Annotated in this window: 51 protein-coding genes and 2 tRNA genes (1 of these 53 running past the window's edge); 13 read left to right on the forward strand and 40 right to left on the reverse strand. The window is 68.2% G+C overall.

Annotation, left to right across the window (positions count from 1 at the left end):
- Positions 1-2,050, reverse strand: the 5' portion of a protein-coding gene (locus MX659_RS07805) for a V-type ATP synthase subunit I (protein ID WP_267192912.1). It extends 137 nt beyond the left edge of the window; 2,050 of the gene's 2,187 nt are visible here — the first part of the coding sequence; its start codon is at positions 2,048-2,050; the stop codon falls past the left edge of the window.
- 3 nt (positions 2,051-2,053) lie between these two features.
- Complete coding sequence (locus tag MX659_RS07810; RefSeq protein WP_267192913.1) at positions 2,054-2,359, reverse strand: hypothetical protein; 306 nt, start codon at positions 2,357-2,359, stop codon at positions 2,054-2,056.
- 133 nt (positions 2,360-2,492) lie between these two features.
- Here MX659_RS07810 and MX659_RS07815 point away from each other — a divergent pair, with 133 nt between their 5' ends.
- Both MX659_RS07815 and MX659_RS07820 read left to right on the forward strand, forming a co-directional pair.
- On the forward strand, positions 2,493-3,701 hold the full coding sequence (locus MX659_RS07815) for a CapA family protein (RefSeq protein ID WP_267192914.1): 1,209 nt from the start codon (positions 2,493-2,495) through the stop codon (positions 3,699-3,701).
- Positions 3,698-4,546 (forward strand): M23 family metallopeptidase, encoded by an 849-nt coding sequence (locus MX659_RS07820; RefSeq protein WP_267192915.1) that lies wholly within the window; start codon positions 3,698-3,700, stop codon positions 4,544-4,546. Before MX659_RS07815 ends, MX659_RS07820 begins: the two co-directional genes overlap by 4 nt.
- On the opposite strand, the gene MX659_RS07825 is transcribed toward MX659_RS07820, so the two are convergent.
- Positions 4,489-4,758: a DUF951 domain-containing protein gene (locus MX659_RS07825; RefSeq protein WP_323745505.1), complete on the reverse strand. Its 270-nt coding sequence runs from the start codon at positions 4,756-4,758 to the stop codon at positions 4,489-4,491. The genes MX659_RS07820 and MX659_RS07825 overlap by 58 nt on opposite strands.
- Before the next feature lie 99 nt (positions 4,759-4,857).
- On the opposite strand from MX659_RS07825, the gene MX659_RS07830 reads away from it, so the two are divergent.
- The 5 genes from MX659_RS07830 to MX659_RS07850 all read left to right on the forward strand — a co-directional run bounded on the left by MX659_RS07830 (position 4,858) and on the right by MX659_RS07850 (position 10,444).
- Positions 4,858-5,133: an ACT domain-containing protein gene (locus MX659_RS07830; RefSeq protein WP_323745506.1), complete on the forward strand. Its 276-nt coding sequence runs from the start codon at positions 4,858-4,860 to the stop codon at positions 5,131-5,133.
- Between the two features lie 13 nt (positions 5,134-5,146).
- Complete coding sequence (locus tag MX659_RS07835) at positions 5,147-6,511, forward strand: PFL family protein (RefSeq protein WP_267192916.1); 1,365 nt, start codon at positions 5,147-5,149, stop codon at positions 6,509-6,511.
- Positions 6,512-6,660: 149 nt separating this feature from the next.
- Positions 6,661-9,336, forward strand: a complete 2,676-nt coding sequence (locus tag MX659_RS07840; RefSeq protein WP_267192917.1) for a COG1470 family protein — start codon at positions 6,661-6,663, stop codon at positions 9,334-9,336.
- A 205-nt stretch (positions 9,337-9,541) separates the two neighbouring features.
- Positions 9,542-9,952 (forward strand): hypothetical protein, encoded by a 411-nt coding sequence (locus tag MX659_RS07845; RefSeq protein WP_267192918.1) that lies wholly within the window; start codon positions 9,542-9,544, stop codon positions 9,950-9,952.
- A 195-nt stretch (positions 9,953-10,147) separates the two neighbouring features.
- Positions 10,148-10,444, forward strand: a complete 297-nt coding sequence (locus tag MX659_RS07850) for a hypothetical protein (RefSeq protein WP_267192919.1) — start codon at positions 10,148-10,150, stop codon at positions 10,442-10,444.
- Here MX659_RS07850 and MX659_RS07855 read toward each other — a convergent pair.
- The 4 genes from MX659_RS07855 to MX659_RS07870 all read right to left on the reverse strand — a co-directional run bounded on the left by MX659_RS07855 (position 10,423) and on the right by MX659_RS07870 (position 14,594).
- Entirely contained in the window at positions 10,423-11,478 is a 1,056-nt protein-coding gene (locus MX659_RS07855) for a COG1470 family protein (protein ID WP_407674477.1), read from the reverse strand. The two genes, MX659_RS07850 and MX659_RS07855, sit on opposite strands and share 22 nt — an antisense overlap.
- Positions 11,479-11,483: 5 nt before the next feature.
- A complete protein-coding gene (locus tag MX659_RS07860; RefSeq protein ID WP_267192921.1) occupies positions 11,484-12,227 on the reverse strand; it encodes a LytR/AlgR family response regulator transcription factor in 744 nt (247 codons plus the stop codon).
- Positions 12,228-12,339: 112 nt separating this feature from the next.
- Positions 12,340-13,767 carry an NADPH-dependent glutamate synthase gene (gltA, locus tag MX659_RS07865; protein ID WP_267192922.1) on the reverse strand — a complete coding sequence of 476 codons (1,428 nt, stop codon included), beginning with the start codon at positions 13,765-13,767 and terminating at the stop codon, positions 12,340-12,342.
- Positions 13,755-14,594: a sulfide/dihydroorotate dehydrogenase-like FAD/NAD-binding protein gene (locus tag MX659_RS07870; RefSeq protein ID WP_267192923.1), complete on the reverse strand. Its 840-nt coding sequence runs from the start codon at positions 14,592-14,594 to the stop codon at positions 13,755-13,757. Before MX659_RS07870 ends, gltA begins: the two co-directional genes overlap by 13 nt.
- A gap of 73 nt (positions 14,595-14,667) precedes the next feature.
- On the opposite strand from MX659_RS07870, the gene MX659_RS07875 reads away from it, so the two are divergent.
- Positions 14,668-15,723 carry an FAD:protein FMN transferase gene (locus MX659_RS07875; RefSeq protein ID WP_267192924.1) on the forward strand — a complete coding sequence of 352 codons (1,056 nt, stop codon included), beginning with the start codon at positions 14,668-14,670 and terminating at the stop codon, positions 15,721-15,723.
- Here the strand turns inward: MX659_RS07875 and MX659_RS07880 are convergent.
- Positions 15,720-16,085: a DUF4870 domain-containing protein gene (locus MX659_RS07880; RefSeq protein ID WP_267192925.1), complete on the reverse strand. Its 366-nt coding sequence runs from the start codon at positions 16,083-16,085 to the stop codon at positions 15,720-15,722. The two genes, MX659_RS07875 and MX659_RS07880, sit on opposite strands and share 4 nt — an antisense overlap.
- 131 nt (positions 16,086-16,216) lie before the next feature.
- On the opposite strand from MX659_RS07880, the gene MX659_RS07885 reads away from it, so the two are divergent.
- On the forward strand, positions 16,217-17,443 hold the full coding sequence (locus MX659_RS07885) for a murein hydrolase activator EnvC family protein (protein ID WP_267192926.1): 1,227 nt from the start codon (positions 16,217-16,219) through the stop codon (positions 17,441-17,443).
- Positions 17,444-17,461: 18 nt separating this feature from the next.
- Here the strand turns inward: MX659_RS07885 and pth are convergent, their stop codons facing one another.
- From pth to metG, 13 genes are all read right to left on the reverse strand, one after another.
- Positions 17,462-18,028, reverse strand: coding sequence for an aminoacyl-tRNA hydrolase (gene pth / locus MX659_RS07890; protein WP_267192927.1), 567 nt, complete (start codon positions 18,026-18,028; stop codon positions 17,462-17,464).
- Positions 18,029-18,037: 9 nt separating this feature from the next.
- Positions 18,038-18,673, reverse strand: coding sequence for a 50S ribosomal protein L25 (locus MX659_RS07895; RefSeq protein ID WP_267192928.1), 636 nt, complete (start codon positions 18,671-18,673; stop codon positions 18,038-18,040).
- Between the two features lie 41 nt (positions 18,674-18,714).
- Positions 18,715-19,677: a ribose-phosphate diphosphokinase gene (locus MX659_RS07900; RefSeq protein ID WP_267192929.1), complete on the reverse strand. Its 963-nt coding sequence runs from the start codon at positions 19,675-19,677 to the stop codon at positions 18,715-18,717.
- Between the two features lie 12 nt (positions 19,678-19,689).
- Positions 19,690-21,066, reverse strand: a complete 1,377-nt coding sequence (gene glmU / locus MX659_RS07905) for a bifunctional UDP-N-acetylglucosamine diphosphorylase/glucosamine-1-phosphate N-acetyltransferase GlmU (RefSeq protein ID WP_267192930.1) — start codon at positions 21,064-21,066, stop codon at positions 19,690-19,692.
- Between the two features lie 36 nt (positions 21,067-21,102).
- Positions 21,103-21,176 (reverse strand) — tRNA-Gln (locus tag MX659_RS07910).
- Positions 21,177-21,253: 77 nt separating this feature from the next.
- Positions 21,254-21,553, reverse strand: coding sequence for a septation regulator SpoVG (gene spoVG, locus MX659_RS07915; RefSeq protein WP_267192931.1), 300 nt, complete (start codon positions 21,551-21,553; stop codon positions 21,254-21,256).
- 77 nt (positions 21,554-21,630) lie between these two features.
- Positions 21,631-22,521 (reverse strand): 4-(cytidine 5'-diphospho)-2-C-methyl-D-erythritol kinase, encoded by an 891-nt coding sequence (gene ispE, locus MX659_RS07920; protein WP_267192932.1) that lies wholly within the window; start codon positions 22,519-22,521, stop codon positions 21,631-21,633.
- 45 nt (positions 22,522-22,566) lie between these two features.
- Positions 22,567-22,848 carry a Veg family protein gene (locus MX659_RS07925; RefSeq protein WP_267192933.1) on the reverse strand — a complete coding sequence of 94 codons (282 nt, stop codon included), beginning with the start codon at positions 22,846-22,848 and terminating at the stop codon, positions 22,567-22,569.
- A 49-nt stretch (positions 22,849-22,897) separates the two neighbouring features.
- Positions 22,898-23,764 carry a 16S rRNA (adenine(1518)-N(6)/adenine(1519)-N(6))-dimethyltransferase RsmA gene (gene rsmA / locus MX659_RS07930; protein WP_267192934.1) on the reverse strand — a complete coding sequence of 289 codons (867 nt, stop codon included), beginning with the start codon at positions 23,762-23,764 and terminating at the stop codon, positions 22,898-22,900.
- Positions 23,765-23,770: 6 nt separating this feature from the next.
- Positions 23,771-24,871, reverse strand: coding sequence for a 3D domain-containing protein (locus MX659_RS09105; RefSeq protein ID WP_323745507.1), 1,101 nt, complete (start codon positions 24,869-24,871; stop codon positions 23,771-23,773).
- Positions 24,872-24,972: 101 nt separating this feature from the next.
- A complete protein-coding gene (locus MX659_RS07945; protein ID WP_267192935.1) occupies positions 24,973-25,572 on the reverse strand; it encodes a flavodoxin family protein in 600 nt (199 codons plus the stop codon).
- Complete coding sequence (locus MX659_RS07950; protein ID WP_267192936.1) at positions 25,569-26,426, reverse strand: TatD family hydrolase; 858 nt, start codon at positions 26,424-26,426, stop codon at positions 25,569-25,571. The genes MX659_RS07945 and MX659_RS07950 overlap by 4 nt, the downstream gene beginning before the upstream one ends.
- Positions 26,427-26,429: 3 nt before the next feature.
- Entirely contained in the window at positions 26,430-27,986 is a 1,557-nt protein-coding gene (metG, locus tag MX659_RS07955) for a methionine--tRNA ligase (protein WP_267192937.1), read from the reverse strand.
- A gap of 163 nt (positions 27,987-28,149) precedes the next feature.
- Here metG and MX659_RS07960 point away from each other — a divergent pair, with 163 nt between their 5' ends.
- Entirely contained in the window at positions 28,150-28,392 is a 243-nt protein-coding gene (locus tag MX659_RS07960; protein ID WP_267192938.1) for an AbrB/MazE/SpoVT family DNA-binding domain-containing protein, read from the forward strand.
- Here MX659_RS07960 and rsmI read toward each other — a convergent pair.
- From rsmI to MX659_RS07985, 5 genes are all read right to left on the reverse strand, one after another.
- Positions 28,389-29,255 carry a 16S rRNA (cytidine(1402)-2'-O)-methyltransferase gene (gene rsmI / locus MX659_RS07965; protein ID WP_267192939.1) on the reverse strand — a complete coding sequence of 289 codons (867 nt, stop codon included), beginning with the start codon at positions 29,253-29,255 and terminating at the stop codon, positions 28,389-28,391. The genes MX659_RS07960 and rsmI overlap by 4 nt on opposite strands.
- Positions 29,245-30,330, reverse strand: coding sequence for a DUF7544 domain-containing protein (locus MX659_RS07970; protein ID WP_267192940.1), 1,086 nt, complete (start codon positions 30,328-30,330; stop codon positions 29,245-29,247). The genes rsmI and MX659_RS07970 overlap by 11 nt, the downstream gene beginning before the upstream one ends.
- A gap of 54 nt (positions 30,331-30,384) precedes the next feature.
- Positions 30,385-31,494, reverse strand: a complete 1,110-nt coding sequence (locus tag MX659_RS07975) for a DUF362 domain-containing protein (protein ID WP_267192941.1) — start codon at positions 31,492-31,494, stop codon at positions 30,385-30,387.
- Positions 31,491-32,465 carry an ROK family protein gene (locus MX659_RS07980; RefSeq protein ID WP_267192942.1) on the reverse strand — a complete coding sequence of 325 codons (975 nt, stop codon included), beginning with the start codon at positions 32,463-32,465 and terminating at the stop codon, positions 31,491-31,493. The genes MX659_RS07975 and MX659_RS07980 overlap by 4 nt, the downstream gene beginning before the upstream one ends.
- A 76-nt stretch (positions 32,466-32,541) precedes the next feature.
- Positions 32,542-33,036, reverse strand: a complete 495-nt coding sequence (locus tag MX659_RS07985; RefSeq protein WP_267192943.1) for an ImmA/IrrE family metallo-endopeptidase — start codon at positions 33,034-33,036, stop codon at positions 32,542-32,544.
- A gap of 151 nt (positions 33,037-33,187) precedes the next feature.
- Between MX659_RS07985 and MX659_RS07990 the strand changes: the two genes are divergently transcribed.
- Complete coding sequence (locus MX659_RS07990; protein ID WP_267192944.1) at positions 33,188-34,999, forward strand: HEAT repeat domain-containing protein; 1,812 nt, start codon at positions 33,188-33,190, stop codon at positions 34,997-34,999.
- A 17-nt stretch (positions 35,000-35,016) separates the two neighbouring features.
- Positions 35,017-36,483, forward strand: a complete 1,467-nt coding sequence (locus tag MX659_RS07995; protein WP_267192945.1) for an HD-GYP domain-containing protein — start codon at positions 35,017-35,019, stop codon at positions 36,481-36,483.
- Positions 36,484-36,524: 41 nt separating this feature from the next.
- Here MX659_RS07995 and MX659_RS08000 read toward each other — a convergent pair whose 3' ends face one another.
- The 9 genes from MX659_RS08000 to MX659_RS08040 all read right to left on the reverse strand — a co-directional run bounded on the left by MX659_RS08000 (position 36,525) and on the right by MX659_RS08040 (position 45,488).
- A complete protein-coding gene (locus MX659_RS08000) occupies positions 36,525-36,722 on the reverse strand; it encodes a hypothetical protein (RefSeq protein WP_267192946.1) in 198 nt (65 codons plus the stop codon).
- 125 nt (positions 36,723-36,847) lie between these two features.
- On the reverse strand, positions 36,848-37,390 hold the full coding sequence (locus MX659_RS08005) for a hypothetical protein (protein ID WP_267192947.1): 543 nt from the start codon (positions 37,388-37,390) through the stop codon (positions 36,848-36,850).
- Positions 37,391-37,518: 128 nt separating this feature from the next.
- A complete protein-coding gene (locus MX659_RS08010; RefSeq protein ID WP_267192948.1) occupies positions 37,519-38,889 on the reverse strand; it encodes a sensor histidine kinase in 1,371 nt (456 codons plus the stop codon).
- Positions 38,890-38,921: 32 nt separating this feature from the next.
- A complete protein-coding gene (locus tag MX659_RS08015; RefSeq protein ID WP_267192949.1) occupies positions 38,922-39,611 on the reverse strand; it encodes a response regulator transcription factor in 690 nt (229 codons plus the stop codon).
- A gap of 83 nt (positions 39,612-39,694) precedes the next feature.
- A complete protein-coding gene (locus MX659_RS08020; protein ID WP_267192950.1) occupies positions 39,695-40,885 on the reverse strand; it encodes a coiled-coil domain-containing protein in 1,191 nt (396 codons plus the stop codon).
- A 99-nt stretch (positions 40,886-40,984) separates the two neighbouring features.
- Positions 40,985-43,039, reverse strand: a complete 2,055-nt coding sequence (locus tag MX659_RS08025; protein ID WP_267192951.1) for a sensor histidine kinase — start codon at positions 43,037-43,039, stop codon at positions 40,985-40,987.
- A 789-nt stretch (positions 43,040-43,828) separates the two neighbouring features.
- A tRNA-Phe gene (locus tag MX659_RS08030) sits at positions 43,829-43,904 on the reverse strand.
- A 62-nt stretch (positions 43,905-43,966) separates the two neighbouring features.
- Positions 43,967-45,310, reverse strand: coding sequence for a M20/M25/M40 family metallo-hydrolase (locus MX659_RS08035; protein ID WP_267192952.1), 1,344 nt, complete (start codon positions 45,308-45,310; stop codon positions 43,967-43,969).
- Positions 45,303-45,488 (reverse strand): 4-oxalocrotonate tautomerase, encoded by a 186-nt coding sequence (locus tag MX659_RS08040; RefSeq protein WP_267192953.1) that lies wholly within the window; start codon positions 45,486-45,488, stop codon positions 45,303-45,305. Before MX659_RS08040 ends, MX659_RS08035 begins: the two co-directional genes overlap by 8 nt.
- A 91-nt stretch (positions 45,489-45,579) precedes the next feature.
- Here MX659_RS08040 and MX659_RS08045 point away from each other — a divergent pair, with 91 nt between their 5' ends.
- Complete coding sequence (locus tag MX659_RS08045; protein ID WP_267192954.1) at positions 45,580-45,984, forward strand: bacteriohemerythrin; 405 nt, start codon at positions 45,580-45,582, stop codon at positions 45,982-45,984.
- Between the two features lie 14 nt (positions 45,985-45,998).
- Here the strand turns inward: MX659_RS08045 and MX659_RS08050 are convergent, their stop codons facing one another.
- The 5 genes from MX659_RS08050 to MX659_RS08070 form a co-directional block, all read right to left on the reverse strand.
- Positions 45,999-46,904, reverse strand: a complete 906-nt coding sequence (locus MX659_RS08050) for a thiamine pyrophosphate-dependent enzyme (RefSeq protein WP_267192955.1) — start codon at positions 46,902-46,904, stop codon at positions 45,999-46,001.
- Entirely contained in the window at positions 46,901-48,118 is a 1,218-nt protein-coding gene (locus MX659_RS08055) for a transketolase C-terminal domain-containing protein (RefSeq protein WP_267192956.1), read from the reverse strand. The genes MX659_RS08050 and MX659_RS08055 overlap by 4 nt, the downstream gene beginning before the upstream one ends.
- Positions 48,115-48,429, reverse strand: a complete 315-nt coding sequence (locus tag MX659_RS08060; RefSeq protein ID WP_267192957.1) for a 4Fe-4S binding protein — start codon at positions 48,427-48,429, stop codon at positions 48,115-48,117. Before MX659_RS08060 ends, MX659_RS08055 begins: the two co-directional genes overlap by 4 nt.
- A gap of 11 nt (positions 48,430-48,440) precedes the next feature.
- Entirely contained in the window at positions 48,441-48,995 is a 555-nt protein-coding gene (locus tag MX659_RS08065) for a 2-oxoacid:acceptor oxidoreductase family protein (protein ID WP_267192978.1), read from the reverse strand.
- 8 nt (positions 48,996-49,003) lie between these two features.
- Positions 49,004-49,886, reverse strand: an 883-nt coding sequence (locus MX659_RS08070) for an AMP-binding protein (RefSeq protein ID WP_267192958.1), incomplete at its 5' end; no start/stop codon positions are given.

A 49,886-nucleotide genomic window follows, 5' to 3' on the forward strand; every position in this document is an offset into this window, starting at 1 on the left:
CCGGGTGCACGAATGCGCCGAGCAGGTTGATGACGACGTTGAAGACGTGCCCGCCGACGAACACGAGCGCGGCGAGCACCGCCACGACCGCGCCGAACACGATGCCCGCGGGACCCTTCGAGAACAGCCCTGCGGCCCCGCTCCAGACGAGCTTCGCCAGGATGTTGAAGACCATGCCGACGAGCGAGCCGGAAAGTCCGAGCGCAGCAAGCCGCGTGTAGCTCAAGATGTCGCCCAGAAACGACGTCATGCCGTACACGGCGTACGCGCCGCCGAGCAGACCGACGACCGCACGCCGCACGCTTCTCGAGGCCGCGAGCCCAAGCACCGTGGCGCCAGCGAGAAGCCAGCCGATCGCCGCCGGGCCGTCGAAGGACAGCGCTCCCAGCCACGCCACGAACAGCACGACCCATGCCGCGCCGAGCGCACGGTCCCAGCCTGGCACCGCCTCGTCCCGCGCGAGCGCCGCCTCCAGCGCGTGACCCTTGAGCAGCATCGTGACGCCGAGCCCGAGCGCGAGCGCCCACCCTGCCGCTCCCGGCACCGCCGCTGCAACGCCGATGAGCGCCGCCAGAAGGATCGTCGAGAGCTGGTCGCCCACCGCAGAGGCCACGTCGCGGCGCCGAGCAGCGTCGTAGGCGGCCACGAGGACCCCGAAGAACACCTGCACCATGCCGATCACGACCGTCAGCAGGAGGAACGTCGTGAGCTCTCCGAGCGGGTCGAGCAGGCGCGGAACGGGCACCGCAGCTCGCACGACGTCGTAGTCCAGCGCGAAGTACGACCCGAACGCCACGCCCACGACGATCGCGCCCGCACCGCCGAGCATCATCAAGTCGCAGAACCGCTTGACGCCCGGTGCCACGTCGATACGGTTCTTGATGTACCAGAACCCGGCGATGAGCATGAGCCCGTAGCCCACGTCCCCGATGCAGATCGCGAAGAACAGCAAGAAGAACGGTGCGAGCAACGGCGTCGGATCGATGTCGCGGTACTTCGGCCGGCCGTAGAGGTCGGTGAGCAGCTCGAAGGGCCTGACGAGCTTCGGGTTCTCGAGCGCGACCGGCGGCTCCTCCTCGGGAAGCGGGTCTCGAAGCTCCCAGTCCACCAGGTCGCTTACGGCGGCAAGCGAGGACTCCAGCTCCGCGCGACGCTTCGCGAGCACCCAGCCCGTCACGACCACCGTGCGCTCGGTCGCGCCCATCAGCCCGCGCGAGGCGACGGCGTCGCGCTCTGAGACGAGCGCTTCTTGGAGCGCCACGACGTCTACGTAGCGGCCCAGAGCGAGCTCGCGCAGCCGCTCCTCGAAAAGCTCGCGCTCGCGCGCGATGGCATCGATGCGCTCCAGCGCGACCGCGATCTCCTCGGCCGGATAGCCGGTCACGCCCTCAGGGAAGGTCACGTCGCGGTACGCGGTGGCCGCGAGCGCCGCGCGCGTCTCGTCCACGACCGTGCGGTGCGCGAGCACGACCCACGCCGCGCGCGAACCCACGGGGCCCAGCTCCTCGACGGAGATGAGCGGCGAGACCTCGCGCAGCCGCTGACGGATGGCGGCGCCCTGCGAGGCCGGCACCGTGCCAGTCATGAGACGCACCTGCGCGGTATCGCGCAGCCGTTCGACTTGCAGGTGGAGATCACGCCACGGCTCCAGTTCGGCGACGAGGTGCTTGAGCCGCTCGCGCTCGCGCTCGCCGGAGGCCATCTTGTCGGTGATCGTCAGGCACTCGCGGTACAGCGCCTGGAACTCAGCGTCCGGCGCGAGCGCCTCGAACCGCGCGGCGTCGATGTGGATCTTCTCGGAGACGAACGCTGCAAACGGCCGGTCGTCCTCACGATGCTTCGCCAGGACTTCGACCACGAACTTCGCGTCGGCGATCTGCTCGTCGAGCCGCTGGAGGCGCTCCTCGTCTTCGCGCGTGAGCGCTGGCGCAAGCTCGTACGGCGTCGTCGAGACTTCGAGCGCGCCGACGGCCTGGAGCCTGTCGATGACGTCCTCGACGGCCGCCTTGTGCGCCACCACGGTGGCTCTGAGCATGCGCGCCACTGCCATGGGTCAGCCTGCCAGCTCCTCCACCGCGCCGGCTACGGCGTCCGGCAGCCGGTCGCGCGCATCGGCGATGAGCCGCTCGCGGGCCTCGGCGGCCTCGCTGAGCATCGCCTCGGCCTCGGCCTGCGCCGCGGAGATGATCTCGGCAGCGCGCTTGGCCGCCTCCGCGCGTGCAGCGGCCTCGGCGTCGCGCACGATCCGCTGCGCCTCCTCGCCGGCACGCGCCCGCAACCGCTTCGCCTCCTCGCGCGCGGCCTGTACGCGCGCACGGGCTTCGTCTTCCGCACGAAGCACGCTTTCGAGCCGCTCCATAGACCGCCCCTTCTGGAATCCGAGCACCGTGTCGCATGATTCTAGCACTGCAGGAGCGTTTCAGCGGACACCGCATCGCACGAAACGAGCACTGCAGGAGCGTTTCGGCGGGCTTCTTGGTACCCTACGTGCTATGCCGCAGAGCATTGGTCCTGTCGACACCAGCAGAGGCGCCGCTGCACGCGCCCGGGCCTCCGCGCGCGCACGGCGCGTCCGCGCCATCGCTGCCGTCGCGGTCGTCCTTGCGGCGCTCGCCGGGGCGGGCGTCGCTGCGGTTCTCGCTGCGCGGTCTGGCAGCCAGCGCGCGCTCGCGCAGGCCGCCGTCCCGCTTCCGGCGCCGCTCCCGTCGATCGACGCCTCCGCCGCGGTCCGCCACACGTCGCGACCCACCACGGTGACGGTCGCTGCCGTCGGCGACATGATTTTCGACAGGCGGGTCCGCACGCTCATCGCCACGTCCGGCGGCGCTGCGCCGCTCGCTCGCGTGGCACCGCTTCTGGCTGCAGCCGACATCACCGTCGGAAACCTCGAAAGCCCGCTTTCCTCGCGCGGCGTACGCAATGAGCAGAAAGACGTCACCTTCCGCGGCGATCCGCGCGGCGTCGAGGGGCTCGCCAAGGCGGGCTTCGACTTCCTGTCGGTCGCGAACAACCACGTGCTCGACTACGGGCCTGACGCGCTCGAAGACACGATCGCGCTTATCGATGCGCGCGGGATCGGGCACGCGGGCGCAGGCGCCGATCGCGCCGCTGCGTGGCGGCCCGCCGTCGTGGAGCGCAACGGCGCCCGCATCGCGTTCCTGTCGTTCTCGCACATCCTGCCTGCCGGCTTCGTCGCCACCGACGCACGCCCTGGGCTCGCCCGCGGACGCGGGAACATGGACGCCGTCTGCGCGGCGATCCGCGAGGCAAAGCGCGAGAACGACTACGTGCTCGTAAGCTTCCACTGGGGAGTCGAGTACCAAGACGACTGCAACGCCGAGCAGGTCCGCGACGCGCACGCCGCGATCGACGCGGGCGCCGACATGGTGCTCTCGCACCACCCGCACGTCATCCAAGCGGTGGAGCGGTACAAGGGCCGCCTCATCGCGTACTCGCTCGGCGACTTCGTGTTCGACCACTACTCGCGGAAGACCGGCGAGGCGTTCGTGCTGCAAGCCGACCTGGGGCCTGGCGGCGTCGGCGCCGTGCGCGTCGTGCCGGTGTACCTCGACACCGAAGGCCGCCCAGAGGTCGTCAGCGGGGAGGCTGCGCGCAGGATCCTCGAGCGCTTGCGAGCGATCTCTGCCAAGCGTGGCACGACGGTGGTCCTGCGCGGCGATACGGCCGAGGTGGCGCCGTGACGCCCGAGCGCCCCCTCACGGTGCGAAGCCCTCGCTACCGGCGGCGGCGCGCTCGCCGGCCGGCAGGAGTCTATGGGCTTGCGGGCGTCGCGATCGTGCTCGTCGCGGCCGGAGCCGGGCTGCTCTCACACGACCGTTCGACGCCGCCGCCCCGGACCGCCGCTCCGGTCGCCCGGGCGGCCGCGGCTGCTGATGCGACCGCGCCGCCGCGCGAACCAACGCCCCTCCTTGCCCGCTACGGGTCGCTGTACCTGCGCCTGCCCGTCGATCCGAGCGCGGTCACACAGGTGGCCTTCCACCAGGCCTCAGGCGACAAGGCGGTGCACCTTGAGGCGCTCGTCCCTGACACGAGCGTGAAGGCGGCCGCAAAGGCGCGCGCGGTGGTGCAACCGGCGACCAAGCCTGCTGCCGACGACGAGGAGGCCGCCACCATCTGGGACGGTAGCGTCATCCGCCTGTGGCGGAGCAACCGCCGCGGGGCTCCCGACACGGCGATCGATTGCGGCGCGGACCCCGGGATGGACGTCTTCGCGCCGCTTTCGGGGGTCGTGGTCGCGGTGCGTCCCTACAAGCTCTACGGCCGATACGACGACTTCGAGATCCACCTCCGGCCGGACGGATTCGACGACTTCGACCTCGTGCTCATCCACGTCGACGACGTGAGCGTGAGGGCGGGCGACCGCGTCGAAGGAGGCGTGACCCGCATCGCGTGCGTGCGGAAGATGTCCGACAAGACCGACCTGCAACTCGCCGCCTACACGAAGAACGGCGGGGACCACGTGCATGTTCAGCTCAACCGCGTCGAGCCGTCCTCGGCGCCCTCCGCGCTCGACGGCGAATCTTGAGCGGCGGCGTCTGACTGCGAACGCTGCACGTAGCCGCGAAACCTGCGGTCGAAGTCGTAGCGCACGAGCCGCACCGACCGGCCGCATCCGCGGCACTTCAACCCGATGTCCATGCCGAGCTTCGTGACCTCCCACTCGTTCGCGCCGCACGGGTGCGGCTTCTTCAGCCGGACCACGTCGCCGACTCGAACGGGCACGATCGGTATGGCCACGAGACGACCTCCTCGCACTGGACGCCCGGCCGCGCGGTTGCGCGACCCACCTCGCGAGTATACCGTGGTGCGGCAAGAGCCCAGGAGGAAGGACCGCCCGTGAAGATACGCGCCATCCTGTCCGTGCTCGGCGAGGACCGCGTCGGCATCGTCGCCGCCGTCTCTGCCGCGCTCGCATCGTGCGGCGTCAACATCGAGGACATCCGCCAGACGATCCTCTCCGGCGTCTTCTCGATGACGATGCTCGTGACGGTCGACGAGGACGCTTGCCCGTTCGACCGCGTGCAAGCCAAGCTCGCCGAGGTCGCGAACGACCTGGGGCTGCAGATCACGCTGCAGCGCGAGGACGTCTTCCGGTTCATGCATCGAATCTGAGGGGGTGATCGCCGTGCTCCAGCTCTCGCCAGAGGAGATCGCCGAGACCCTCACGATGATCACCCAGCAGCACTTCGATATCCGCACCGTGACGCTCTCGCTGTCGCTCACGGGTTGCGCGGCCGACTCCGTCGAGGCGGTCGCTGACCGGGTATACGACCGCGTCGCTCGAAGCGCAGAGCACCTCGTCCCGACGTGCGAGCGACTCGCGCGAGAGTTCGGGGTTCCCATCGTGAACACGCGCGTGGCCGTGACCCCGGTAGCGGAGATCGCACCCGATGGCGCGGGGGACCTCGCACCCATTGCACACGCGCTCGAGCGGGCCGCTGCCGTAGTCGGCATCGACTTCATCGGCGGCTTCTCGGCGCTCATGCACAAGGGCATCGGCACGGCAGACCGCGCGCTCATCGCCTCGCTTCCTGAAGCGCTCTCTTCCACCGAGCGCGTGTGCGCATCGGTGAGCGTGGCCTCCACACGAGCGGGCATCAACATGGACGCCGTGCTGCTGACGGCAGAGGCCGTCCTCGCGACGGCGCAGGCGACTGCGGCCCGCGACGGCGTCGGCTGCGCGAAGCTCGTCGCGTTCTGCAACATGGTCGAGGACAACCCCTTCATGGCAGGCGCCGTCCACGGTGCTGGCGAGCCTGACGCATGCGTGAACGTCGGCATCTCCGGCCCTGGGGTGGTGCGCGCGGTCGTGCAATCGCTTCCCGAAGACGCCGACCTCACGCAGGTGGCTGAAGCCATCAAGGCCACCGCCTTCAAAATCACGCGCGCCGGCGAGCTCGTCGCTCGCGAGGCCGCTTCGCGCCTGGGCGTCGAGATGGGCATCGTCGACCTGTCGCTCGCCCCGACGCCTGCCGAAGGCGACAGCGTCGCAGACATCATCGAAGCCATCGGCGTGAAGCGCTGCGGCGGACCCGGCACCACGACCGCGCTTGCGCTTCTGAACGACGCCGTCAAGAAAGGCGGCGCGATGGGGACCTCCAGCATCGGCGGGCTTTCGGGAGCGTTCATCCCCGTCTCCGAGGACGCCGGCATGTCCCGCGCGGCCGCCTCAGGCGCGCTCACCCTCGAGAAGCTCGAGGCGATGACGGCCGTGTGCTCCGTGGGGCTCGACATGATCGCGGTCCCCGGCGACACGCCCGTCGAGACGATCGCAGCGATCATCTCGGACGCGTGCGCCATCGGCGTCGTGAACGGCAAGACCACGGCTGCCCGCCTCATCCCAGTGCCCGGGAAGCGCCCGGGCGACACCGCGGTCTTCGGCGGGCTCCTCGGCTCTGCGCCCGTCATGAGCGTGAGCGAGTGGGCAGGATCCACGCTCGTGCGACGCGGCGGCCGTGTACCGGCTCCGCTCTCGAGCCTCAGGAACTGAGGCTGCGTCGCCGACGAACGGCTGCCAAGCGGCACAACTGTGCCGTTCGTCACGTTATTCCGACATTCGGCAGAAACCGCTGTGAGCGGGTCTCGCGCGTACCGATATATGGGACAACTGCCCGGACAGGACAGCGCCGGAAGGCTTCGATGAGACCCCGTGGATCCCGCATACGCACCGCGGCCAAGCGCCGCTACAAGCGCCCGCGCTCCGGCGCGCTCGCGCTCGCGCTCGTCGTCACGCTGCTTGCTCCCGCGCTCCCCGGCCTGGCGCTCGTTCGGACGACGATCGCCATCGACGGGGCCTTCGATGACTGGGCGCGTGTGTTCGAAGACCCGGCGAACTGCGTCTACGACGCCAGCGGCGATTCCTCGAGCGCGAACACCGACCTCACCGTGCTTGCCGCGACCTACGACGGCACGTACCTGTACCACTACATCCGCCGCGCAGCGACCGGCGGCGGCGCCGCAGCGCCTACCTACACCGTCTATCTCGATCTCGACGGCGACGGCCGCATGGAGAGCACGGACATGGCGGTCGTCTACAAACTCACTGGAGGCAACGCCTTTTCGTCCGGCACGCTCTACCGCTACGTCCCAGCCGACGCGACCAACGGGGATCCGATGCCGGGCGACGCCGGAAAGCCCGCAGGCGCGCTCGGCACGCAGGTCCCAGCCGCCATCGCTGGCGCGGGTGCTTCGGGCGGCGTCGAGCTCGAAACCTGCATCCCATGGAGCGCGCTCGGCGTGCCCTCTGACACACCCGTGGGGATGCAGTTCACGTCCGCCCTCGGCAGCGCAACTGACAGCGCAGGCGTCATCTTCATGCGTCGATACGGCGTTTCGCTCGACCCAGACCGCGCTTCCGGCGCGTCGGCAGACACCACCGTGACCTACGTCCACACCCTTACCAATCTCGGGAACACGCCTGCGACCTTCGACCTCTCGGCGTCCTCGTCGAAACGGTGGCCGGTGACCATCACGATCGCTGCGACCGGCGAGACGGTCACCAGCGTGACACTCACACCAGGTGCGTCGTTGGAGATCGCCGTGCTGTTGCACGTACCCGCGAACACGCCGGACGGCACCCGTGACACGCTCACGGTCACAGCGACGCACGGCCAGGCAGACGGCGTATCGGATACGGCAACCGACATCACCAGCATCGGACCAGTGCTCATCATCCCCGACCAGTACGGATCGATGGCTCCGGGCCAGACGATCGCCTACCGCAACACCGTTACGAACAACACCGAGGAAACGCGCACCATCGCGCTCTCGGCATCATCGGACAAGGGCTGGCCGGGCGAGATCCGCGACGCAGACGGCGCGTCTACCGTCACGTCGCTCACGCTTGCGCCGCACGAAAGCAGCACCGTCACCGTGCTGGTGACGGTGCCGTCGGGCGCAACGATCGGCACAGTCAACGTCACGACCATCGCAGGCCAGGTCGTCGGCTCGCCCAACCTCAAGGGGAAAGGCTACGACACCACCACCGCACGCGCGGCGCTGAGCGTCAGCCCGGTTGCCGCTTCCGCTCCTGCGGGCGCGGGCAGCACGGTCGCGTACCGACACACGGTGCAGAACAGCTGGCCGACCACCCGCACGATCTCGCTTTCGGCGGCATCGTCGTGCGGCTGGACGGTCCAGATCCTCGCGTCTGACGGCCTCACCCCGATCTCGACGCTCACGCTCGGGCCGAACGGCGAAGCGGCCGACGTCATCGTGAGGGTCCGCGTCCCGGCAGGCACGCCTGCGGGCACCATCGACGACACCACGCTCACCTGCACCGCGGGCCCGCACACGGCGACTGCCGCCGATCGCACTACGGTGAGCTCCCTCGCGACCTACGGCGTGGGCGGCTTCGGCGCTCCGCAGAACACCTTCCAGCTCGGCGATACAGTGTATGCGCGCGGCATGGGGCTGGCTGCCGGCACGCAGGTGCGGTTCCGTTGGTCGGATCCCTCGGGCACCGTCGTCCGCACCTCGAACCTCATCAACGCGGACTCCACTGGCATCGCACAGGACGCGTGCGTCATCCCTGCAACGGAGCCGATCGGCACCTGGACGGTCACGCTCCTCAGCAGCACCGGCACGGTCATCGCCAGCGTGCCGTTCTACGTCGGGTACCGGGCGAACATCAGCGCCATGACCGTCTCGGGCGGAGATGCCGTGGAATCCACGCTCACGATCGCCACCACATTCGAGAACGAGGGCGCCGTGCCGCTCGCGGACACTGCGGCCCAATGGGTGATCTGGCGCGACGAGGACTCCGACGGAACCTTCGGTCCGGGCGACGGCTACCTCGCGCCTGACGGCTCGTGGGCGGTGTACGGATCGGGAGACGGGTACACCCACGAGACAGCGGGGATCGCCGTCGGCACAGGCGCTGCCACGCTCGTTTCGTGGACGGCTCCCACCATGAACCTTCCGTCTGCAGGCGAGTACCGCCTCAGCGCCACGTGGACGGCCTCGACGGGCATGACGATCGCCACCGCTGCCACGACGTTCACCGCCGTTCCCGGCGCCCCCTGGATCGAACTCACGCTCTCGGAGAACGCGATCGACTTCGGCACCGTCGTGCCGGGCGTCGTCTACGAGCATCCGAACCTCGGCGTGCTCGTGCGCGCGAACGTCACCTTCGACCTCGTTCGCACGCTCAGCGGCCCCGCGTCTGCCCTGGGCCTCTCGACGCAGCTCGGTTCGCTGTTCAGCCAGGCGAGCGGCGAGCGGACGTACACCGACGCTGTCAGGATCGACGTTCCGTGGGACACCGACCCTGGAAGCTACAGCGCCGAGGTCGTCTACACGGTGATCGCACGATGAAGCGCAGACCGACACGCCTGTTGCACTTGCCGCGAGATGCTCCGCTCATCTCCGCTGTGTGCCGCTCGTCACGCTATTCCGCCGCACGGCAGACGAGCGTCAAGCGGGGTGGTGCGTAGGCCGATACACGCACCAGAAGGCCACAGGGCCGAAAGACTCGGAAGAAAGCCCAGGAAGGGCATAGGAAAAAAGAAAGGGACCTACCATGAAGAGGACGATTCTGATCGCAGTCGCAGTCGCGGCGCTCGTGTTCGGCGTCGTGGCCTACGCGAACGCCGCCACCAGCGGCACGGTCACCGTGAGCGCCACTGTGCAGCCGCAGATGGAGATCACCGTGCCGGCCACCGTCGATCTCGGCGCCGTGGATCCGTACACGCCCGCTTCGGGCACCGTGACGGTAACCGGCAAGTCCAACAAGACAGCGACTCTCTCGGCCTCGGTCGATCCGGGCACCTTCACCACGCTGAGCAGCACCGCTGCAGCTGCGACGCCGATCGCGTGGGGCAAGGGCGGCAACCTCTCCTACGACGATACGGTCACCGGAACGGTCGACTGGAGCATCGATGCTGGCACGGTCGTGAGCGGCCAGGTCACCTACACGATCGCGCAGCCGTAGCACCCGCACAGACGTACCGACGAGAAGCCCCTGCTGACGCGGGGGCTTCTTCTTTGCGCCCAGATCTATCTCGCCACATCCCGAAGCACTCCGAAAGGTACCGTTCATCAGATAAACGGTATGCGTAGCCGTTTATCGCTCAAATCCTACCGTTTAGTGCCGATATAGAAGGCAGGGCGGAAGGAGGCGAGGACGATGAAGCGGGCCACGAAGATCGCAGCAGCGGTCACAGCTGGGATCCTTGCGGCGCTCCTCGTCGCCTCCACCGCCACGGGAACAAGCGGCACCGCGACCATCACCGCTCGCGTCCGGGCGTTCGCAGCCGTCACCCAGACCGATGCGCAGCACGTGCTCGTCAAGGCGAACACACCGTGGACGCTCGAGGTCGTCACCGCGACCGGTCACAGGATGCGCATCGAGGGCGCCAAGACCACCGGGACCCCGGTCGAACTGCCCGACGATGCGGTCGCCTACTCTGTGGCGTGGGACTGATCGGGGTCGTCGAGCTCCACGAGCTCCCTCTGCGCACGACGCGCCTGCTCACGACGTGCTTCGCGCCGCTCTCGCTCGATCTTGCGCATCGCGGCCTTCACGCTCGCACGCCACGACGCCCATATCGCAAAGCCGCCTGCGACCACGACCACGGCGATCGCCAGCCACAAGGGCACCACCCATACAGTGCGCTGCTCGGTGAGGCGCTCCGGGATGTCCGTCTGCGCGCCCTCCCGCGGGTACTCGACGTCCAGGCGCACGGTGTACTTCCCGAGCATCGTCCCGCCTGGCCGCAGGACGCCGGCGTTCTCCGATATGGCTCCGGCGTACACCGTCGTCTCCGTCGCCTGCTGGCTCACCAGCTCGCGGCCTGATGGCGCCTGGAGGGTGACCGTTGCCCGCACGATCTTGTCGATGTTCCCCTCGTTGCGCACGGCATACGAGTACGGCACGCGGTCGCCGATGATGAACGAGCGCACGACGAACGGCTTGATGAGCAGCCGCTCCACGATCTCGCCCTTCACACGGATGTGGATGCGCGACGCCAGCCGTCCCGCCACCACCGCGTGCGCCTTGTCCGCGCTCACGTTCTTCGGCGGCGCCATCTCGAAGAACAGCAGGATCTGGTGGTCCCCGGGTGGGACGCCTTCCGGCACCTCGAAGGTGAACTCCACCTGCTTGCGCTCGTTCGGAGCCAGCTCGATGTACGGGACATTGCCGCGCGATTTCATCTCGCTCGACATCTTCACCTGCAGCCACGAGGCAGGGTTGTCGATACCGCCCATCTCGCCCGGTTTCGGTATCTCGAAGGAGATGCGCCCTTCCTCGTCAACGACTTGGTTTCCCGCGTAGATGAAGACCTCGATCGGCTCCTTGCTCGGGTTCATGACGATGACCGAGCCCTCGCCCTTCTGCCCGGCCGCGACCTGGAACTCGAACGAGCCTGTCGAGAGCGCCAGCGTGCGTTCCGCGGACGCTGCAGCGGGCGCAAGCAAGACGAGCGCCGCTACCAGCAACGCAAGCCCGCGCCCCATCGCTCTCACAGCCCCACCGCTTCCTTGAACTGCTTGAGGTGGCGCCGCGCGACGGGGATCTGGGTCTCGTCGCGGTCCATCACCACCACGACGAACGCGCCGTCGACGCGCAGGATCTCCTTGATCTTCTCGAGATTCACCATGAAGCTGCGGTGGACGCGCTCGAACCGCTCTTTTGCCAGCCGCTCTTCGAGCTCTGTGAGCGTCAGGTCGACGAGGTACTGGTTCTCGTAGGTGTGCACGTACGTCGACTTGTTCTTCGCTGAGATGTACACGATGTCGTCGATGCCGAGAAGCACCGTCCGCCCGCCCTTGCGCACAGCGAGCTTCCGGAACTCGCTTTCGCCGTCACGCACGCGCACGGCAGCACGCGGCCGCGTCTTCGCGAGGCTCTGCACGCGCGCGGAGAGCTCCATCAGGTTGAACGGCTTCGTCACGTACTGCTGGACGCCTTGCTTGAACGCCAGGATCTTCGCGAGGTCCTGCGTCTTGGCCGTGAGCATGATGACCGGGACGTCGGCGGTCTCCGGATTGTTCCTGATCTCCATGAGAGCCATCCAGCCGTCCACCCTGGGCATCATGATGTCGAGCAGGATGACGTCCACCGCCTCGCGTGCGAGCACGTCCAGCGCTTCTCCACCGTCCCCCGCAGACAGCACCTTCATGCCGTCCGCCTCGAGGCCCATACGGATCATGTCGACGATGGCCGGGTCGTCATCGACCACGAGCACGGTGATGGGCTCGTCCATCCGCGATCCTTCCGACGACCGGATTCCGCCCGTTCAGGCCGCTCATCCCCCAGAAGACACCGACGAGCGCGCCCGCCGTGCGGCGAGTATACCGCACGTCGCACGATGGCCGCTAGCCGCGCTCCCGCAGGTACCGGTCGATGGCGCGCGCCGCCCGCTTGCCTGCTCCCATCGCGAGGATGACGGTCGCCGACCCCGTCACGATGTCGCCGCCCGCGAACACGCCAGGGAGGCTCGTCGCGCCTTCGTCGTCGGTGAGGACGTAGCCGCGCGATGAGACCTCGAGCCCAGGCGTCGCCTTGGTGAGCAGCGGGTTCGCGCGCGTGCCCACCGCCACGATGACGGTGTCGCACTCGATCGTGTGCTCCGAGCCGACGACGCACACCGGCGAGCGACGGCCGCTCGCATCAGGCTCTCCGAGCTGCATGTCGGTCACCACCATGCCCGTGACCCAGCCGTCCTTGCCGACGATCTCCTGCGGCGAGCACAGCATCTTGAACTCGATACCTTCCTCGCGTGCGTGATGCACCTCTTCGCGGCGCGCCGGCATCTCCTCTTCAGAGCGGCGATAGACCAAGAACACCTGCTCGGCGCCCAGCCGCTTGGCCGTGCGCGCGGCGTCCATCGCGACATTGCCGCCGCCTACCACTGCGACCTTCCTGCCGCGCCTCACCGGCGTGTCGGCCTTCGGGAACTCGTAGGCGCGCATGAGGTTCACGCGCGTAAGGAACTCGTTGGCCGAGTACACCCCGTTCAAGTTCTCGCCCGGAACGCCGAGGAACACCGGCAGGCCGGCCCCGACGCCGATGAAGACGGCGTCGAAGCCCTGCTCGCCCATGAGCTCGTCGAGCGTGTAGGTGGCGCCGATGACCGCGTCGGTGACGAGCTCGACACCCATCATCGCGAGCGCCTCGATCTCCGCGGCCACGATCGTCTTCGGGAGCCGGAACTCTGGGATGCCGTACGTGAGCACGCCTCCTGGCGCGTGCAGCGACTCGAACACCGTCACGGCGTGTCCGAAGCGCCGAAGCTCGCCCGCGCACGCGAGGCCGGCGGGACCCGAGCCGATGACCGCCACCTTGTACCCGCTGTCCGGCCCGACCTCCGGCTGGCACCGGTGCTCGAGGTCGCAGGCGAGATCGAAGTCGCCCAAGAAGCGCTCGAGCCGCCCGATCGCCACCGGCTCGCCCTTGCGCGCGAGCACGCACGCCGCCTCGCACTGCTCCTCTTGCGGACAGACGCGACCGCACACCGCGGGAAGCGCGTTGCGCTCCTTGATGACCGCTACGCCGCCCGCATAGTCACGCTCGAGGATCCGCGCGATGAACGACTTGATGTCGATGTTGACCGGACACCCGGCGATGCATGTCGGATTGGCGCACTGCAAGCAGCGGTCCGCCTCAGCGAGCGCCTGCTCTTCGCTATATCCGAGCGCAACTTCCTCGAAATCGCGCGCGCGCTCGATGGGGTCGCGCTCCGGCATCGGCGTGCGCGGTGCGCGTGACGGGCGCCTGCGACCGCTCGCATCTACAGGTGGCATCGGCACTCCTTGCTGTACTCGGCGTCCGCCTCGCGCTCCATGTCCGAATAGACGCGCTGACGGCTCATCAGCTCCTCGAAGTCCACGAGGTGCCCGTCGAAGTCGGGCCCGTCGACGCACCCGAACTTCGTCTCGCCGCCCACTGTCACACGGCAGGCGCCGCACATGCCCGTCCCGTCGACCATGATGGGGTTGAGCGACACCATGCACGGGACTCCGTGCTCCTTGGCGGTCTGGGCGCAGAACTTCATCATGATCGCCGGCCCGATCGCCATCGCGTGGTCGATCGCTCCCGCTTGGCACAGCCGCGCGAGCGGCGCGGTGACGAGCCCCTTCTCGCCCGCCGACCCGTCGTCGGTGACGACGATGAGGTCCTTCAAGGGCATCTCTTCGAACTCGTCGATCAGGATGAGGAGGTCTTTGGTGCGAGCGCCGACGATGACCGTGACCTCGTTACCCGCTTCCAGCATCGCGCGCGCGACCGGATAGGCCACCGCGGTGCCGACCCCGCCGCCGACCACCGCGACCCGCCCGAGGCCCTCCACGTGCGTGGGGGTTCCGAGCGGCCCGACGACGTCAGCGAGCGCCTCGCCGGGCTCCATGTGCGACAGCAGGTGCGTGGTCTTGCCCACGCGCATGAAGATGAAGCGGATCCAGCCCTCCTCGACCGACCAGTCGCTGAAGGTGAGCGGGATGCGCTCGCCCCCCTCGGCCACGCGCAGCATCAGGAACTGTCCTGCACGCACCTTGCGCGCGATCTGCGGCGCCTCGACGCCCATCTCGAAGACGGACTCGGACAGCTGGCGCTTGTGCACTATCGGGAACATCGCTCTCCCAGTCTTCCGATGGATCGGTGCTGACCAGTATATACTCGCAACGGTCGACGGGAGGTGGGCACGCGTGAGATCACGGAACGCACGGCGAGCGCTTGCGGTGCTCGTGACCGCCCTTGTCGCCGCAAGCGGGGCCGCCTGCGCGCCGGCACCGTCTTCCGTCCGTGAGACGAGACCCGCCCTCGGAACCATCGTCACCGTTGAGGCGTACGGCGCCGACGAGCGCGCGACGCGCGACGCGATCGACGCGGCCTTCGGCGCCATCGCTGAAGTGGAGCACGCGCTGGACGCGTACAGCGCCACCTCGACGATCGCCTCCTTCAACGCCCGCCCGTACGCCGTGCAGGAGCTGCCAGACGAGGCCGTCGAAGTGCTGGACGAGGTCGAACGGCTCGGCGTGGGTGACGCGTTCTCGCCCACGCTCCTGTCCGTGGTGCGCCTCTATGGCTTCGACTCGACGCCTGCGGTTCCCTCGCCAGACGACCTCGCGCTCGCGGTCGCTGCCGCCCAGCGGTTCTCGCGCCCGACGTCTGCGACCGCGACCTTCGGCAGGCTGCCCGTCGCCGATCCCCGCCTCGATCCCGACGGTCCGCTCGCGCCTGGGTTCGACTTCGGCGGAGCGGCCAAGGGGCTCGCGCTCGACCGCGCACGCGACGCCCTGCGCGCGCGTGGCGTGCGCGCCGCGATCGTCACGGCAGGCAGCACGACCGTCACTCTGGGGACCAAGCCTGACGGAACGCCGTGGCGGATCGGGGTCGAACATCCGCGCGCGACCGGCGAGGTGATGGCGGTCGCTGAATGGGCGGGCGACGGCGCGCTGTCAACGTCCGGCGACTACCAGCAGTTCTTCGAACGCGACGGCATGCGGTACCACCACGTCCTCGACCCGAGGACGGGACAGCCCGCCCACGGCCTTCAGTCGCTCACCGTAGCAGGCAGGCTCTCGGGCCTTGCAAGCGACATCCTGTCGACCGCACTGTTCGTCCGAGGAGCGCGCGGAGCGCTCGCCTACGCACGCGAGCGCTCCGTCTCGGTCTGGCTCATCGACGCTTCCGGCCGTGTCGCGACGCACGACGGCGCAGCCTCCTCGGGCGTGACGATCCGCAGCGCGGACACGCCTTAGACGAACTGCTTCACGAGGTCGTAGATGACGGGCATCTCGTAGTACTCGCCCTGCCACGCCTTGATGATGCCGAGGATAGCGAACACGAGCACCGCGAGGCTGACGAGCGGACCGGCGATCCAGCCGATGACCGGTATGGCCAAGACGATCTGCGCGACGATCCCCACAACGGCAAGGCCGAGCGCCTGGACCGCGTGGAGCCGCAGCCACTTCTCGTTCTTGTACGGCTCGATGAGGATCGCGATGATCGCCACGATGCCCGTCAAATAGCCGAGGACCGCGAGGATCTTGCTCGTGTCGCTCTCGGGGCCTGGACGGCCCTCAGCGGACGGCCCGGGAACCTGGTTGACTTCGTCTGACATGGCGCTCCCCTTCTCTCGGTGTCCCTCCTGGCGCTGCGCGCCTCGTTTGCAGTATATGCCCCACGCTGCTAGAATCCCAGCGGAGCGCCTTCCGGCGGACGGACACGACCTCCCCCCGGAGGAGATGCAGCATGAGACACAGACGCGCTTTCATCTCGCTCGTCGTCCTGTCACTCCTTGCGACGCTGACGGCTTCTCCTCTCGCGCACGCGTACACGAAAGACGACCTGGAGGCGCACCAGAAGGCCGCTGAAGAGGCGCGCAAAGCAGCAGCCGCGGCCGAGGCGCGCGCGAAAGACCTCGCGAGCCAGATCGACGGGCTCGAAGAGCGCATGGCCAGGATTGAGGCCGACATCGCTGGGCTCGCCGATGACATCGAGCGTGCGACTGAGCGCACGAACCGCCTGAACGCCGAAGTCACGGACTTGCGCACGCAGGTTGCGGCCAAAGAGTCCGAGATCGCGTCCGTGCAGGCCGAGTACGACCGCACGAGCGCGCTCCTCGCGCAACGGCTCCAGGAGACCTACAAGCAAGGCGAGCTGTTCTTCGTGCAGTTCCTGCTCGACGCACAAAGCATCGAGGACCTTCTTGCCAGGACCTCCCTCGTCGAGCGCGTGATCCGCGACAACCAGCAGACAGCTGCCGAGCTCGAAGACACGCAGCACCGGTTGGAGGCCGCGAAGACCGAGCTCGCACGCACGCTCGAAGCGGTCGACCTCAAGCGGAAAGAAGCCGCTGCGGAGGAGAAGCGGCTGCGCGACCTCCGCGCGCAGCACCGGGCTCGCCTCGCTGAACAAGAGGCCGTCAAGCGCCAGAAGGCCGACCTGATGGCGAAGAACAAGGCGGAGGCCGAGCGGCTGCGCAAGCTCGCGGAGGAAGAGGAGGCCGAGTCCCAGCGCATCGCCGCCGAGCTCTACGGCCACGGCTCAGGCCGATTCGCCGGCGTGATGGCGTGGCCGGTTCCGGGCTTCTACCGCATCTCGTCGCCCTTCGGATACCGGATCCACCCGATCCTCGGCGTCCGGAAGCTCCACACCGGCATCGACATCGGGCGGGACCTCGACCCGCCGCGCTCCATCGACGGCGCCACCATCGTGGCCGCGGGCGGAGGCACGGTGATCTACGCCGGGTACCGGGGCGGCTACGGCAACACCATCATCATCGACCACGGAGACGGTGTCGCGACGCTGTACGCGCACCAGCGGAGCGGCTCGTTCCGCGTGGGCGTCGGTGACCGCGTGACCAAGGGCCAGGCGATCGGAGCCGTCGGAAGCACCGGGCTGTCCACCGGTCCGCACCTGCACTTCGAGGTGCGCATCAACGGCACTCCGGTCGACCCCATGCCGTACCTGCGCTAGAGGAGCCGCTCGGCGCGGCTACGAGCCGTTGAACTCCTGCATGGCCGCTTCCGGGCCGTGCTCGACGACGTACATCACGGCAGCCGCAGCGTGCGGCACCGCTCCTGCGATGCGTTCAGCTGCGTCGCCACGCATGGGCTCCAGCACGAAATCCGCCGGGTCTTGACGTCCCGGAGGCCTCCCGATGCCCAGACGGACGCGCACGAATTCGCCCGTGCCGATCGTCTCGACGATCGACCGCAGCCCGTTGTGGCCGCCGTGGCCACCGCCGCGCTTCACGCGCACGACCGCTTCGGGCAGATCGAGATCGTCGTGGACCACGATCGTGTCTGCGACCGTGGCGTCGTACCGCTCGAGCAGCCGCTTCACGGCGCTGCCCGAGCGGTTCATGTACGTTTGCGGCTTCGCAAGGATGAGCTCGCGGTCGTCGAGCCGCACCACGCCCACGCGCGCGCCGCACTCCTCACGCCAGTACGACACGCCCAGGTTCTCGGCGAGCAGGTCGACCACCATGAAGCCCGCGTTGTGCCGTGTGCGCGCGTACTCCTCGCCAGGGTTTCCCAGCCCCACGATGAGGCGAGCCATCTGGCGGCGCTACTCCTCTTCCGCGGCCTTGCCGATGACCTCGGGCTCGGCGGCCTCCGCAGCTGCCTCTTCCTCGGCCTCGACGCCCTTCTGCGGCGTGGTGACCGAGCAGACGATCCCTTCGGGGTCGTCCAGGATGGTCACGCCTGCGGGCGGCTGCAGGTCGCGCACGTGCAGCGAGTCGCCCACCTCGAGCCCCGTGGTGTCGACGTCGACGTGCTCAGGCAGATCGGCAGGAAGCGCCTCGATGTGGACTTCGCGAAGCTCGTGCAGCATGACGCCGCCAGCCTTCTCGCCTGCTGAGGGACCGATGAAGTTCAGCGGCACCACGGTGGTGACCGGCTGGTTCATCTTGATCGCCCAGAAGTCGACGTGCAGGAGCGTGCCTTTCACCGGATCGTGAGCGATCTCTTTGATCATCGCATTGACCGGCTTGTGGCCGTCCACAGACAGCTTGAAGAGCGTCGCGGTCACGGCCTCACGGGACGCGATCTGCTCGAAGTCGTGCCGATCGAGCTGGATCGGCTTGGAACCGACGCTGGTGCCGTACAGCACCGCGGGGAGCTTGCCTTCCCGCGCAAGTGCTTTGGCGCTCTTGCCGATCCTGGTGCGCGACTCAGCAGCGATCTCGATGGTCTCAGTCATGTCTCCGACAACCTCCTCGTATCATCGCAACCGCGTGGCTGCTACAGCTGGAAATCGGGATCGAACAGCTCCGACACCGACTCGTCGTTGTATACGTTCTGGATGGCGTGAGCGAACAGAGGCGCCACCGACAGCACCCGGATCTTGCCGTGGCGACGCTCCTCGGGAACCGGCATGGTGTTGGTCACCACAACTTCTTGGATCGGCGCAGAATCGATGCGGTCGTACGCAGGCGGCGAGAAGATGCCGTGCGTCGCGGCGACGTACACCGCCACCGCCCCTTTGTTCACGAGAGCGCGAGCGCCTTCGGTGACCGAGCCAGCCGTGTCGATCATGTCGTCGGCGATGATGCAGGTCTTGCCCTCGACTTCTCCGATGACGTGCGTGATTTCGGCGACGTTGTGCTCTGGACGACCCTTGTGCATGATGGCGAGCGACGCACCGAGCATGTCGGCGAGCTTCTTGCATACCTTCACACGGCCTACGTCCGGAGAGACGATCGTCAGGTTCTCCAGATTCAGGCTCTCGAAGTAGTCGGCGAGGATCGGCAGCGCCGTGAGGTGGTTCACCGGCTGATTGAAGAAGCCTTGGATCTGCCCCTGGTGCAGGTCCATCGCGATGACGCGATCGACGCCAGCGACCGTGAGCAGGTCCGCCACGAGCTTCGCGGTGATGGGCTCGCGGGCCGCCGACTTCTTGTCCTGCCGGGCGTACGCGTAGTGTGGGATGACGGCCGTGATCGTGCGTGCGCTCGCACGCTTCGCGGCGTCCACCATGATGAGCAGCTCCATGATCGACGCGTTCACGGGCTGGCACATCGACTGCACGAGAAAGACGTCGGCTCCGCGCACGCTCTCGAGGTAGCGCACGTAGATCTCGCCGTTGGCGAACTTCGATATCTTGATGTTGCCGAGCTCGATTCCGAGGTGCTTGACGATGCCTTCTGCGAGCTCCCTGTTGTGGGTGCCCGAGAACACCATCATCCGCTTGCCGCTCTCGCCCATCAGCGTCCGCTCCTATTCGTCGTCGCTCTGCTCACGCCTGCGCTTCGCCCAACCGTCGATCACGCGCTGCTCCGACCGCTCCACCGCAAGCGCGTCGGCCGGAACGTCGCGGGTGATCGCGCTGCCCGCTCCCGTGACGGCTCCTGCGCCGATGCGGACCGGCGCCACGAGCATCGTGTCCGAGCCGATGAACGCCCCGTCTTCGATGACGGTCCGGTGCTTCGAGCGGCCATCGTAGTTACACGTTATCGTACCCGCGCCGACGTTCACACCGACGCCGATCTCGGCATCGCCGATGTACGAGAGGTGTGGCACCTTGCTCCTCTCGCCCACGATGGAGTTCTTGATCTCGACGCTCGTGCCCACCTTCGCGCCCGGTCGCACGACCGTGCCTGGCCGCAGATAGGCACGCGGACCGATGCGCGCGCCCTCGCACACGCACGAGCCTGTGACGATGGAGCTGTCCACCACGGCGTCCGGGCCGACCACCGAGTCGACGATCCGGGTGTCTGGGCCGATGGCGCAGCCCTCGCTCACAGTCGTCTCGCCCAGCAGGAAGGTCATCGGCTCGAGCGTCACGTCCCGCGCCAGCGTCACGCGCGGGCCGATCCACACGAGGTCCGGGTCGGTCATGGTCACGCCAGCGAGCATGTGCGCGCGGTTGATGCGGCGCTGCATGACCTTCGCGGCCTCCGCAAGCTGGACGCGGGTATTGATGCCGAGCGTCTCGAGCGGATCGGCAGCCGCCATCGCCACCACCGGCAGGTCTTCGCGGCGGAGCAGCTCAAGGACGTCGGTGAGGTAGAACTCCCCCTGGGCGTTCGCGTTGTCGAGCTTGTGGACGTGCTCGAACAGGACGCGGGCGTCGAAGCAGTAGAAGCCCGTGTTCACCTCGCGGATCGCGCGTTCCTCGTCGCTCGCATCCTTCTCCTCGACGATGCGCGAAAGCCCGCCCGACTCGTCGCGCACGATGCGCCCGTAACCCGCTGGGTCCTCCAGCACCGCCGTGAGCACCGCGGCCGCCGCTCCCGACGATTCGCGAGCGGCCACCAAAGCACGCACGGTGTCTGCTGTGATGAGCGGCGAGTCGCCCGAGAGCACGACGAGCGAGCCGTCGGCGCCGGCGAAAGCGGCCTCCGCACACTGCACCGCATGGCCGGTACCGAGCTGCCGTTCCTGGCGGACGGTCGTCACGTCTTCCAGCAGCGGCTCGACCACCTCAGCGCCGTGACCGGTGACGACCACGACAGGATCGCATCCGCCGCCCCGGGCCGCCTCGACCACGTACCGCACCAGAGGAACGCCCAGGATCTCGTGCGCGACCTTAGGGAGACGGGACCGCATCCGTGTGCCCTCGCCTGCGGCGAGGATCAGAGCCGACGCGCCCATTCGCACCTTCCGTGTGGGTCCGACGATGAAGCCAGCTGGCTGGGGCGGTAGGATTCGAACCTACGATCGAGGATCCAAAGTCCCCTGCCTTGCCGCTTGGCTACGCCCCAGCGCTTGCGCGAGCGCGCATCTGCGCGCGCATGGCGAGCGCACGGAGTATACCACACGGCCAGGCCGGAGCCGTGGCTCAGCTCACGCTCTCGAGCGCCTGCGCGGCGGCCCGGAAGGCCTCGATGCCGCCTTCGGCTGCGAACTGCTGGAGCACTGCGTCTTGGATCATCTGCCGGGTCTCCGTGTTGATCGGATGGCAGATGTCGCGGAACTCCCCGCTCGGCAGTTTCCGGGACGGCATCGCGACGAAGAGCCCCTTGTCGCCGTTGACCACCCTCAGGTCGTGGATGACGAACTCGTCATCGATGACGATGCTCGCGATGGCGCACACCTTGTTCATCGCGACAGGACGCAGCGTGACCTTCGTGACTCTCATGCGATCTCCCTTTGCATGGCCCCTACACAACGAGTTTCGCCGGCTCAGGGAGAATCCCTGCATGTTTGAGATACGGCTCACACGGTCGAGACCACACGCACGCCTTCAGGCGAGGCTCCGCACGAGCGCGCCCACCAGCCGGCCGCGCGGGCGTCGCTCTCGACGCGCTCCGCCGCGACCGCAGACGCGCACAGCCCGAAGACGCACGATCCGCTCCCGGTGACCGCAGCCCCGAGCACGCCGGGCAGCGAGGACAACCACGCCTCGACCTCGCCGACGCTCGGCACGAGCGCCTTTGCGGCCTCGGCAAGGTCGTTGTGAAGCAACCCGGCCGCTCCTTGAACGTCGCCTGCCTGAAGAGCGCGCAGAAGCGGCTCGGGACCCGGGGCCGGCGGGCTCAGGAGCCGGTCGTGGAGTGCGTACGCGGCCCCGGTCGGAACTGGCTCGCCAGCGGTGATCACGACCAGGTGCATCTCAGGAGTCGGAAGGTCACGCACGCGCACGTCGCCTTTGCCTGCGTACAGCGCCGTCCCGCCTCCAAGGAAGAACGGCACGTCCGCACCGAGCGAGCGCGCGCAGCGGAGCACGACCTCGCTTCTCGGGTCGACGCCCCACAGCACGCTCGCGCCCACGAGCACGGCGGCCGCGTCCGCGCTGGCGCCCCCGAGGCCGCCCCCGGCGGGGATGCGCTTCTCGATGGCGATGCGCACAGGCAAGGAGGCGCCCGTGGCCTCCGAAAGCATCTTGGCAGCCTTCAGCGCGAGGTTCTCTGATGGAGGCACTCCTGCGTCAGGGCGCATCTCGATCGAGAAGCGATCGGCCGCTTCGACCTCGACGGTGTCCGAGAGCCGGTCGTCCAGCGCCTGGAACACGGTGACGAGCTCGTGGTACCCGTCGTCAGTGCGCGCCCCGACGGCCAGGTACAGGTTCACCTTGGCAGGAGCGACGAGTGCGACCCGCTCAGGCACAGAACGCCTTCCGAAGATCAGGCCGGCCCGATGCGGCCGAAGCCCTCAGTTCATCCAAGGGAAGAGGCACTCGCCCGTCTCGCAGTGCGTGAGCTCAACGGTGCCGGTGAGGATGTCCACGTAGCTGTAGGAGACGCGAGCCGTTCTTCCGCGCTTCTCGTCGATCCGCAAGACGAACAGGCTCGGATGCGTCTGCTCCAGCGTGGCCTCGCGCTCGAACACCTTTGAGCGGCCCATGTTCGCCTTGAGACGGACGCGCTGGCCGGTGAGGTTCTCGAGATCGCTCTTGATCCGCCCCACGACCTCGAGCTGGTTCATAGACTCCATGAGACTCCTCCTCAAGTGGAGGTAACCTTACCATAATCGGCTGGAAAACTCAAGGTAAGAGGCCGTGAAGCCGCAGCGTCCGGCCCATCCGGACGAACGCCTCCGGCGGGAACGTCTCGGCGCGTGCAAGCGGATCGAGGCCCTCGGCCACCAACGCCTCGACGACTGCATCGGGGGGAGTGCCGAGCCACCCAGCGATGGCGTTGCGGACGGTCTTGCGCCGCTGCGAGAAGGCGGCCTCTGCTGCGGCACAGCCGATGGCGACATCGTCGGCCGACCACGCGCGCACGCGGTCAAGCCGAATCACGGCCGAGTCGACCCGCGGGGGCGGCAGGAAGCACGCACGCGGCACCGCGAACCGGCCCGCAGGTCTCGCGTGCAGGTGGAGCTTCACCGTGTACGCGCCATACGACCTCGTCCCAGGTGCGGCCGCCATCCGGTCCGCAACTTCCGCTTGCACCATCACGGTCACAGATTCCAGCGATTCCACCTCGCTGAAGAAGCGGAGCACCACTGTTGCAGCTACCGAGTACGGAAGGTTCGCCACCATCACGTCCGGGAGGGCTCCCGACACGTCAGCCAACATCTCTGCTGCGACCTGGACCGCATCGGCATACACCACCCGGACGTTCGGCCACGTCTGCTCGATCTCGCGCAGAGCAGGGGCGAGCGCCTCGTCCCGCTCGATGGCGACCACGCTGCGCGTCCGCGCCGCGAGCGCGCACGTGAGCGTCCCGATGCCAGGGCCGACCTCGAGCACTCGCTCTTCGCCGGTGAGCGCGGCAAGCTCGAGGATCCGCCCGACGACGTTGTCGTCGATCAAGAAGTGCTGTCCGAGGCGCTTGCGTGTGGCCAGACCGTGGCGCTGCAGCACCGCGATCGTGGCTGACGGCGAAGCCAGCGAGGAGAACGGCATGCCGCCCTACTCGAGGATGGTGATGGTGACGCTGCGGCGGCCCCAGGCGCGCGCTGCTTTGAGCGCGGCGCTCTGACCGCCCTTCCAGAAGCAGACGTCGATGCGAGCGCCCTTGATCGCGCCGCCCGTATCGGCCGCGACCGCGTACCCGTACCCAGGCACGTACAGCTTCGTGCCGAGCGGGATCACCTTCGGATCCACCGCCACGATGCCCCAACCGTCCGGGACGTCGTACGCGCGGAGCCTCCGCTCGATGACGCGAAGTCCGCCGCAGCCGGCGTCCCAGGGCGTGTACGCGGTGGAGACGACGGCGATCCTGCTTCCGTCGATGGGAGGCTTCGCAGACCGCGTGGCGGGCGCCACCGGGGCTATCGCCACGATGGACGGCCGCCGCTTCGGCTTTTTCGTCCCGACGAGCACGACACGCGGCGTCGGCTCGACAACCACCGTCTCACCGCGAACGTACTTCGCCCGCTCGACGTCGCCGACGACCAACACTTCGTACAGCCGGATCGCTCGACCGGGAGCGCCCTCCGCGATGACCTTGCGGACGCCCTGCGGGAGGCTCGCGTCCTCGCGCTCGATGGTGTCGAACGGAACCGACACCTCTTCTTGACGCAGGCGGACGAACACGTCGCGCGCGGTGATGGTCATCCCGTCTTCGAGCGGTGTGTCGACGTCAGGAACGACCTCAAGACCTATCGAGGGATCCAGCCCCGCCGCGACCAGCGCGTCGGCCACGTTCGTACCGACGACGTCGAGGGGAAGCTGCTCGCCGTTGCAGTCGATCGTGACGGCATGGGCGTGACGGACGACGACCGTGATGCCGTCCGAGACGGTCTCGCTGAGCCCCGGAGACACCACATCGTTCTCGTCCACGGGGATATCTGCCTCTTCGAGCAGCTCCCGGATGGTCGATGCGCTCGTCCTCAGGTATATCGGATCGCCGTCGACGAAGACGGTCGCTCCACGCCTGGCCCAGGCGAACCCGGTTGTGATCAGTGGTACGACGAGGACTGCAATGAGTGCTATGACGACTGACGGGGTCTTCAGGTGATGGGCCGGCTTGCCCGGCTTGCCCATAGAACCCTTTCGTGTCGGCTGCATTACGGTCCGTCAACGGAACGGACACTCGGCCATTATAGCGGAACACGGCGCCCCGTCGAACGACCCCGCTTTCCGGTCGTGTGTTTCCGAGAAGCGGCCTGCTACGCGGTTCCGGCGGTCCCCCGGAGCACGCGCGCGGCCAGCGCGCGACCGGCGGCGCGAGCGCGCTCGACCATCTCTGGGGCGTGGCCGAGGTCGTCTGGGGCGTCAAGGCCTATGAACCGCTCGCGCACCTCGACGGCGAAGCCGCACACCTGGAGCACGCTTGCGAGCGTGGCCTCGGCGCCCTGCGTTCCGAACGGGTCGCCGCCAGCGCCCACCAGCAAGAAGCCTCCCGGCCGTTTGGGACTGCGCGGTTGGCCGAGCCGGTAGGTCTTCGCCCAGCACGGTTGCATCCGATCGAGCACGCCTTTCAGCACAGCCGGAACCCCGGCGAAGTACACGGGGCTCGCGATGACGAACGCGTCCGCACGAGCGATACGCGCAAGGAGATCGGATGCGTCGTCCTCGTGCACGCACGCCCCCGTGAAAGCGCACGCACCGCACCCGTCGCAGTACGCGAATCGCAGGTCGCGCGCAGCGATCCGCTCCGTGGCCAGCCCTGATGAGGCCGCGGCTTCAAGGAACGCGTCGAGCAGCCGGTCGCTGTTCCCGCCTGCCCGAGGGCTTCCGGCAAGCCCGATGAGCACCGGAGCGCTCATGACGCCCCCTCGGCCTTGAACAGCCGCGCAGCATTCGCGTAGACGGCGTTCGCGACGGCCTCAGGCTGCACGCCGCGGGCCGCTGCAACGACCCGCACGACCTGCGTGACGAGCGCGGGCTCGTTCGTGCGGCCGCGGAACGGCTCGGGCGCGAGGAAGGGGCAGTCGGTCTCGACGAGCAGGCGCTCGACGGGCACGACCGCCGCCGCTTCCCTTACCTTGTCGGCCTTCTTGAAGGTCGTGACGCCTGCGAACGAGATCCAACACCCGAGTTCCAAGAAGCGCTCCGCCGTGGCCACATCTTCGGTGAAGCAGTGGATCACGCAGCCCGCCTCCGGGACCCCCACGCTCGAGAGCATCGCATGCCCGTCGTCGTGCGACTCGCGCAGGTGCACGATCACCGGCAGACCGGTCTCGTGCGCCATCCCAAGCTGCCGCTCGAACGCGGCACGCTGGACGTCGCGAGGCGAGTGGTCGTAGTGGTAGTCCAACCCGAGCTCGCCGAGCGCAACCACATGACCGGACCTGGCCAGCTCGAACAAGTCGGCCTCGAGATCGGCGGCCGCGCTCGCGTTGTGCGGATGCACGCCTGCGACGACGCGCACCTCGGGAACCGCCGCCGCGGCACCGACCGCCCGCAGCCGCTCGGCCGCCTCAGCCCGCCACGCTTCGAGCTCGTCGAACGTGCGACGGTCCTCGCTCAAGTCGACGACGGTCGCGATGAGACCGACACCTGCGAAAGCCGCGTTCGCGAGCGCGCCTGCGGGGTCATCCAGCATGTCGAGGTGCGCGTGCGCGTCTGCGACCGGGGTGCCGAGCGCGAGCGCCGCGTAGTCGATGGGCCGCTCGCCCATCTGTCACTCCTCGTAGATGCGCGGGAACAGCGGCTCGCCCTTCGTCACCGCGAGCCCGGCCGGAAGCCCGCCCCAGGCCGCTTCGGACGCGAGGTCGCGCACCGCCGTGACATCGCCAAGACCGAGGCGCCGCCAGACCTCCGCTGAGGTCTTCGGCATCACCGGTGCGCAGAACAGCGCAGCGATCCGCACCGCTTCGAGCGCGTTGTACAGGATGGCTGCGACGCGCACCTCATCACCGGACTTGGCAGCGTTCCATGGCGCCTGCGTCTCGATATAGCGGTTCGCGGCCTTGATGAGGTCCCACGTCGCCTCGAGCGCGGCCGCGTAGTCGAGCCGCTGCATCGCCGCTTCGTAGCGGCCTGGAAGCGCGCCGGCGATCGCGGGGAGCTCAGATTCGGCCTCCTCCGTATGCTCGGGAGCGGCCGGCGTGCGGCCACCGAGATACTTCTCGGTCATGTTCAGTAGGCGAGAAACGAGGTTGCCCCAGTCGTTGGCGAGGTCGCCGTTGTACCGCTGCACCATGGACTCCATCGAGATGGATCCGTCCTGGCCGAACACCACGTCGCGCAAGAAGTAGTACCGGTACGCGTCGACGCCGAACTTCTCCACAAGCGAGGCGGGCGTCTGCACGTTGCCCTTCGACTTGCTCATCTTCTCGCCCTTGGCGAGCAGGAAGCCGTGCGCGAACACCGTCTTGGGCGGCTCGATGCCTGCAGCCATGAGCATCGCGGGCCAGATGACGCAGTGGAAGCGGATGATGTCCTTGCCCACGAAGTGGTAGTCGGCAGGCCAGAACCGCTCGAACTTCGCGCGGTCGTCGCTCCCGTAGCCGAGCGCGGTGATGTAGTTGAGAAGCGCGTCGATCCACACGTACGTCACGTGGTCCGGCGCGAAGGGCAGCGGAACACCCCACGAGAACGTCGTGCGGGAGATGGAGAGGTCCTTGAGCCCGCCTTTCACGAAGGAGACGACCTCGTTGCGCCGGGTCTCCGGCTGTATGAACGGCCGGCCCTCGGCCTCGCGCCGCTCGTAGAACTCGAGCAGACGCTCTTGGTAGGCGGAAAGCCGGAAGAACCAGTTGTCCTCGCGCACGAACTGCACATCGCGCCCGCACTGGGGGCACTTCCCGTCGACGAGCTCCTCCTCGCTCCAGTAGGTCTCGTCTGGAACGCAGTACCAGCCTTCGTAGTGCCCCTGGTAGATCTCGCCGCGCCGGTACAGTTCCTGCCAGAACGCCTGCACGCCGCGCGTGTGCCGCGGCTCGGTGGTGCGGATGAAGTCGTCGTTGCTGATCTCGAGCATCCGCCAGGTGTCGAGGAACTTCGGGGCGATCGAATCGACCCACGACTGCGGGTCCATGCCTGCCGCCTGGGCCGCCTGCGCGATCTTCTGGCCGTGCTCATCGAGACCGGTGAGGAAGAAGACCTCGTGCCCGGTCATGCGCCTGTACCGCGCGAGCGCGTCCGCTGCGATCGTCGTATACGCCGTCCCGAGGTGCGGTTCAGCGTTCACGTAGTAGATCGGCGTCGTGATGTAGAAGCTCGGCTTGGTGTCCATCAGCCACCCGTCGTCTCTCCGACCGGATCGTCCATCGCCCCGCCTCCGCCCATCCGCGTGTTTGCGATGGGCTATGCTTGGGCATTCATGGAAATGCAGGGCTTCCTGAACCACTAATGATAGCGCACCCCGGCAAGGCCATCGCGAGCAGGAGGACGGACCGATGAGCGACACTGGAATCGTCCGCAGAGTCGATGCTCTTGGGCGCATCGTGATTCCGATGGAGATGCGCCGCGTGCTCGGCATCAACGTCAAAGACCCGCTGTCGATCTCGCTTGAGGGCGACCGCATCGTCTTGACGAAGTACCGTGATGCGTGCGCGATCTGCGGAAGCCAGAAGAACGTCTCGTACGTCAAAGGGCGCGCAATCTGCGCGTCGTGCGTCGCTGAGGTGAAGAAGCTCTAGCGCTCCGCTTCTTTTCGCGCTTCTTTCGCTCGATGCGCGGCGTCGTACACGCGCGACTTCGGTACGCCTCGTATCTGCGCGACGCGCTTGATCGCGTCGCTCCTGCTCGAACCGCCGCGCATCATCTGTTCGACCTCGAAAGCCAGGTCCTCGTCGCTCACGGCCTGCGTCGCCCCGGTGGGCGGACCCACGAGCACGACGACCTCGCCTTTCACCTCTCGGGACGCGAACGCCGCGGCAAGCTCCTCCACGGTGCCGCGCACCACCTCGGCGTGCACCTTCGTGAGCTCCCGCGCGACCGCGCCTCGACGACCGGGCATCTGCTCCGCAATCGCCGCCAGCGCGCTTGCGAGCCGGCGCGGCGACTCGAAGAACACGAGCGTCGCGTCCAGGTCGCGAAGCGACGCGAGCAGACGGACGCGGTCCCCCTGCTTGCGCGGGAAGAAGCCTCCGAAGAAGAACGCGTGCGTGGGCAGGCCGCTCGCGACGAGCGCCGTGATGACAGCAGACGGGCCGGGCAGGACGTCGACCGGAAGCTCCGCGTCGATGCACGCGGCCACGAGCCGGGACCCCGGATCGGAGATGCCCGGTGTGCCCGCGTCGGACACGAGCGCGACCGTCTCGCCGGCCGCGATGCGCTCGAGCACCCGCGGCGTCTTCGCCGAGGCGGTGGCCTCGTCGAAGCGCTCCAGCGGCGTGTCGATGCCGTAGCGAGCGAACAGCCGCTTCGTCACGCGCGTGTCCTCAGCGAGGCACACGTCGGCCTCGCGCAGCTCATCGAGCACCCGGAGCGTCACGTCCGCGAGGTTGCCGATGGGCGTTGCGCAGACGAGCAGCCGGCCGGTCTGGCCGCTAGCTGCCATCCGAAGGCGCCTCCGACGGTGCAGTCTGCGGACCCTCGGCGCTCTCAGCGGGCGCAGGCGGCGCTGCCGGCGGGGCGGGCGGAGGAGGCGGCAGCAGCTCGCTTGACTGCTGCCAGGACGCGCCTCCCGGTGTCGACTGTCCAGGGTGCGCAGACGGAGTCCGCTGCGGCTCGGCCTCCCGCCCGGTGATGCGGCGGAAGAAGATCGTCCATGCTGCCGATGTGAAGGTCGCGTAGGCAGCCTGCGGCACGGCCAGGATGAGAGCGGCGAGCACGATCACGCCGGCTCCTGTGATCACTCGGCCCGCGTAGATGGCGAACGCCGCGGGCACCACTAGCAGCAGGCCGACGACCCCGAAGACCGCACCGTAGACGAAGCTGGGCAAGAGCATCACCGCCCACATCGCCCATGCACCACGCTTGCCCCACACGTCGCGCCACGCGGCCTGTATGGACTGTCCGAATCCTCTGTCGTCGAGCACGCCGTAGCGAAGCGCCAGCATGAACAGGAGCCCGACGAGAACGCTCGCGACAGCTGTCAGCACCACCAGCAGCGGCAGGCCGCAGAAGAACGACCCCACCCCGATCCCGGCGGCTGCATCGGGATTCGGGACCCGCTCGATGGCGCTGACCAGCGGCACGAAGAGGGCTGCGAAGAGCACGACGATGAGCACGACCAGCGGGCTGAACAGGCTGAGCCCGATCATGAACGTCCGGCCCCAACAACGGAAGCCCGCCCCCCACGCTTCACGAAGCCGCGGGCGGCGTCCCTCGGCCGCCTCGTTGGTGGCCCACACCAGCCCGCCGTGAGCGGCGACCGACAGCACGAACATCAGGAACATGAGCGCGACGAGCACCCCTGCTGCCACAACCAGCAGCCCGACGTTCGCCTCAGCCCACCTGGCGAGCGGCTCCAGCTCGGCTGTCGAACCCTGGTCTCCGCCGCCCTGGAACATCATGCGCGCGTTCGAGCCAGGGGTGCTGGCCGCGCCGGCGGCGAAGAATCCGAGCAGCCACAGATGCTTGTGCTCCCACGCGATCTTGAACCCGCGCTTGACGATGTCGAAGTAGTCCATGCCGCCTCCCCTGCTCCCGCCGGCAGACCTGCATGCGTCAAGCGTACTGGAATGTCACTGCACCGTCACGAGTTCGTACGCCCTGGTGCCCAGGCCGAGGGCCTCCGCGTGTCGCATCACGTGCGTCCCGTCGACGCCGCTCACCGCCGCGAACTTGTCCTCTCCCGTGCCAAGCGACTCGCCGCGCGTGCCGGAGAGGCCAGGCGCCTTGGACACGAGGTCGTAGGCCGCTTGGTCGATGGCGACGATGTCGTCTGAGGCGAGCACGCCGATGTCGGGCACGATCGCGGCATCGGAGAAGTGCCAGCAGTCGCAGTCGGGCGACACGTTCGTGATGAACGACAGGTACAGCACCTTCCCGCGCTTGCCCCTGAGCGCGCCCGCCGCGTGCTCGGCGATCTTCTCCTGGAGCGCGTCCGGCGTCGTCTTCCACTGCGTGGCGATGGCGCCGTAGGGACACGCCGCGACGCACTCCCCGCACCCGTAGCAGACACCATAGTCGACGACGGCCACCCGATCGGGGCCGAGCGCGATCGCGCCGACAGGGCACCACGTCACGCACCTGCCGCACGACCGGCACGCGCTCTCCTCGACCTCGGGCCGGAAGTCGGCGTGCATGCGCTGCTTGGCCGAACGGCACCCGAGCCCCATGCCGACGTTCTTGAGCGCGCCGCCGAACCCGGCGGCCTCGTGCCCCTTCACGTGCGTGACCACGACCATCGCGTCGGCATGCACGGCCGCGGCGCCGATGCGCACCGAGTCGAAGTGCTTCCCTTCGATCGGGACATCCACCGCCTCGCGGCCGTCCAGGCCGTCGGCGATGATGATCGGGGCCTCCACCGTCGCGTACGAGAACCCGTTGTGCAGCGCGCACTCGATGTGGTCGACCGCGTTCGCGCGTTCGCCGCGATAAAGCGTGTTCGCGTCTGTCAGAAACGGTCTTCCCCCGACGGCCTTGATACGGCGCACGACCTCGCGGAGGTACACCGGATGGACGAAACCAGTGTTCCCGGCCTCGCCGAAGTGCAGCTTGACGGCCACGAGATCGCCCTCGGCCACAGCGTCGGCAAGGCCGGCGCGCTCGAGCAGCGTGCCTGCACGCGTCACGAGGCTGCGCTTCATCGCCGTCCTGACGGGCGTGAAGTAGACCTTGGCTGCACTCATCGGTGCAACGCCTCCCTGCTGTCGTGCTCGTCGAATGCGAGCGCTGCAGCTCCCATCACGCCTGCATCGTTGCCGAGCGCGGCACGGATCACGCTCACGTCCCTCCGGCCTGCAAGGGCCTCCTCGCCGATGATCTTGGCGGCCTGCTCGACGATCAGAGGAGCGGACTCTCCGATGCCGCCGCCGATGACGATGGCTTTCGGGTTCAGGAGGTTCACGATGCCGACGAGCGCCTGCCCGAGGACGTGACCGGCCTCGTACAGGATCTCCCGGGCGCTCTCGTCGCCGCGCTTCGCCGCTTCCACGACGTTCTCTGCGGTGACCGCGTCAGGGTCGCCTCCTGCAAGGTCGCGGATCGTCTGCGCTGCAAAGGACCGAGCCGCCTCACGTCCACGAGCGGCAAGCGCGGGCCGCCCGAGATACGCCTCCAGGTGGCCGTACCCCCCGCACGGACACTGCGGGCCGTCGAGCCGTACCACCATGTGGCCGATCTCGCCGCCGAGCCCGCGCGCGCCGCGGTACGGCTCGCCCGACAAGAACAGCGCGCCGCCGACGCCCGTTCCGAGCGTGATCATCACGAAGTCCCGCACGCCCTTGGCCGCTCCGAACTGCGACTCGCCGATACCAGCGCAGTGCCCGTCGTTGTCCAGCACGACGTCGTGTTTGACGCGCGTCATCACGAGCGAGCGGACATCGACGCCGGCAAGCGGCAGGTTGGTGCAGAACTCGATGGTCTGCTTCGCGAAGTCGACCTGTGCTGGCACGCCGATGCCGACACCGGCGATCTCCGCGCGCTGCACGCCGTCGGACACCTCGTCGATCAAGTCGATAATGGCGTCAGCGATCGCGAACGGCCCGTTCTTCGGCGTCAGCGTCCGGGCCTCCCTGAGGATCCGGCCCTTCCGTTCGACGAGCCCTGCAGCGATCCTCGTGCCGCCGACGTCGACTCCCACTGCGTACGACGCTCTCATGAGACCTCCTGCCGCTCTGCACGCGTCGGGGATGACCGCCTGATGATAGCGCACCCGAGCGCGCGGGCTCTCGCCGCTAGTAGTCCCACAGGATCCCTCGCAGCTTGATGAGGCCGAGCGCCTGCATCTTCTCCAGCATGCGCTTCTCGGTCACGCCGAAAAGCCGCGCGAGGTAGCGGTAATCGTTGAACCACTTGGCAGCCTGCTCGATCACCATGAAGCCCGGCAGCGTGAGCTCATCTGCGACCACGTCTGCCGCCCGATGGCCCTCCGCGTCCGCCTTGGGGTAGCGCTCGCTCGCGTCGTCGAGGAGGATGAGTATGTGGCCGAGCAGGTGCGCCACAGCACTGTCCTGGACGGCCCTGTCCTTCGTCGCGTTCAGGACGATGAGCGGCATGCCGTCCTCGTGCACGAGCATGCCCGTGAACCAGTACGGGAATGCCGCTCGGAATATGGGAACCCCCATGCGTTCGGCCACGGCGGCAACCGGCACGGGAGGCTCCTCGATACCGGCCTCGCGCACCGCACGCTCGGCGACCTGCCGGTAGTATGCATCGGTACGGAGCGCCATGCTTCCTCCGAGGGTACGGACAGGGCATCCCAGGGTTACTATGTGCATATCGGCAGCAATCGTCCAGTAGACGAGGCGCCTCGTGTGACGCAGGTCGCCAAGGTCGGACGGTCGGCAGCCGATATACGGGGCGAAGACCCCGGGAGGAGCCGTGGCACGAGCATCGGGCAGCGAGAAGATCGCGCTCATGGAAGAGGGTCTGCGCGCGCTGGCGTCTGCCGCAGGCGCAGTGCGGTTGTATCCGCCATCCTCTCCGATGCGCGAGGAGGCCATAGGGCGTGCGTCCAGCGCTGTCGCAGCGATGGCGTCAGATGGGCCCGTGCGGCTCGCAGTGGACCGCGAGCGCTTCCTCTTCGATGGCGTCCCTGTCGGCGAAGGGCGTCCCGCGACCGCGGCTCTCGCAGAATCGCTGCACGCGCTGCAGGTCGGGCAGCTCGTCATCGCGCCCGGCGTGACGGCCGCGGAGGTCGCATCGCTGGTGGAGATCCTCTCGCGCGACGCTCGGGACGTCCGCACCAGCGGCGGCGCTCGCGCGGCGCTCGTCGCCGCAGGCGCCCAGAACCTGGCCCTCGTCGAGGTCTCTCTCAGAGCGAGCGAGGGCGAGGGGCTCGCAGGCGTCGACCTCGTCTCCGCCCCGCTCGACGAGGTCGCACAGCACGTCCCGGGCGCGTGCGAACGATGGCGCGAGACTGCGGCCACCGCCACACCGCACGATCCTGTGGCCGAAGCGCTGGCGGGCGTTGAGCCTGCGATGCGCGACCTCGCGCTCGCGCGCATCGCGCAATCGCTCCTCGTGCTCGACGAGCAGACGCGCTCCCGCCTCGTGCAGGACGCTTTGCAGCGCACTCCCACTGGCGCCCCGATGGAGGGCATGCTGGCCGCGCTCGCCACGATGCCGCCTGCGGCGCTCGCGCGGCTCCTTCGCCTCGTCGCAGATCAGCGCGGCGGGAGCACGGACTCGCTCTTGCAGGAGATTCCACTGCCGGCCGAGGTGCTGCGCGAGGTGAGGGCGCTGTTGCAGCCAGTCCCCGAGTCTGACCCCGCACGCGGGATCCCCGCGTCCGTCGACGCCAGCGAGCTCGCGGCCGAGGCGGAAGCCGACGAGGCAGACCAGTTCACCATCGAGGCCCTCCTCCGCGAAGCGACGCCCGCGTCTGCTGCGGATCGGGCGCTGCTCACAAGCATCGAGGTCTTCGAGCGCAAGCGCGGCACCCACTCGCTGCAGGCGCTCGCCGACGCAAGCGTCGTCGCCCTGCGGACAGGCGCCGTGGACCGGCTGTCCGACGCGATCGCCCTCATCGCGCAGTCCTCGGACGCACCAGACCTGGCAGAGACCGCCTCAGCCGCGGCTCGCGCGCTCGCTGGCGAAGCGATCGCTGCGATCCCCCGGTTGGAGAGCGCGCAGCGAGAGGCGGTTCTCCGCGCTTTGGCTCGCATCTCCGAGCACGTCGTGGCGATTGCAGGCGCGGAGCTCACGGCCGGCAGCGAAGCACAGGCGCTTTCGGCCGCGCAGGTCCTGCTGGGGCTTGGCGACAAGCGGCTGGTCGGCGTGGCTGCGAGAGCTCTCGAACACCCCGCCACGCAGGTCCGGCTCGGCGTGCTGCGCGCGCTCGCAGACAGCGGCACTCCCGAAGCCGCCGAGGCGCTTGCCCGCGCCGTGCGGCATGCGGACCCTGAAACCAGGATGGCTGCCGTGCGCGAGATCGCGCGCGCGCACGTGGATGCGGCCATGCCTGCGCTCATGCGCGTGCTCGCTGAAGACGGTCCGCTCCGTAGGAACCACGAGCTGAAGCTCGAAATCCTCAGTACCATAGAACGTGCACGCCCCGCAGGCGCGCGGGAGGTGGTCGCACGCGTCGCCGCACGGAGGCCGTTTGCAAGGAAGGCCCGTCAGGTCGTGCAGCGGGCGCGCGAGGTTCTCGCGGCGCTCGATGCAGAGGGGCGAGACGAAGGGACGCGATAGACGTGACAGACGAAACGATGCCACGAGACGACCGCCTCGAGTCGAACGAGGAGATCGCTGCGCTCGCGCAGCCTGCGACCAGGACGCCGTTCGCGACCGCGAAGCGGCTCCAGCGTGCTCGCGACCTCGCACGCGCTCTTGCCGTCGCCGCGACGAACGCCTCGCTGTACCCCGAGACGCACCCCCTCGTCGAGCAGTCTCTCGATGCGCTCGTGCAGGCGGTCTCGGACGTGATGGACCTCGGGTTCGAGACGGTCACCATCAACATCTACAAGGGCACTCTGTTCATCGAGAACCACGTGATGCCTGAGGAGAGCGTGACCTACCGCAAGGTGATCGAGGACACGCTCGCGCGTGGCATTTCGGCCATCACGCTGAGCCTCGGTTTCGCGCAGCAAGACGCCCTGGCGCTCGTGTCCGTGCTGAACGACACCGACATCGCAGATGCCGAGGCGGCCGCGGTCGCGTTGGCCGCGCGAGGCGCCACGGCCGTTGCGGTGTCGGAGACGACCGACTTGGACGAGACCGCTCGCGAGGCAGAGGCGCAAGAGCACAAGACCGAGGCCCGGAGACACTACGACCGAGCGCTCGAAGCGATGCACGACGTCGAGACGAAGGCGAAGCTCGGCAAGGTGTTCGAGGTCGAGCCGCTGCAGTCGGTCGTGAGCAACTTGCTCGACATGCTGCTGAAGGATCCTGCCGCGGTCCTCGGACTCACGGCGATCAAGAGCCACGACGACTACACGCTCAACCACTCCATCAACGTATGCATCCTCTCGCTCGCGCTCGGCGCGTCCATCGGCCTGGATGCCGAGTCTCTGAAGTCGCTCGGCCTTTCTGCGCTTCTCTACGATCTCGGCAAGGTGCGGATCCCCGAGGACATCCTCGCAAAGGAAGGCCCGCTCACGGCAGACGAGTGGCAGATCGTGAAGAGCCACACCACCGAGGGCGCGGATCTGCTCAAGCGCATCCAGCTCGTCGACCAGATGCCGATGGTGGTCGCGTACGAGCATCACCTGCGCCACGACCTGCAAGGGTATCCCGAGCCGAAGGAGCCCCGCGAGCAGCATCTCTTCTCAAAAATCGTGGCGCTCTGCGACGCCTACGACGCGATGACGACGCGGCGTCCGTTCAGGCGGGAGATCCGACCCGACAAGGCGCTTGCGGTCCTCATGCAGGGCCGCAACAAGGCGTACGACCCGTCGCTCACCAAAGCGCTCGTCGCGCTGCTCGGGATCTATCCGATGGGCGCCGTCGTCCGTCTGTCAGATGGCACCATCGGCGTCGTGTTCCGCGTCAACCGCGACGACCTGCTCAGGCCGAAGGTGAAGCGCCTGATCGACGCAGACGGCCGATGGCTGGAGTTCCCCGAGGTCGTCGACTTGCGGCTCGTCTCCTCGGAGTCGGGCGGGTTCGCGCTCTCGATCGAAGAGGCGCTCCCTGCCGCCGAAGCCGGCATCGACGACGTCTGGCAGTACCTGTGATGCGTGCGTGAACGGCGCTATCACCGGCTGAGTCGCCCGTCTTAGCGGATCTCGCTTTCGAGCGCGTCGAAGTCCATCTCGCTCGGCAGGTCCATTCCGCCGAGCTCCCGCTCGATTGCATCGAGCTCGCGGATGATCGCGTCGGAGTCTCCAGGCACCGCGGTCGAGTCCTGCCCGGACGCTGCGCCATCAGTGCCGGTCTGCCCGCCGGAAGCGGTCGGCTCGACCGTCTGCGTCATCTCCGCTGCTCCGGTTGCGGGAGCTGTGCCGGAGGCCCCGCGAGACGAACGAGAACAGCCCGTAGCGCCCGCCAGAACGGCGAGCGCTACGCACAGCGTGACTGCTATGAGCGCAGAGCGGGTCCTCACTCGTCGGCGTCCTCCTTGAGGGCGAGCGCGATCTGCCGCAGCTCCCGAGCGGCCTCGCGCAGAGCGACCCTCGACTGCTTCAGCGTCAGGACCGCTTCACGCGCCTGAAGCCTCGCCTGGCGGAACGCGCCACGACGATCGGTGGCGTCCGGCACGCCGCGCATGGCCTGGATGGCGGTCTGCTCCTGCTCACGCGCTTGCTCGAGCAGCTGGCGGGACTCCTCGATCCTCGCCCTGACAGCGCTCACGTCAGCGCCCAGTGATTCGACCTTGCTCGCGAGGAGCTCCAGCCGCGTCTGCTTCTTCGAGAGGAGCGCTTCGGCTGCGCGGAAGCGCGCCTCGCGCGCCCTGATCACATTCTCGATGCGGTTGCGGAGGTTTTCTGTGACGATCGCTTGGTTGGCCTGAGCCGTGGTGCTCGAAGACCCGGCGGGGCGCATCATCTGCGGCAACGCCGACGCCACAGCCGGGCCGGCGAGAACGACGGCGGCGACCAGCGCTACCGTCGCAAGCGTCTTTCTCGTGAAGATGGCCGACATCTTGCTCACCTCGCTTCGATTCTACACTACACCCGCTCGCCTCCGAGCGTGGCTTCTCATCTGCCACTATCATCGGCTCGGCGTGTTGCGGCACCATGAACGCACTGTTGGGAATCGGTTGAGAGCCCTCACGCCCGGGGAAGCCGCACGACGAAGCGCGCGCCGCCGAGCGGGCTGTCTGATACGGCAATGCTTCCGCCCATGAGCTCCACGAGTCGCTTGGCGATCGAAAGCCCGAGGCCGGAACCGCCACCTGACGCCCGCGCCTGGTCGAGCCGCACGAAGCGCTCGAAGATCCGTTCACGGGCATCGGCCGGAACGCCAGGGCCATCGTCGTCGACCACGAGCGACCAGGACTCCTCGTCGGCCTGCGCGCTCACGCGCACCGTGCCGGTCGGACCCGCGTACTTCAGCGCGTTGTCCACAAGGACGCTCGCCACCTGCAGCAGGCGCTCAGCGTCTGCGTTCGGGCGTGCGCCGCCTGGATCGAGCGCATCGATAGCCAACCTGTCGCCTGCCGTCGTGAACCGCACGCGGAGGGCATCAGCAAGCGCCCGCGGGTCGACGGGCGTGCGCGCGACCTCGACACGCCCCGCGTCCAGATCTGAGAGCGCGAGCAGGGTCGAGGAGATGTCCGCTAGCCGTCGCGCTTCGCTTTCGATCACGCGTGCAAACCGCACCACGGTGTCTACGTCGCTCGCAGTGCCGTCAGCGATCGCGTGCGCGTAGCCTGCGATCGAGGCGACGGGCGTCCTTATCTCGTGCGACACGTCGCTCACGAACGACTTCTGAGCCTCGTAGACCGCTGCCACACGCCTCGACATGTCGTTGAACGACTGCGCGAGTGCTGCGACCTCCTCGTCGCCTTCGACCGGCACTTCGGCGCCCCACTGCCCCGCCGCTATGCCCTCGGCCCCGGCCTTGAGCCGCGCGAGCGGCGCGGCAACCCGCTGCGCGATGGTACCGCCCGCAAACCACGCGACGGCGAGAGCCAGCAGCATGCAGGCAGCCAGCACAGCCACGAGCGTCGACCTCGTCTTCTGCACGTCACGGACCGTCTGGGCACCAACGAGGTACCCCCCGCTCCGGATCGGCGCAGCCACCAGCAAGAGCCGCTCGCCGCTCGCCACGTCGCGCACCGCGACACGCACGCCCTGCGCGTCGGGGCGCGAGAACACGGACAGGTCGATCGACTGCGGGCCCTCTCCTGGCTCGAACGTGGAGAACATCACACGGCCGTCGGCGTCCACCACTATGAGCCGAGCGCCGATCAGCCCTGCTTGCACACGCAGGAGCCGGGCACGCAACCCAGCGTCGCCGGAGCCCTCGATGGGACCACCGGCGCTCAGACCGCTCGCGAGCGCCGCGACCTGCCTGCCGAGCTCTGCCGTACGCCTCGCCATGGCCTGCGTCGACCAGACCGCGTAGAAGGCGACCGACGCAACGAACACCGACAAGGCGGCAACGACGACTGTCGCGCCGCGAACACGCGCTGCCAAGGGGTGCCGCCTCATCCCCGCTCCGACCGCGCTCACCTGGCGTCCCTCTTGAAGCGGTAGCCGACGCCGCGGATCGTCTCGATGAACCGCGGCTCCGCCGCGTCATCGCCAATCTTCTCGCGGATGTGCCGGATGTGGACGTCGACGCCCCTCTCGTCGACGAAGTCCGAGAAGCCCCACGCGGCGTCGAGGATCTGCTGTCGGCTCAAGACGACTCCTGGCTGCCTCATCAGCGCATGCAGGATGGCGAATTCCCGAGCAGTGAGCGTGACTGAGGATCCGTCGACGCTGACCTCGTGGGCCGCCGGATCCAGGACGAGACCGCCCGCGCGAAGCACGCCGCCTTCCGCGTCGGGCGACCCTCGATAGCGACGCACGGCCGCTCGGGCCCTGGCCACGAGCTCCGGCGGCGAGAACGGCTTCGTGACATAGTCGTCGGCCCCTGCCTCCAGCAACGCCACCTTCTCCGACTCGATGTCGCGCGCCGTGAGCATGATGACGGGGACGTCCGACGCCTCACGGATGCTTCGGCACACCTCAGCACCGTCCGCACCGGGCAGCATGACGTCCAGGATCACGACGTCGTACGGCGACTGCCGGGCCATCTCTATAGCGATGCGTCCGTCATCTGCCTCGTCGACATCGAAGCCTGCGGCCACGAGGTACATCGCGACGAGGTCCCTGATGTTGCGTTCATCGTCGACGACCAGCGCCCGCGCCATCGTGCTCCTCCTGTCTCGCGCACTTCTCAGTGTATAACGAGCACGCCGTTCGCAACGATTCGCGGGAGCCTCAGGTCAGCCCCTTAGGACACCGGGTCGCCGAAGTAGCGCCAGTACAGCATCCAGAAGGACGTGTTCCCGTGCAGGTGAGGCGTGTAGCGGTACAGAGAGTAGGTCGAGGCGTTGGTCGGGAAGACCGGGCTTCCGTCGATCACGAGCCGCACGCCCGGATACCAACCGTCGGCGTTGCGGTCGAGCGCGCGCGCTCCGTACCAGATCTGGTTCCCGAAGCCCTGGTACTGTGTGAGGGTCGAGCTGTCGGTCTTGCCGCACCCCATCGCCCAGTCGTACGCGTACTGAGAGGGGCTGCGGTCCTCAAGCAAGGACTGCTCCTTTTGCAGAGTCGCCAGGATCACCTTCGGAGAGACGTTCCAGTAGACTGCCGCATCGACGATCATCTCCGCTGCCGTCTTGTCGCGACCTGCGTAGTCAGGCCCACGGTAGGTCGCGAGCGTGCTCGAGAGACTCTCGAGGAACGCCTGCACGTCCGAAACGCTCATACACGCCGCGTCTCTGAAGTTCGCGTCCGATATGATCGTGTCCGGTGCGAAGTCCCTTCCAGGCGTCCCCCCTTTCGCTGCCTCTGCCGCCTTGCGGCGCATGAGCTCGGCGATATCTTCGCCAAGCGCCGTCGCACGGGCCTGCTGATTTTGAATCGCCTGCTCGATGGCCTTGCGACTCGCCTCTGCCTCCACGCGCATCTGCTCGAGCCGGGCGACGCGGTCTTCGTAGTCGCGCTGCTCGAACGCACGCTGGCGCTTCGCAACGGTCAGATCCTCCACGACCCGCGTGTCGTATCGCGTGACGAAGAAAAGGTAGTCGATACGCTTGAACAGATCCGGAACAGAATCTGCGCTGAGCAGCACCTCGAGATAGTCGACCTTCCCTGACCGGTACAGCTCGGCAGCACGTGCCGTGAACGCCGTCCGCGCCCGCTCCAGGTCGGCCTCGGCCTGGGCGACTCGCTCCTGCGCATCCGCCACGTCTTGGCGCGCCCGGTCGATCCGCGCCACCAAGTCGAGGTACTCCGAGATCTGCTGCTCGAGCTGCGCCTGCAAGCGAGCGACGTCTGCGAGCGCGGCCTGCCGCTCGGCTTCCTTCTGCTGGATCTCGGCGTCAACTGGAGACGCGGAAGCAGGCGTCGCGGGCACGGCCGCCACGGCCACGACGACGAGCAGGCAGAAAACGAACGCACGTATGCGGCGATTGGTCATGTGACGCTCCGGTCACTCTCTGGTGCTCGATGCGCCACACAAGGATAGCAGCCTTGTCTGGCAGCAGCGAGGGCGCGCAAGCATCGCCGGATCGGCCGTCTAGCTCCTCAGCAGTTCGGTGCCGTCTTCTTCGCTTTCGAAGGGACTCTCGATTTCAGGCAGCTGGACGCGGAACGTCGAGCCGCGTCCTGGCTCGCTCTCAACCACCACCGCGCCGCCGAGCAGCTCGGCCACGCCCTTCACGACCGAGAGACCGACACCGGCGCCCAGGGGCTTGGCCGCGCCCCTTCGCGCGACTTGATAGAACTCCTCGAAGATGAGGCCCCGTTCCTCTGCCGGGATCCCTGGCCCCGTATCAGACACGCTCAACTCGACGCCGTCGCTGTCGTGGACGAACAGGACGCGGACCTCCCCGGACTCCGTGAACTTGACGGCGTTCCCGACGAGGTTGTGGAGGATCTGCACGATGCGCCGCTTGTCGCTGCGCACCGCCGGTTCGCCCTGGACAGACCACGCGAGAGCGAGCCCCTTGTCTTCGGCTTGCATCTTGAGCCCGCTCAGCGCCTCATCGAGCATCTCGCGGGCGTCGAACTCGGCGATGTCCACGTGCGCCTGGCCCGCCCGCAGCAGCGAAAGGTCGAGCACGTCGTTCACGAGCGTGAGCAGCTGTTCTCCGGATGCCCGGATGAAGCCCACCTGCCGTTTCTGCTCGTCGTCCAAGTCGCCGGCGAGCCCGCTCAAGAGGAGCTCAGAGAACCCGAGAACCGAGTTCAGCGGCGTGCGGAGCTCATGGCTCATGGCGCGCAGGAAGTCGTCTCGCATCGCCACGGCTTCCTCGAGCGCAGCGTTCGCCGCACGCAGCTCTTCGAGCGGGCGCTCCACGTCTCGGGTACGCTCTGCGACGCGCCGTTCGAGCTCCGCGTTGTGGCGCTTCAGCGATTGCTCTGCCTTCTTGCGGTAGGTGATGTCCGTGACGACCGTGACGAACTGCCCCGGTTGCGGGGAGTACGCCGTTACCTCGAACCAACGCCCCAGCGCAGATGCGTGATCTTCGAAGCGCTGCGCAACGCCCGTGAGGGCCACCTCGCCATACCGGTCGATCCACGCCTGTTCCACGCCGGGCAGGACCTCGCGCACCGTCTTGCCGACGATGTCTCGCTTCCTCAGGCCCAGAATCGACTCGAATGCCGGGTTCACGTCGAGGAACCGGTAGTCCACGGGCCGTCCGGCGTCGTCAAGGACGATCTCGTGAAGCGCAACGCCTTCGGTCATGCTCTCGATGAGGAGCGCGTTGCGGCGGGCGGCGTCGAGAAGCTCCGCCGTGGCCGCTTCGGCCGCCTTGCGCTCCCGGATGTCTCGGACGACGGCCGCGACGTGTGCCCGTCCGTCGAACCTCACGGGTGAGAGCACGACCTCGACGGGGATCTCCTCGCCAGATTTCGCGCGCGCCGCGAGCTCGAGCGCGCCTTCCTTGAACGACAGCGTCCCTTCTGCCGCAAACCGCTGGAACTGCTCCTGGACCGCCTCTTCGGGCAGCCTGGGCGCCAGCAGTCCGTGCACGTCAGCACCCAGGACCTCGTCTCGGGCGTACCCGAACAGGCGCTCGGCTGCACGGTTCCACAGCACGATCCGTCCTCTGTCGTCCAGCACCACCAGAGCATCGCCCATCGACTCGCCGATCGCCGCGACCAGGTCCTCTTGTTCCCGCGTTCGCTGACGAGCGGCACGCTCCTCGGTGACATCGCGCAGCGTCATACTCGCTGCTACCACACGGCCGTCGTCGTCGATGACCGGCGCTGCCGAGATGACGAGCGTCCTGATTCCGAGCGCAGTCAGGCACTCGCGTTCAGCGACGTGCGGCGCACCGTCAGCGAACGCCGCGCGGGAGGGGCAACCATCCCACCCGCGTTCGGGCGGCGCAGGGCTCCACAACCGCCAGCACGGAGGAGACTGCGAGAAGTCGATCTCCGGGAACCACTCGCGCACGACCTTGTTGACCGCCACGATCCGCAGGTCCGGTGCGAGGATCACCTCGGCGAACGGGACGTCGTCGAGACGGATCCGATACGAAGCCCCGTCCTCGGACGTCACGATGAATGCCGGGGCGGCCTCACGGCTGACGCCGCTCGTATCGCCACTGGTTTCTGCTGCCACGCTGATCGACCCTCTTTGCGCCAGTCGAGCGCGAGTCTCGGCCGACGGTAGAAGTCAGAGGGGACGCATTCAACGCGTCCCCCATACTCGGAGGAGTATCGGCGCGAACGAGCGCGAACTTGAGGCGATCCCGGCGGAATGGCACGAGCGCCCTGCCTCCCGCGTAACGTCGTCGCAGGCTTTCACACGCACACCGCACTTTGTGAATCGAGCCGCACGGCTCGCCTGAAGCGCCTCTGTGACGATCGACAGGAGAACGACGCAGAGAACCATGAAGGCACGGACGTTCGCACTCCTTGCACGCGGTCGGCCTGCTCGCATTCAGCGGCCTGTGCGCCGGGTGCAGCACCTCGGCTCCGCGAAACAACGCCGCTCAGGGGAGTGCACGAGAGACCCATCAGAGCGACCGCGTCATCGTTCCAGACCTCGTCGCTCTCGGGAGCGAGAGCGACTTCAGCACGGAGCTGTCGCAGAGCGGGGAAACCGCCCGGTACGGTGACGCGCGCCGCCAAGAGGTCTACACGGAGATTGCGCGCAAGGCCGGCCTCACGTTGGAGGTCGTTGTCATGAGCGAGGACGATGAAGTGTTCGCGCACGGTTCTGCAGGGTGGCCGCTCGGCCAGTACCCGGACCTGGCGCACGGTCCCCCGCGGATCGACGGTGCGGCTCGTGCTCATCTCGAGATCCGGCGAGTGACGTATGCTCGCACGAAGCGCACTGTCTACCTGGACGCAAGCGACGTGAACAAGAAGGCCGAGCCCGCTTCGGGCTCGGCCTTCTCAGCATCACTGGTGGCCAGAGACGGACTTGAACCGCCGACACGGGGATTTTCAGTCCCCTGCTCTACCAACTGAGCTACCTGGCCGTTTCGCGCCAAAGCACTATAGCCCAAGAGGACGCCGCGTTTCAAGGCGGCCGTAGCGTCTCTTACCGTGCCAACCCGGCCAGCAGCAGCGCCTCTGCCACCGTCGCGCGTTCGAGCTCTTCTCTATCGACGCTCTCGTTGGGAGCATGGATCGCGCACGAGCCGTCCTCCGGCCCCCACAGGATGATCTCTGCACCGGGCAGCGTTCGCGCGAAGGCGCTCACGAGCGGGATAGAGCCGCCTGCGCCGAGCGAGACCGGATCGCGCCCGTAGGCTTCGCGCAGCGCCTCGCGCGCCTTCGAATACGCCGGACCGCTCGTATCGGCAGCGAACCCCGGGCCTACCGCGCCTGGCGTCACGCGCACCCGCGCATTCCACGGCACCGAGCGCCTGATGTGCTCCATCAACAGCCGCTGCGCCTCGGTTGGATCGGAGCTGGGCGGGACGCGAAGGCTCACGCGCGCTCGCGCTTCGTGCACCAGAGCGTTGCGTGAGCCTTCGACCGCTGGCGCGTCGATGCCGATGACGTTGACGGACGGCTTCGCCCACAGGCGCTCACCGAGCGTTCCCGTTCCGATGAGCGAGACGCCGTCCAGCAGCCCGGCCTCACGGGCGATGCCGCCTTCGTCAGGCTCCAGGCCGTCCCATGACGTGCCGGTCAGCCCGTCGATGGCGACGTCGCCGTTCTCGTCGAGCAGCGTGTCGAGGGCCCTTATCAGCGCCATGAGCGCGTCGGGGAACGGGCCGCCGTACGAGCCTGAATGGACCGGCGCCGCGAGCGTCCGCACCTCGATGGTGCAGTCCGTCACGCCCCTGAGCGATGTCGTGAGCGTCGGCTCGCCTGCCCGCCAGTTCCCCATGTCGCCCACGACGACGACGTCTGCCGCGACGACCTCAGGATGCGCGAGGACCCACTCTTCAAGCCCGCTTCGGCCGGTCTCCTCCTCGCCCTCGACGAGCACCTTCACACCGATGCCAAGCTCACCAGCGAGCGCTTGCAGTGCGGTCGCGTGCATCACGATGCCGGCCTTGTTGTCGGCAGCGCCCCGACCGTACAGCCGACCATCGCGCTCGGTGAGCTCGAAGGGCGGCGAGAGCCACGCGCTCGCGTCTCCTTCCGGCTGCACGTCGTAGTGCGCGTACAGAAGCACCGTCGGTGCGCCGGCAGGTGCAGGAATCTCGCCGAACACAGCAGGCGGCGCGTCCGGAATCTCGAGGAACTGCACCGCGCAGCCCACGCGCTCGAGAAGCCGGGCTGTGACTCGGGCGGCCTCGAGCACCGGCGCACGGTCGTAGCCTGGAAACGCGATCGATGGGACCGCGACGAGCGCCCGCAGGTCTTCGACGGCCTGCGGCATCAGCACGCGCACGCGATCGCGGATGCGGTCGTCGACCCCCTCACGCATCGCAGCCGAGCTTCCCGCCGTCCCCGTAGTCGTGGCGCGCCATGTCGTGGATGACGATGTGCACCGCTTCCGGCTTCGTGTCCACGGTCTCGACGATCGCCTGGGTGACGCGCTTGACGAGCTCGCGCTTCTGCTCGACGGTCCTGCCTTCGTACATGTGGATGTGGACGATCGGCATCTCTACCTCCTCGCGCTGGAAACGCCCAGAGTGTACCGCAGCACCGCGACGAGCGCGCGGACATGCGCTAGATTGGTGCAAGGAGGTCGACATGGACGAACGATTCGCATGGGACCCTGCGCTCGAAACGGGTGTAGAGCAGGTCGATCGGCAGCACAGGCGGCTGTTCAAGCTTGCCTCGACGCTGAGCTCGTGCTCGCTCGATGAGAACTGCGACGAGGACACCGTCACCGACGCGATCTACGGGCTCACCGAGTACGTCACCGAGCACTTCGCTGACGAAGAGACGCTGATGGAGCAAGCGTCGTACCCCGGGCTCGGACCGCACCGCAGCCGCCACGAGCAGCTCACCGCCGATACGATGCGCTACGTCGCGCGGTTCTTCAACGGCGAGCGCGTGGCAGCCGAGGAGCTCTCGGAGTTCCTGGCGGACTGGCTTGCGGCGCACATCGAGCGCGACGACAAGGCCTTCGCCGTCTGGCTTCGCGAGCGATAGCGCACGAGCGGGCCCTACGCGCCTCGCGCGTGGCGTTCGAGCGCCTCGGCCCAGCGCTCGTCGACCCACGCCTGGATTGCGGCCTCAGCCTCCGCGTCGAGGCCCTTGAACCGCGACTGCGCCTTCAGGTACTCGCCGACAGGCGTCAGCGCCGCACCGGCCTTCGCGAGGGCCGCGCTCCGGCCGGTGAGCCGGAAGACGCCGTGCTCGACCTCGTACAGCACCACGATGCCGCTTTCGACGGCCAGCTTCCCGAGGCGCACCGAAAGTGCGGGGTCGAAGCCCCACCCGCTCGGGCACGGCGTGTGCATGTGGACGTAGCGCAAACCGCGCATCGCGCGCGCTTTCGCGACCTTGTCGTACACGTCGGTCGGGAACGCTGCGCTCGTCACGGCGACGTACGGGACGCGATGGGCCTCCATGATGCGCGGAACGTCCTTCGGGTTCTCCCGCTTGCCCGACCAGGTCGTGGTCGTGCGTGCGCCGGAAGGCGTCGAGCCGGATCGCTGCGTCCCGGTGTTCATGTACGCCTCGTTGTCGTAGCACAGGTAGATGAGGTCCTCGTTGCGTTCGGCCGCGCCAGACAGCGCCTGGATGCCGATGTCGGCCGTGCCGCCGTCGCCTGCCATCGCGAGAACCGCCATCTCGTCGCCGCGCCCGGTCGCGCGCAGCCCCGCGGCGATGCCCGCCGCCACTGCCGCCGTCGACGGGAACGCGCAATTCACCCACGGCATGCGGACCGAGGACACCGGGTACATGCCGCCGAGCACCGTCAGACAGCTCGCCGGCACGGTCATGACGGCCCGCCCTTCGAGCGCCTTGGTGATGGCCCGCAGACCGATGCCGAGCCCGCAGCCAGCGCACGCTCGGTTGCCGGGCAGCACCCGCTCTTCGACGGGAAGCTCGGTGATGCGCGTCATCGCACTCCCTCCTGAAGACGACCGACCCAGGCAGTCGCGCGGTCCACGACGCCGGCACGCGCGTCGATGAGCGCCCGCCGCACCTCGTCTGCGAGCGCTTCGGGCGTGACGTCGCGTCCGCCGAGCCCGCAGACCGCGCCGTACACCGCAGGTGAGCCTGCCGCGCCGTGAAGCGCCGCCTTGAGGTCCGTCGCGATCGGGCCTGCGTAGCCGTACGACAGCGCCTTGTCGAACACGAGCGCTGCGCGCGCATCCGAAAGCCGTTCTCGGACCGCCTCGGCCGGGAACGGGCGGTAGCAGCGGATGCCGAGCACGCCTGCAGCCACGCCGTCGCTGCGAAGCGTGTCTGCCACAAGGGTGAGCTGCGTGACGAGCGAGCCCGCGGCGACCAGCACGATCTCGGCGTCCTCAAGCCGATGCTCGACGAGAAGCCCGCCGGTGCGACGGCCGATGGCGCGTCCCCACGCTTCCGCGGCTTCCTGCACGACGTCGGCGGCAGCCAGCAGCGCTTCGTGATGGGCGGCTCGAAGCTCCATGTAGCCGCCGCGCAGCACGCCGTCTGCATCGCGCCGCGGATCGGCGATGACGACAGGGCCGATGTTGCGCGGGTCGTCTGGGGCGATGACCTGCAGCGGAGCGGGCCGTGGCGGCAGGAACGCATCGACTGCCGCAGCGTCCGGGACGTCGACCGGCATCGCCGTGTGCGAGAGCAAGAATCCGTCGTAGCAGACCATCACGGGCAGATTCGTCCGCTCGGCGACCCAGTAGGCCTGGACGACCGTATCGAGGATCTCTTGGTTGTCGCGGCAGTGCAGCTGCACCCAGCCAGCGTCGCGGACGCTCATCGAGTCCTGCTGGTCGTTGAGCACGTTCCACGGCGCGGCGAGCGAGCGGTTGGCGACGCACATCACGATCGGAAGGCGGGCGCCTGCGGCCCACCAGATCTGCTCGGTCATGTACGCAAGGCCGTTGGAGGAAGTCGCTGTGAACGCACGGGCGCCGGCCGTCGACGCGCCGATGCACACCGACATCGCCGAGTGCTCCGACTCGACGGCGATGAACTCGGCCGGCATCTCGCCCGATTCGACCCACGACGAGAGCGTCTCCACGACGGGCGACTGCGGGGTGATCGGGTAGGCAGCGACCACCTGGGCGCGAGCGAGCCGTGCGCCCCACGCGGCCGACTCGTTGCCGGTGAGGATGCGCTTCGTCACCGCTTTTCGCCCCCTGCCGTCTCGCACACGCCGTGCTGGGCCTCGGGGACCATCTCGATGGCGTGCGAAGGGCACACCTCGGCACAGATGCCGCAGCCCTTGCAGAACTCGAGGTCGATCTCGGGCGGAGCGCCCTGCGCGATGCACGCGTCCGGGCAGTGCGCCCAGCAGATCTGGCAGGTCGTGCGCCCCTGCCTCGCTGCCACGCACGCGCCCGCGTCCATGACGGGGCGCTCGTTGCGCCAATCGCCGGTCCGGCCCGCCTCGCCGCGGGCCGGCCTCGACATCGCGATCAGGTCGAAGGCGTCCATCTGGCTCCTTCTCACGCGTTCGTGCACTCGTACGCGAGGCGCGCGGCCTCGATGTTGCGCGCTGCTGCCGTGCCCGAGAAGGCGGCCGCGATGGCCTGCTCGACCGCCTCGGGCGTGACCGACCCCGTGGCTGCCGCGAAGGCGCCGAGGATCGCCGTGTTCACGATGGGCTGACCGCCGACGACCACGCCGGCGGCCTGCGCGGCGCCGGTGACGTCGGTGCGCACCACGCGCGCTCCGGCAGGCACGTCGATGCGAAGCGCCGGGTCGACGGTGTTGACGATGACGACGCCACCGGGCTTCAGGCCAGCGGCCACGTCGACCGCCGAGACCAGCGAGTCGTCGAGCACTACGACCACGTCCGGCGCCGTGACTTGCGAGAGCACGCGGATCGGCTCGTGCGCCATGCGCGTCGAGGCCGTCACGGGCGCCCCGCGACGTTCCGCGCCGAACGAGGGCGCGGCGGTGACGCTCTCCCACCCGCTCAGGTACGCGGCCTGAGCGAGGATCTTGGCGGCCGTGACGGCGCCCTGCCCGCCGCGGCCGTGCCAGCGCACCTCGACCATCGCGCCGCTCACGCCTGCTGCCCCTCGTCGGCAGCGGCCGCGCTGGGGTCGTTCTCGCCTGCGAACACGCCGATCCGGATGTCGAGCATCTCCTTGGCCATCTCGCGGAGCTTGTACTTCTGGATCTTGCCGGACGCGGTCATCGGGAACTCGTCGACGAAGAACACGTACTTCGGCGCCTTGTAGCGCGCGATGCGCGCGCGGGCGTACTCCTGCACGTCCTCCTCGGTGATGTCCGCTCCGGGCGCCTTCTTGATGAACGCGCCGACCACCTCGCCGTACTTCGCGTCCGGCACACCCACCACCTGCACGTCTTGGACGCCCGGCATCGTGTAGAGGAACTCCTCGATCTCGCGCGGGTAGATGTTCTCGCCGCCGCGGATGATCATGTCCTTGATGCGGCCGGTGATGCGGTAGTAGCCCTCCTCGTCGACGGTCCCCAGGTCGCCCGAGTGCAGCCATCCGTCCTTGTCGATGGCGGCGGCCGTCGCCTCGGGCATCTTGTAGTAGCCCTTCATCACGTTGTAGCCGCGGCAGCACAGCTCGCCAGGGACGTTCGGCGGGCACTCCTCGCCGGTCTCCGGATCGACGACTTTCACTTCGATCTCGGGCAAGGCGCGACCGACGGTCTCCACCCGGCGCTCGATCGGGTCGTCGGTGGAGGTCTGCGTGAACACCGGCGACGCCTCAGTGAGCCCGTACGCGATGGTGATCTCCGGGCAGTGCATGCGGTCCATGACCTGCTTCATCGTCTCGATCGGGCACGGAGAGCCTGCCATGATGCCGGTGCGCAGGCTCGACAGGTCGAACATGTCGAACATCGGGTGCGCCAGCTCGGCGATGAACATCGTAGGCACGCCGTAGACCGCCGTACACCGCTCCTTCTGGATC

The sequence above is a fragment of the Parvivirga hydrogeniphila genome, assembly GCF_023371205.1.
Taxonomy (GTDB): domain Bacteria; phylum Actinomycetota; class Coriobacteriia; order Anaerosomatales; family Anaerosomataceae; genus Parvivirga; species Parvivirga hydrogeniphila.

Bases quoted from the DNA above. Each gene is read 5' to 3' on its own strand.
- MX659_RS07840 (WP_267192917.1), top strand. From the start codon at position 6,661: ATGAGACCCCGTGGATCCCGCATACGCACCGCGGCCAAGCGCCGCTAC.
- MX659_RS07855 (WP_407674477.1), bottom strand. From the start codon at position 11,478: ATGGGGCGCGGGCTTGCGTTGCTGGTAGCGGCGCTCGTCTTGCTTGCG.
- MX659_RS08035 (WP_267192952.1), bottom strand. From the start codon at position 45,310: ATGCGTGAGGGGGTCGACGACCGCATCCGCGATCGCGTGCGCGTGCTG.
- MX659_RS07850 (WP_267192919.1), top strand. From the start codon at position 10,148: ATGAAGCGGGCCACGAAGATCGCAGCAGCGGTCACAGCTGGGATCCTT.
- MX659_RS08065 (WP_267192978.1), bottom strand. From the start codon at position 48,995: ATGGTCGAGGTGCGCTGGCACGGCCGCGGCGGGCAGGGCGCCGTCACG.
- MX659_RS07925 (WP_267192933.1), bottom strand. From the start codon at position 22,848: ATGGAGTCTATGAACCAGCTCGAGGTCGTGGGGCGGATCAAGAGCGAT.
- rsmA (WP_267192934.1), bottom strand. From the start codon at position 23,764: ATGCCGTTCTCCTCGCTGGCTTCGCCGTCAGCCACGATCGCGGTGCTG.
- MX659_RS07870 (WP_267192923.1), bottom strand. From the start codon at position 14,594: ATGTTCCCGATAGTGCACAAGCGCCAGCTGTCCGAGTCCGTCTTCGAG.
- MX659_RS07885 (WP_267192926.1), top strand. From the start codon at position 16,217: ATGAGACACAGACGCGCTTTCATCTCGCTCGTCGTCCTGTCACTCCTT.
- spoVG (WP_267192931.1), bottom strand. From the start codon at position 21,553: ATGAGAGTCACGAAGGTCACGCTGCGTCCTGTCGCGATGAACAAGGTG.
- MX659_RS08015 (WP_267192949.1), bottom strand. From the start codon at position 39,611: ATGGCGCGGGCGCTGGTCGTCGACGATGAACGCAACATCAGGGACCTC.
- MX659_RS07900 (WP_267192929.1), bottom strand. From the start codon at position 19,677: ATGGGCGAGAGCGGCAAGCGGATGATGGTGTTCTCGGGCACCCACAAC.
- MX659_RS07945 (WP_267192935.1), bottom strand. From the start codon at position 25,572: ATGAGCGCTCCGGTGCTCATCGGGCTTGCCGGAAGCCCTCGGGCAGGC.
- MX659_RS08050 (WP_267192955.1), bottom strand. From the start codon at position 46,904: ATGACGCGCATCACCGAGCTTCCCGTCGAAGAGCGGGTGCTGCCCGGC.
- MX659_RS07810 (WP_267192913.1), bottom strand. From the start codon at position 2,359: ATGGAGCGGCTCGAAAGCGTGCTTCGTGCGGAAGACGAAGCCCGTGCG.
- MX659_RS08045 (WP_267192954.1), top strand. From the start codon at position 45,580: ATGGACGAACGATTCGCATGGGACCCTGCGCTCGAAACGGGTGTAGAG.
- MX659_RS07895 (WP_267192928.1), bottom strand. From the start codon at position 18,673: ATGACTGAGACCATCGAGATCGCTGCTGAGTCGCGCACCAGGATCGGC.
- MX659_RS07995 (WP_267192945.1), top strand. From the start codon at position 35,017: ATGCCACGAGACGACCGCCTCGAGTCGAACGAGGAGATCGCTGCGCTC.
- pth (WP_267192927.1), bottom strand. From the start codon at position 18,028: ATGGCTCGCCTCATCGTGGGGCTGGGAAACCCTGGCGAGGAGTACGCG.
- MX659_RS08060 (WP_267192957.1), bottom strand. From the start codon at position 48,429: ATGGACGCCTTCGACCTGATCGCGATGTCGAGGCCGGCCCGCGGCGAG.
- MX659_RS07815 (WP_267192914.1), top strand. From the start codon at position 2,493: ATGCCGCAGAGCATTGGTCCTGTCGACACCAGCAGAGGCGCCGCTGCA.
- MX659_RS08000 (WP_267192946.1), bottom strand. From the start codon at position 36,722: ATGACGCAGACGGTCGAGCCGACCGCTTCCGGCGGGCAGACCGGCACT.
- gltA (WP_267192922.1), bottom strand. From the start codon at position 13,767: ATGCCACCTGTAGATGCGAGCGGTCGCAGGCGCCCGTCACGCGCACCG.
- MX659_RS07860 (WP_267192921.1), bottom strand. From the start codon at position 12,227: ATGGACGAGCCCATCACCGTGCTCGTGGTCGATGACGACCCGGCCATC.
- MX659_RS07880 (WP_267192925.1), bottom strand. From the start codon at position 16,085: ATGTCAGACGAAGTCAACCAGGTTCCCGGGCCGTCCGCTGAGGGCCGT.
- MX659_RS07950 (WP_267192936.1), bottom strand. From the start codon at position 26,426: ATGGGCGAGCGGCCCATCGACTACGCGGCGCTCGCGCTCGGCACCCCG.
- MX659_RS07975 (WP_267192941.1), bottom strand. From the start codon at position 31,494: ATGAGTGCAGCCAAGGTCTACTTCACGCCCGTCAGGACGGCGATGAAG.
- MX659_RS07960 (WP_267192938.1), top strand. From the start codon at position 28,150: ATGAGCGACACTGGAATCGTCCGCAGAGTCGATGCTCTTGGGCGCATC.
- rsmI (WP_267192939.1), bottom strand. From the start codon at position 29,255: ATGGCAGCTAGCGGCCAGACCGGCCGGCTGCTCGTCTGCGCAACGCCC.
- MX659_RS08040 (WP_267192953.1), bottom strand. From the start codon at position 45,488: ATGCCGATCGTCCACATCCACATGTACGAAGGCAGGACCGTCGAGCAG.
- MX659_RS07845 (WP_267192918.1), top strand. From the start codon at position 9,542: ATGAAGAGGACGATTCTGATCGCAGTCGCAGTCGCGGCGCTCGTGTTC.
- MX659_RS07985 (WP_267192943.1), bottom strand. From the start codon at position 33,036: ATGGCGCTCCGTACCGATGCATACTACCGGCAGGTCGCCGAGCGTGCG.
- MX659_RS07980 (WP_267192942.1), bottom strand. From the start codon at position 32,465: ATGAGAGCGTCGTACGCAGTGGGAGTCGACGTCGGCGGCACGAGGATC.
- MX659_RS08020 (WP_267192950.1), bottom strand. From the start codon at position 40,885: ATGACCAATCGCCGCATACGTGCGTTCGTTTTCTGCCTGCTCGTCGTC.
- glmU (WP_267192930.1), bottom strand. From the start codon at position 21,066: ATGGGCGCGTCGGCTCTGATCCTCGCCGCAGGCGAGGGCACACGGATG.
- MX659_RS07970 (WP_267192940.1), bottom strand. From the start codon at position 30,330: ATGGACTACTTCGACATCGTCAAGCGCGGGTTCAAGATCGCGTGGGAG.
- MX659_RS08005 (WP_267192947.1), bottom strand. From the start codon at position 37,390: ATGTCGGCCATCTTCACGAGAAAGACGCTTGCGACGGTAGCGCTGGTC.
- MX659_RS09105 (WP_323745507.1), bottom strand. From the start codon at position 24,871: ATGCAGCCGACACGAAAGGGTTCTATGGGCAAGCCGGGCAAGCCGGCC.
- metG (WP_267192937.1), bottom strand. From the start codon at position 27,986: ATGGACACCAAGCCGAGCTTCTACATCACGACGCCGATCTACTACGTG.